Source organism: Cumulibacter manganitolerans (assembly GCF_009602465.1).
Lineage (GTDB): Bacteria > Actinomycetota > Actinomycetes > Mycobacteriales > Antricoccaceae > Cumulibacter > Cumulibacter manganitolerans.
In genome coordinates, this window is the sequence record NZ_WBKP01000031.1 from 1 (window position 1) to 43,903 (window position 43,903).

Annotated in this window: 40 protein-coding genes and 1 pseudogene; 26 read left to right on the forward strand and 15 right to left on the reverse strand. The window is 72.1% G+C overall.

Going from position 1 to position 43,903, the window contains the following annotated elements; all coding sequences use genetic code 11:
• Positions 1-244, forward strand: a 244-nt coding sequence (locus F8A92_RS11775) for a hypothetical protein (protein WP_228389395.1), incomplete at its 5' end; no start/stop codon positions are given.
• 19 nt (positions 245-263) lie between these two features.
• Here the strand turns inward: F8A92_RS11775 and F8A92_RS19060 are convergent.
• Both F8A92_RS19060 and F8A92_RS11785 read right to left on the reverse strand, forming a co-directional pair.
• The gene (locus F8A92_RS19060) at positions 264-2,612 is read right to left on the reverse strand and encodes an MMPL family transporter (RefSeq protein ID WP_228389396.1); all 2,349 of its coding nucleotides are present in this window, start codon (positions 2,610-2,612) and stop codon (positions 264-266) included.
• Between the two features lie 29 nt (positions 2,613-2,641).
• On the reverse strand, positions 2,642-3,301 hold the full coding sequence (locus F8A92_RS11785) for a TetR/AcrR family transcriptional regulator (RefSeq protein ID WP_153505361.1): 660 nt from the start codon (positions 3,299-3,301) through the stop codon (positions 2,642-2,644).
• A 109-nt stretch (positions 3,302-3,410) separates the two neighbouring features.
• On the opposite strand from F8A92_RS11785, the gene alr reads away from it, so the two are divergent.
• Genes alr through tsaD form a run of 6 tightly spaced genes read left to right on the forward strand, consistent with a single transcriptional unit; the run spans position 3,411 to position 8,276 of the window.
• A complete protein-coding gene (gene alr / locus F8A92_RS11790; RefSeq protein ID WP_228389397.1) occupies positions 3,411-4,550 on the forward strand; it encodes an alanine racemase in 1,140 nt (379 codons plus the stop codon).
• Complete coding sequence (locus F8A92_RS11795; RefSeq protein WP_153505362.1) at positions 4,550-5,635, forward strand: alpha/beta fold hydrolase; 1,086 nt, start codon at positions 4,550-4,552, stop codon at positions 5,633-5,635. Before alr ends, F8A92_RS11795 begins: the two co-directional genes overlap by 1 nt.
• On the forward strand, positions 5,632-6,108 hold the full coding sequence (gene tsaE / locus F8A92_RS11800) for a tRNA (adenosine(37)-N6)-threonylcarbamoyltransferase complex ATPase subunit type 1 TsaE (RefSeq protein ID WP_153505363.1): 477 nt from the start codon (positions 5,632-5,634) through the stop codon (positions 6,106-6,108). The genes F8A92_RS11795 and tsaE overlap by 4 nt, the downstream gene beginning before the upstream one ends.
• Positions 6,105-6,782, forward strand: a complete 678-nt coding sequence (gene tsaB, locus F8A92_RS11805; protein ID WP_153505364.1) for a tRNA (adenosine(37)-N6)-threonylcarbamoyltransferase complex dimerization subunit type 1 TsaB — start codon at positions 6,105-6,107, stop codon at positions 6,780-6,782. Before tsaE ends, tsaB begins: the two co-directional genes overlap by 4 nt.
• The gene (gene rimI / locus F8A92_RS11810; protein WP_153505365.1) at positions 6,779-7,225 is read left to right on the forward strand and encodes a ribosomal protein S18-alanine N-acetyltransferase; all 447 of its coding nucleotides are present in this window, start codon (positions 6,779-6,781) and stop codon (positions 7,223-7,225) included. Before tsaB ends, rimI begins: the two co-directional genes overlap by 4 nt.
• Positions 7,218-8,276 (forward strand): tRNA (adenosine(37)-N6)-threonylcarbamoyltransferase complex transferase subunit TsaD, encoded by a 1,059-nt coding sequence (tsaD, locus tag F8A92_RS11815; RefSeq protein ID WP_228389398.1) that lies wholly within the window; start codon positions 7,218-7,220, stop codon positions 8,274-8,276. The genes rimI and tsaD overlap by 8 nt, the downstream gene beginning before the upstream one ends.
• A gap of 10 nt (positions 8,277-8,286) precedes the next feature.
• On the opposite strand, the gene F8A92_RS19215 is transcribed toward tsaD, so the two are convergent.
• Positions 8,287-9,504: a class I SAM-dependent methyltransferase gene (locus F8A92_RS19215; protein ID WP_153505366.1), complete on the reverse strand. Its 1,218-nt coding sequence runs from the start codon at positions 9,502-9,504 to the stop codon at positions 8,287-8,289.
• 155 nt (positions 9,505-9,659) lie between these two features.
• Here F8A92_RS19215 and groES point away from each other — a divergent pair, with 155 nt between their 5' ends.
• Together groES and groL are read left to right on the forward strand one after the other, a co-directional pair.
• Complete coding sequence (gene groES, locus F8A92_RS11825) at positions 9,660-9,959, forward strand: co-chaperone GroES (RefSeq protein ID WP_153505367.1); 300 nt, start codon at positions 9,660-9,662, stop codon at positions 9,957-9,959.
• A gap of 101 nt (positions 9,960-10,060) precedes the next feature.
• Positions 10,061-11,689 carry a chaperonin GroEL gene (groL, locus tag F8A92_RS11830; RefSeq protein WP_153505368.1) on the forward strand — a complete coding sequence of 543 codons (1,629 nt, stop codon included), beginning with the start codon at positions 10,061-10,063 and terminating at the stop codon, positions 11,687-11,689.
• A 104-nt stretch (positions 11,690-11,793) separates the two neighbouring features.
• Here the strand turns inward: groL and F8A92_RS19290 are convergent, their stop codons facing one another.
• The 3 genes from F8A92_RS19290 to F8A92_RS11850 all read right to left on the reverse strand — a co-directional run bounded on the left by F8A92_RS19290 (position 11,794) and on the right by F8A92_RS11850 (position 14,852).
• Positions 11,794-12,315, reverse strand: a complete 522-nt coding sequence (locus tag F8A92_RS19290) for a UGSC family (seleno)protein (protein ID WP_273701362.1) — start codon at positions 12,313-12,315, stop codon at positions 11,794-11,796.
• 25 nt (positions 12,316-12,340) lie between these two features.
• On the reverse strand, positions 12,341-13,783 hold the full coding sequence (locus F8A92_RS11845; RefSeq protein WP_153505371.1) for a thioredoxin family protein: 1,443 nt from the start codon (positions 13,781-13,783) through the stop codon (positions 12,341-12,343).
• 124 nt (positions 13,784-13,907) lie between these two features.
• Positions 13,908-14,852 (reverse strand): serine/threonine dehydratase, encoded by a 945-nt coding sequence (locus F8A92_RS11850; protein ID WP_153505372.1) that lies wholly within the window; start codon positions 14,850-14,852, stop codon positions 13,908-13,910.
• 60 nt (positions 14,853-14,912) lie between these two features.
• Between F8A92_RS11850 and F8A92_RS11855 the strand changes: the two genes are divergently transcribed.
• Entirely contained in the window at positions 14,913-15,689 is a 777-nt protein-coding gene (locus F8A92_RS11855; protein WP_153505373.1) for a hypothetical protein, read from the forward strand.
• Between the two features lie 20 nt (positions 15,690-15,709).
• Here the strand turns inward: F8A92_RS11855 and F8A92_RS11860 are convergent, their stop codons facing one another.
• Positions 15,710-16,138 (reverse strand): DUF5319 family protein, encoded by a 429-nt coding sequence (locus F8A92_RS11860; RefSeq protein ID WP_228389399.1) that lies wholly within the window; start codon positions 16,136-16,138, stop codon positions 15,710-15,712.
• A gap of 184 nt (positions 16,139-16,322) precedes the next feature.
• Between F8A92_RS11860 and guaB the strand changes: the two genes are divergently transcribed.
• From guaB to guaA, 4 genes are read left to right on the forward strand one after another with little or no spacing between them, the layout of a single operon-like run.
• A complete protein-coding gene (gene guaB / locus F8A92_RS11865; protein WP_153505374.1) occupies positions 16,323-17,810 on the forward strand; it encodes an IMP dehydrogenase in 1,488 nt (495 codons plus the stop codon).
• A gap of 31 nt (positions 17,811-17,841) precedes the next feature.
• A complete protein-coding gene (locus F8A92_RS11870) occupies positions 17,842-18,972 on the forward strand; it encodes a GuaB3 family IMP dehydrogenase-related protein (RefSeq protein WP_153505375.1) in 1,131 nt (376 codons plus the stop codon).
• On the forward strand, positions 18,969-19,772 hold the full coding sequence (locus F8A92_RS11875; RefSeq protein WP_153505376.1) for a tyrosine-protein phosphatase: 804 nt from the start codon (positions 18,969-18,971) through the stop codon (positions 19,770-19,772). Before F8A92_RS11870 ends, F8A92_RS11875 begins: the two co-directional genes overlap by 4 nt.
• Positions 19,769-21,358: a glutamine-hydrolyzing GMP synthase gene (guaA, locus tag F8A92_RS11880; RefSeq protein ID WP_153505377.1), complete on the forward strand. Its 1,590-nt coding sequence runs from the start codon at positions 19,769-19,771 to the stop codon at positions 21,356-21,358. The genes F8A92_RS11875 and guaA overlap by 4 nt, the downstream gene beginning before the upstream one ends.
• A gap of 28 nt (positions 21,359-21,386) precedes the next feature.
• On the opposite strand, the gene F8A92_RS11885 is transcribed toward guaA, so the two are convergent.
• Positions 21,387-22,307 carry a hypothetical protein gene (locus tag F8A92_RS11885; RefSeq protein WP_153505378.1) on the reverse strand — a complete coding sequence of 307 codons (921 nt, stop codon included), beginning with the start codon at positions 22,305-22,307 and terminating at the stop codon, positions 21,387-21,389.
• Between the two features lie 106 nt (positions 22,308-22,413).
• Positions 22,414-22,728, reverse strand: a complete 315-nt coding sequence (locus F8A92_RS11890) for a chorismate mutase (RefSeq protein WP_153505379.1) — start codon at positions 22,726-22,728, stop codon at positions 22,414-22,416.
• A 235-nt stretch (positions 22,729-22,963) separates the two neighbouring features.
• On the opposite strand from F8A92_RS11890, the gene pcrA reads away from it, so the two are divergent.
• The gene (gene pcrA / locus F8A92_RS11895; protein ID WP_153505380.1) at positions 22,964-25,438 is read left to right on the forward strand and encodes a DNA helicase PcrA; all 2,475 of its coding nucleotides are present in this window, start codon (positions 22,964-22,966) and stop codon (positions 25,436-25,438) included.
• 154 nt (positions 25,439-25,592) lie between these two features.
• On the opposite strand, the gene F8A92_RS11900 is transcribed toward pcrA, so the two are convergent.
• Positions 25,593-26,357 carry an SDR family oxidoreductase gene (locus F8A92_RS11900; protein ID WP_153505381.1) on the reverse strand — a complete coding sequence of 255 codons (765 nt, stop codon included), beginning with the start codon at positions 26,355-26,357 and terminating at the stop codon, positions 25,593-25,595.
• A gap of 152 nt (positions 26,358-26,509) precedes the next feature.
• On the opposite strand from F8A92_RS11900, the gene F8A92_RS11905 reads away from it, so the two are divergent.
• The 5 genes and pseudogenes from F8A92_RS11905 to F8A92_RS11925 all read left to right on the forward strand — a co-directional run bounded on the left by F8A92_RS11905 (position 26,510) and on the right by F8A92_RS11925 (position 31,455).
• Entirely contained in the window at positions 26,510-27,739 is a 1,230-nt protein-coding gene (locus F8A92_RS11905) for a hypothetical protein (RefSeq protein WP_153505382.1), read from the forward strand.
• A 33-nt stretch (positions 27,740-27,772) separates the two neighbouring features.
• Positions 27,773-28,171 (forward strand): cobalamin B12-binding domain-containing protein, encoded by a 399-nt coding sequence (locus F8A92_RS11910; protein WP_153505383.1) that lies wholly within the window; start codon positions 27,773-27,775, stop codon positions 28,169-28,171.
• Positions 28,172-28,311: 140 nt separating this feature from the next.
• A pseudogene (sucC, locus tag F8A92_RS11915) lies at positions 28,312-29,484 on the forward strand (ADP-forming succinate--CoA ligase subunit beta); the annotation flags it as partial.
• 18 nt (positions 29,485-29,502) lie between these two features.
• On the forward strand, positions 29,503-30,381 hold the full coding sequence (gene sucD, locus F8A92_RS11920) for a succinate--CoA ligase subunit alpha (RefSeq protein ID WP_153505385.1): 879 nt from the start codon (positions 29,503-29,505) through the stop codon (positions 30,379-30,381).
• Between the two features lie 192 nt (positions 30,382-30,573).
• A complete protein-coding gene (locus F8A92_RS11925; RefSeq protein WP_153505386.1) occupies positions 30,574-31,455 on the forward strand; it encodes a single stranded DNA-binding domain-containing protein in 882 nt (293 codons plus the stop codon).
• Between the two features lie 216 nt (positions 31,456-31,671).
• Here F8A92_RS11925 and F8A92_RS11930 read toward each other — a convergent pair whose 3' ends face one another.
• The gene (locus F8A92_RS11930) at positions 31,672-32,901 is read right to left on the reverse strand and encodes a pyridoxal phosphate-dependent aminotransferase (RefSeq protein WP_153505387.1); all 1,230 of its coding nucleotides are present in this window, start codon (positions 32,899-32,901) and stop codon (positions 31,672-31,674) included.
• A 135-nt stretch (positions 32,902-33,036) separates the two neighbouring features.
• On the opposite strand from F8A92_RS11930, the gene F8A92_RS11935 reads away from it, so the two are divergent.
• The 3 genes from F8A92_RS11935 to purH all read left to right on the forward strand — a co-directional run bounded on the left by F8A92_RS11935 (position 33,037) and on the right by purH (position 36,899).
• Positions 33,037-34,671 carry a cell division protein PerM gene (locus F8A92_RS11935; RefSeq protein WP_153505388.1) on the forward strand — a complete coding sequence of 545 codons (1,635 nt, stop codon included), beginning with the start codon at positions 33,037-33,039 and terminating at the stop codon, positions 34,669-34,671.
• Positions 34,672-34,696: 25 nt separating this feature from the next.
• Positions 34,697-35,290, forward strand: coding sequence for a phosphoribosylglycinamide formyltransferase (gene purN / locus F8A92_RS11940; protein ID WP_228389400.1), 594 nt, complete (start codon positions 34,697-34,699; stop codon positions 35,288-35,290).
• A gap of 61 nt (positions 35,291-35,351) precedes the next feature.
• Entirely contained in the window at positions 35,352-36,899 is a 1,548-nt protein-coding gene (gene purH / locus F8A92_RS11945) for a bifunctional phosphoribosylaminoimidazolecarboxamide formyltransferase/IMP cyclohydrolase (RefSeq protein ID WP_153505390.1), read from the forward strand.
• A gap of 96 nt (positions 36,900-36,995) precedes the next feature.
• On the opposite strand, the gene F8A92_RS11950 is transcribed toward purH, so the two are convergent.
• Both F8A92_RS11950 and F8A92_RS11955 read right to left on the reverse strand, forming a co-directional pair.
• Positions 36,996-37,601, reverse strand: coding sequence for a hypothetical protein (locus F8A92_RS11950; RefSeq protein ID WP_153505391.1), 606 nt, complete (start codon positions 37,599-37,601; stop codon positions 36,996-36,998).
• A 266-nt stretch (positions 37,602-37,867) separates the two neighbouring features.
• On the reverse strand, positions 37,868-38,515 hold the full coding sequence (locus F8A92_RS11955) for a hypothetical protein (protein WP_153505392.1): 648 nt from the start codon (positions 38,513-38,515) through the stop codon (positions 37,868-37,870).
• 111 nt (positions 38,516-38,626) lie between these two features.
• On the opposite strand from F8A92_RS11955, the gene F8A92_RS11960 reads away from it, so the two are divergent.
• Together F8A92_RS11960 and F8A92_RS11965 are read left to right on the forward strand one after the other, a co-directional pair.
• Positions 38,627-39,484, forward strand: a complete 858-nt coding sequence (locus F8A92_RS11960; RefSeq protein WP_153505393.1) for a bifunctional methylenetetrahydrofolate dehydrogenase/methenyltetrahydrofolate cyclohydrolase — start codon at positions 38,627-38,629, stop codon at positions 39,482-39,484.
• Between the two features lie 2 nt (positions 39,485-39,486).
• Positions 39,487-39,792, forward strand: a complete 306-nt coding sequence (locus F8A92_RS11965) for a DUF3017 domain-containing protein (RefSeq protein WP_153505394.1) — start codon at positions 39,487-39,489, stop codon at positions 39,790-39,792.
• Between the two features lie 64 nt (positions 39,793-39,856).
• On the opposite strand, the gene F8A92_RS11970 is transcribed toward F8A92_RS11965, so the two are convergent.
• Positions 39,857-40,552: a hypothetical protein gene (locus F8A92_RS11970; RefSeq protein WP_153505395.1), complete on the reverse strand. Its 696-nt coding sequence runs from the start codon at positions 40,550-40,552 to the stop codon at positions 39,857-39,859.
• A 267-nt stretch (positions 40,553-40,819) separates the two neighbouring features.
• On the opposite strand from F8A92_RS11970, the gene F8A92_RS11975 reads away from it, so the two are divergent.
• Entirely contained in the window at positions 40,820-43,024 is a 2,205-nt protein-coding gene (locus tag F8A92_RS11975) for an NADP-dependent isocitrate dehydrogenase (protein WP_153505396.1), read from the forward strand.
• Positions 43,025-43,177: 153 nt separating this feature from the next.
• Here F8A92_RS11975 and F8A92_RS18610 read toward each other — a convergent pair.
• A partial coding sequence (locus tag F8A92_RS18610; RefSeq protein ID WP_194291465.1) for a hypothetical protein occupies positions 43,178-43,903 on the reverse strand: 726 nt, incomplete at its 5' end.

Genomic DNA, 43,903 nt, shown 5'->3' on the forward strand with positions numbered 1-43,903 from the left:
CGTTCCCACCGCGCCCACGCCCAACCGGTCGACCAGACCCATGAGCGCGACCGTGACGAGCGCCAGCACGACGGACGTGGCCCTCGCGTCGATCGGGGCGGCGCTCGGCTCCAACCTCGTGGTGAAGGCGGTGCTCGCCTTCGTCGCCGGCGGCCGCCGGTTCGGGCTCGCGTTCGTCGCGACGATCGCGGTGCCGACGGTGGTGTTCGCGGCCGCGCTGTGGCTGGTCGTCGCGCGCGGCTGAGCGCCCGCCGTCCGGTGCCTCAGACGGTGAGCGGGTCGCGGGCGTCGTCCTGCTCGCGGCGCTCGGCGGCCTCGAGCCTCTCCAGCAGCTTCGTGCCCTCGACGTCGGCGTGCGGGATGAGCCGGTCCAGCCACCGGGGCAGGTACCAGGCGCGCTCGCCCAGCAGCCGCATCACCGCGGGCACGATGGTCATCCGCACGACGAAGGCGTCGAACAGCACGCCGGCGGCCAGCGCGAAGCCGACCGAGGCGATGATCGCGTCGGGCGCCAGGATGAACCCGGCGAACACCGAGATCATGATGATCGCCGCCGCCGTGACGACGCGCGAGCCCGCCATGTAGCCGGAGGTCACCGCGCGCCGGGCGGGGGCGCCGTGCGCGTGCGCCTCCCGCATGCCGCTCACCAGGAACATCTCGTAGTCCATCGACAGCCCGAACAGGATGCCGATCAGCAGCACCGGCAGGAAGCTGATGATCGGTGCCGGCGTCTCGACGCCGAACAGCCCCTGCAGCCAGCCGAGCTGGTAGACGGCGACGACGGCCCCGAACGAGGCGGCGATCGACAGCAGGAAGCCCAGCACCGCCTTCAGCGGCACGACGATCGAGCGGAACACGAACAGCAGCAGCACCAGCGCCAGGCCGACCACGATCGCCAGATAGACCGGCAGCGCGTTGAGCAGCTTCTGGGAGATGTCCATCGCCACCACGTTCAACCCGGTCACCTCGGTCGTCGCGCCGTTCTTCGCGCCCAGCGCGGCGCCCGCGTCGCGCAGGTCGTGCACCAGGCTCTCGGTGGCCACGTCCGCGGCGCCGGTCTTGGGCACCACCTGCAGCACGTAGAAGGTCCCGTCGTCGGTACCGGCGACCGCACGCGCGCTGGCCACATTGTCCAGCTTCGCGATCGCGTCGACGTACGGCTGCATCACGATGCCGGCCTTCGCCTGCGCGACGGCCATCTGCAGCAGCTCGGGGGAGGCGTACTTCGCCAGCTCGGGGTTGGCCGCGGCCTGCTGCTGCAGCTGCTGCTGGACCTTGGCCTCGACACCGGCCGAGGTCTGGGGATCGAGCTGCACCGGCTGGTCGGGCTCGACGAGCATGATCAGCGGGTTGTTCGCGCCGTCCCCGAATCCCTTGACGACGAGGTCGTAGGCCTGGCGCTTGCTGGTGTCGGGCGCCGCCGTGCCGTCGGTCGGCAGCCCCAGACGCAGCTGCGCCGCCGGGATGGCCACGATCGCCAGGACGATGACGCCGCCGATCAGGGCGAGCAGGGGACGCCGGTCGATGAACCGGATCCAGCGGTTCGGCGTGTGGTGCTCGTCCACCGGGATCGGCGCGCCGTCGTGCGCCTGCGCGGCCGCGCGCAGCTTCTTCGGCAGCGCGCGGTACCCCGCGGCCCCGAGCAGCGCCGGGAGCAGGGTGATCGCGACGAGCACCGCGATCGCGACGGTGAACGCCGAGCCGAGGCCCATCACTCCCAGGAACGGGACGCCGACGACGGTGAGCGCGGCGAGCGCGATCACCACGGTGAGGCCGGCGAACACGACGGCGGTGCCGGCGGTGCCGTTGGCCCGGGCGATCGACTCCTCGACGCCGATCCCGCGGCGCAGCTGGTCGCGGTGCTTCGAGACGATGAACAGCGCGTAGTCGATGCCGACCGCCAGGCCGAGCATGAGGGCCAGGATCGGGGCGGTGTCCGACATCGTCGTGAACCCGGAGGCGAGCAGGATGCCGGAGATGCCGATGCCCAGGCCGATCAGCGCGGTCAGCACCGGCAGGCCGGCCGCGACCACCGACCCGAAGGTGATCAGCAGGACGACGATCGCGATCGCCACGCCGATGCCTTCGGTGGAGCCGATCGAGGGCACCTGCTTCGCGGCTGCGCCACCGACCTCCACCCGCAGGGCGGCGCTGTCGTGCTCGTCGGCGACCTGTGCGATCCGCTGCAGCGTGTGCGCGGGGATCTCCGACATCTCGCCCCGGAAGACGATGCTGATGTAGCCGATCGCCGGGTCGGTCGGGGAGATGCTGCCGCCCGGCAGCGGCGGCGTCACCGACGCCACCTTCTCGAGCCCGCCGACCGCGCTGGTGATCTCGGTGATGGCCTGCTGGTTCTCGGGGGAGGACAGCGTGCCGTCCTTGGCCTCGAGCACGATGCGCCCGGTCGTCCCGCCGGCGGCGGGGATCTTCTCGGTGAGCTTCTCGAGCGCGGTCTGCGACTGCAGGCCCGGGATCGAGAACTGCGAGCTGAAGGTGCCCTTCAGCAGCGCCGCCGACGCGCCGATCGCGACCAGCACGAGCAGCCAGCCGGCGATCACCGCCTTGCGGTTGCGCACGCTGAAGTGCCCGATGCGATACAGGAGGGTAGCCACGAGGGTCCTTTCGAGGACGAGAGCGAGAGTCAGGAGGGGTCGGCGCGCAGCTTGTGCAGCAGGCCCAGGTGCGGGTCGAGCCAGGACAGGTCGAGGATGCTCAGCGAGTCGGCGACGTGACCGGCGAGCGCGCGGACCCCGCCGCGCCCGTCGGACTGCAGCCAGTGCTCCATCGCCGCGTTCAGGCAGCTCGCGACGGCGGTTACCGTGGCGGCCATCCGCAGCCGGTCGATGCGGCCGTCGGAGAGCTCGATGATCTCCGCGACGATCCGCCGGCACTTGAGCCGCTCGTTGCGCGCGGTGACGGCGGCGATCTCGGGTTCGTCGAGCTGCAGCTCGTAGAGCGTGAGGCAGTCCGCCCAGAACGAGTCCGGCATGCTGCGGAAGGCCGCGGCCAGCCGCTCGCGGGTACCGCCGAGGTCGCCGTTGGCCAGCTCGGCGGCGAGGTGGTCGAGCAGCTGGTCCTCCTCGTCGAGCACGAAGCAGTCGGCCTTCGACGGGAAGTAGTTGGAGATCGTGCGTCGCGAGACCCCGGCCTCAGCGGCGATGTCCGCCACGGTGACCTGGTGGTAGCCGCGCTCGGCGGCGAGCCGCACGGCGGCCCGGGAGATCGCGGTGCGGCGCTGCGCCTTCTGTGCCTCGCGCAGCCCGGTGCTCTGCCCGTCGGGGAGGGCGGGGTTCGCGGTCATGCGTCCAGGGTACGAACAATCTTGCCCATTGTGCAAAACTGCCCAGTGTGCAATCGGTCACGAGCGTGTGCTCCGGGCGCCGCCGCGCCGGTTGCGGCAGACTGGACAAGTGACCGACATTCCGCTGAGCCCCGGCATGGCCGTGCTGGACGTCGACCTGTCGGCCATCACCGACAACGTGCGCACCCTTCGGGCACGCGTCGACCGCCCGCTGATGGCCGTGGTCAAGGCCGACGGCTACGGGCACGGCCTCGTCGAGGCGGCGCGCGCCGCGCTGGCCGGCGGCGCCGATTCGCTCGGCGTCACCACGCTGGGTGAGGCGCGCGCGTTGCGGGAGGCCGGCGTCGACGCGCCGCTGCTGTCGTGGCTGCACGCGCCGGGCGCCGACTTCGGCTGGGCGATCGGCGCGGGGGTCGCCCTCGGCCTGTCCTCGCTCGAGGCCCTGGAGGCCGTCGCGGCCGCCGGCGCCGGCGCGGCGGTGCACCTGAAGATCGACACCGGGCTGGGCCGCGCCGGATGCACGGCGGACGACTGGCCGGCGCTGGTCGAGCGGGCCGCGGGCCTCGCGGCCGACGGCCGGCTCTCCGTGGCCGGCATCTGGAGCCACTTCGCGTTCGCCGACGCGCCCGGGCATCCGACCGTCCGCCGGCAGGTGGTCAACCTGCGCGCCGCCGCGGACGTCGCCCGCGCCGCCGGCCTGGACGGCTTCGCGCTGCACATCGCCAACTCGGCCGCCACGCTGACCGACCCCGACGCCTGGTGCGACGTGGTGCGCCCCGGGGTCGCGGTCTACGGGCTGGACCCCATGGGCGGCGACCCGGCCGCCTACGGGCTGCGTCCGGCCATGCGGGCGAGCGCCCGCGTGCTGATGGCCAAGGACGTGCCGGCCGGCACCGGCGTCTCCTACGGCCTGACGTACACCACGAACGCGCCCACCCGGCTCGCCGTCGTCCCGGTCGGGTACGCCGACGGGATCCCGCGCGCCGCGAGCAACAAGGCGCCGGTGGCCATCGGGGGCCGCCGCTACCGCATCGCGGGGCGCGTGTGCATGGACCAGTTCGTGGTGGACGTCGGCGACGCGCCGGTGGCCGCCGGCGACGAGGTCGTCCTGTGGGGCGACGCGGCGTACGGCGAGCCGACCGCGCAGGAGTGGGCGGACGCCGCGGACACCATCCACTACGAGATCGTCGCGCGGGTCGGCGGCCGGTTCGTGCGCCGTCACCACGACGACCTCCGCGGGAGGGCCTGATGGCCCGGCTGAGCCGCACGCTGGCCATCGCGGCCGGCAGCATCGCGGGCGCCACGGCGCTGCTGAACACCGCCCGCGTCGTCGCCGAGCGGGTGACGGTCAACCGGCTGCACGGCGCGCCGGACGAGTACGCCGACGAGCCGTTCGGCGCGCTGCCCAGCGACCGGCACTACACGGTCACCGCCACCGACGGGACCCCGCTGTACGTCGAGGAGGTCGGCCCGCTCGACGCCCCGCTGACCGTGCTGTTCGCGCACGGCAACGCGCTGGAGATGGGCAGCTTCCACTTCCAGCGGCGCGCGCTGGCCGAGGCGGCCGATCCGGCGGTGCGGATGGTGTTCTTCGACCACCGCTCGCACGGCCGCTCGGGGCACTCCGAGCCGGAGTACTGCACGATCGACCAGCTCGGCGCCGACCTCGAGCAGGTGCTGCAGGCGGCGACCGACGACGACCAGAAGACGGTCCTCGTGGGCCACTCGATGGGTGGCATGGCCATCATGGGCCTGGCGGACCGGCGTCCGGAGCGCTTCGGCGCGCAGATCGTCGGGGTCGCGCTCATGTCGACCTCGGCCGGCAACCTGATCTCCGCCGTCCGCGCCGGCCTGCCCACGACCGTCGTCCAGCGCACCCTGCCCGCCCTGGTGCGCACCGCGCACCTCGCGCCGCGCTCGATCGAGCGCGGCCGCCGGCTGACCTCCGACACCTCCTGGCTGCTGATCCGCAAGTTCTCCTTCGGCGAAAAGGGCGCGCCGGTGTCCGTCGCCGACTACGTCGATCGGATGATCGGCGCGACCCCACTCGACGTCGTCGCCGACTTCTACCCGACGCTCGCCGGCCACGACAAGGTGCAGGCGCTCGCGGCCATCTCCAAGGCGGAGACGTTGATCGTCTGCGGCGACGAGGACCGCGTGACGCCGATCGAGCACAGCGAGCTGATCGCCCGCGAGCTGCCGGCGGCCCGGTTCTACGTGGTGCCCGGCGCCGGCCACCTCGCGATGCTGGAGTACCCGCAGCTGTGCAACGACCAGTTGCTGGCGTTCCTCCGGCGCGCGGCGAAGCCCGCCCGCAAGAAGGCCAAGGCGTGAGCGAGCTGCCCGCCCGCGTCGTCGCGGCCACCCCCGCCGAGCTGCAGGACCTCGCCGCCCGCGTCGCCGAGCAGCTGCGGGCCGGCGATCTGGTCATCCTGCGCGGTCCGCTCGGGGCCGGCAAGACCACCTTCGCGCAGGGCGTCGGCGCCGCGCTCGGCGTGGCCGAGCGGCTGACGTCGCCGACCTTCGTGATCGCCCGCGAGCATCGGGGCCGGGTCCCGGTGATCCACGTCGACGCCTACCGGCTGGGCGGCATCGACGAGCTCGACGACCTGGACCTGGACGCCGAGGTGCACGAGGCGGTCACCCTCGTCGAGTGGGGCGAGGGCCTCGCCGAGGTGCTCGCCGACGACGGGTACCTCGTGGTCGACATCGACCGCGAGAGCGCCGACGGCGAGCAGCGCGTCGTCCACCTGCGCGCCGCCGGGCCGCGGTGGGCCGGCGTCATCGGCAGAGAGGCACGCTCATGAGGCTGCTGGCCATCGACACCGCGACGCCGCGCATCGTCACGGGCGTCGTCGAGACGTCCGCGGGGCCGGCGCGCACGCTCGCGGCGGTCTCGCACGAGGCGGCGACGTCGCACGCGGAGGTGCTGACCCCCGCGGTGCGCCAGGTCGCCGAGCGGGCGGGCATCGCGCTGGGCGACCTCGACGGCGTCGTGGTCGGCCTGGGCCCGGGCCCGTTCACCGGCCTGCGGGTCGGCATCGTGACCGCCGCGGCGCTCGGTGACGCCCTCGGCGTGCCGGTGTGGGGCGTGTGCACCCTCGACGCCATGGCGCCGCCGTCCGGCCGGGTGCTGGTGGTGACCGACGCGCGCCGCAAGGAGCTGTACTTCGCGACGTACCACGACGGCGTCCGCGCCGGCGAGCCGTCGGTCGCCGTACCGGAGGACGTGGTCTCCGCGGCCGCGGGGGTCGAGCGGGTCGTGCACGCCGGCGCGGAGAGGTACCTTGACCGGCTGGGCTCGCTGGGCGCGGCCGAGGAAGGGTTCCCGACGCCGGAGAGCCTGGTGGCGGTGGCCGCCCGCGAGGGGCTGCTCGGCGGCGCGTCGAGCGTCCTCCAGCCGATCTACATCCGCCGCCCGGACGCCGCCGAGCCGCGCGAGCGGCCGCCGCTCGACGTCGTCGGCCCCACCGGCCGATGACCGGGATCGAGCTGCGCCCGATGACGACCGCCGACCTGCCCGCCGTCGTCGCGCTGGAGCACGAGCTGTTCGGGGCGCAGGCGTGGAACGAGCAGACGCTGGCCGACGAGCTCGCCGAGCGGGAGACCCGCTGGTACGTCGTCGCCGCGGAGGGCGCCGAGATCATCGGCTACGCGGGGCTGGCGACGTTCGGCGACGAGGCGCACGTGATGACGATCGGGACCGGCGGTGACCACCAGCGCCGCGGCGTCGGACGGCGGCTGCTGCGGGCGCTCCTGCAGGAGGCCGACCACAGCGGCGTCGCCCGGGTGATCCTCGAGGTGCGGGTGGACAACGGCGCGGCGATCGCGCTGTACGAGAGCGAGGGGTTCAGCACCGTGGGCGTGCGCAAGCGGTACTACCAGCCCGAGGACGTCGACGCGGCGGTGATGATCCGTGGCTGAGCTGGTGACGCACGGCGGTGACGCGCCGCTGGTTCTCGGCTTCGAGACGTCCTGCGACGAGACCGGGATCGGCATCGTGCGCGGCGAGCGGCTGCTGGCCAACGAGATCGCCTCGAGCGTCGAGCAGCACGCCCGCTTCGGCGGGGTCGTCCCCGAGGTGGCCTCCCGCGCGCACCTCGAGGCGATGATCCCGACAGTGCGCCGGGCGCTGCGCACCGCGGGCGTCACGCTGCGCGACATCGACGCGATCGCCGTGACCGGCGGCCCGGGGCTGGCCGGCGCGCTGCTGGTGGGGACCGCGGCGGCGAAGGCGTACGCGCTCGCCACCGGCAAGCCGCTGTTCGCGGTCAACCACCTGGCCGCGCACGTCGCCGTCGACATCGTCGAGCACGGCCCGCTGCCCGAGCCGACGATGGCGCTGCTGGTCTCCGGCGGCCACTCGTCGATCCTGCAGGTCGACGACATCACCTCCTCGATCACGCCGCTCGGCGCCACGATCGACGACGCGGCGGGGGAGGCCTTCGACAAGGTCGCGCGGCTGCTGCAGCTGGGCTTCCCCGGCGGCCCGGTCATCGACCGGCTGGCCGTCGAGGGCGACGCCGACGCCATCGCCTTCCCGCGCGGGCTGACCGGGCCCGGCGACGCGCCGCTGGACTTCTCCTTCTCCGGGCTGAAGACCGCGGTCGCGCGGTGGGTCGAGGCCAAGCAGCGCGCCGGCGAGCCGATCCCGGTGGCCGACGTCGCGGCGTCCTTCCAGGAGGCCGTCGTCGACGTCCTCACCCGCAAGACGATCAGGGCGTGCGTGGAGCGCGGCGTCGAGCACCTGCAGATCGGCGGCGGCGTCGCCGCGAACTCCCGGCTCCGCGCGATGGCGCAGCAGCGCTGCGACGCCGCCGGCATCGGCCTGCGGGTCCCGCGCGCCGGGCTGTGCACCGACAACGGCGCGATGGTGGCCGCCCTCGGCGTCCGGCTCGCCGAGCGCGGCGCGACGCCCTCCGAGCTGGACTTCTCGGCGACCAGCTACCTGCCGGTGGACCGCATCCAGCTCTGAGCCGGCCGGCTCAGCCGCGGGCCAGCACCGCGAGCTCGGCCCCGGCGTACGGCAGCAGGATGAGCACCAGCGGGTCGCCGTGGCGCGTGCGCAGCCGCGGCAGCAGCTCCTTGCGCAGCGCGGTCGGGTCGACGCGCACGCCGCGCTTCTTCACCACGAGGTCCGACGCGTCGTACGACGACAGCAGCCGCGCGACCGCGCGCTTGGACCACGGCAGCCGCTCGATCACCTCGTACCGGTGGGCCAGGGGCGTGTCGACCGCTCGATCGCCGGTGAGGTAGGCGATCCGCGGCTCGATCCGCACCGCGTCGAGGTCGGCGGCCAGGACGTCGGCGAGCTCGGCCTGGTTGACCGCGCCGTCCGGCTCGTAGACGTAGCGGCCGAGCGGGGCCGCTGCGGGAGGCTGCGGCCCGGGGGCCCCGGCCGGGGTCCCGGCCCGCGGCATCGGCCCGCGGAGGGTCGCGACGTCGTCCTGCCGCAGCACCCGGGCGGACCGGACGCCGGAGCCGAGCGGCGGGGACCACAGCGCCGCCTCCACGACCGAGCGGCCCTGCTCGGTCTGCGCGGAGACCCAGTCGGCGTCCCAGCCGGCGGGGACCTGCGCGAGGTCGAGGCTGGGCGACATCTTGGCCACGACGGCCAGCCCGTGCTCGTGGGCCGCGACCAGCGCCGACAGCGGCGGCGCGCATGCCTCCGGGTCGAAGATCCGCCGTCCCCCCGCCCGGCGGGCCGGGTCGAAGTACACCGCGCCGGTGGCCGGCAGGTGCTCGAGCGCGTCCCCCTCGACCACCGTGACGTCCAGGCCGCGCACGTTGTGCCGCAGCAGGGCCGCGACCACCGGGTCACGCTCGATCGCGGTCACCCGCAGCCCGGCGGCGGCGTACTCGATCGTGTCGGCGCCGATGCCGGCGCCGGCGTCGGTGAGGTGCGTGACGCCGTGCGCGCGCAGGCGCGCGGCGCGCAGCCGCGCCACCGCGGGCCGGCTGGCCTGCTGCAGCGAGTCCTCCAACAGCAGCATCCCGGCCGCCCGGGGCCCGAGCTTGGCCACCGCCTTGCCGCGCAGCCGGGCCTGGGTGAGGATCGCGGCCGCGACCTCGGGCGGGTGCGCGCGCCGCAGCGCGCTCAGCACGCGCAGCTCGTCGCGCCCGGCAGCCAGCTCGCGGGCGGCGTCCGCGATGGCGGCGAGCGCGTCGGGGGCGCACAGCGCGGCGAGTACGTCGGGTGGCACGGGGTTCTCCTCGAGCGAACGGCCCCTGAGTGGCGGCATTAGCACTCGGGGCGTTAGAGTGCTAATTGCATCTTGCGCTGACCCCCGCGACGGCAGTGCGAGCAGCACCAGTGAGCAACTACTAGCCAACAAACCCCAGAGGGGGAGGTCAATTCATGGCAAAGGTGGCCATCAAGCCGCTCGAGGACCGCGTCGTCGTCCAGGCTAACGAGGCGGAGACCACGACCGCTTCGGGCCTGGTCATCCCGGACACGGCCAAGGAGAAGCCCCAGGAGGGCACCGTCGTCGCTGTCGGTCCAGGCCGGATCGATGACAAGGGCAACCGCGTACCGATGGACGTCGCCGAGGGCGACGTCGTCATCTACTCGAAGTACGGCGGCACCGAGGTGAAGTACGCAGGCGAGGAGTACCTCGTCCTGTCGGCCCGCGATCTGCTGGCCGTCGTCGAGAAGTAGTTCTCGGCACCTGTTCGATGTGAGCGCCGCCCCGCTCCCCACTGGGGTGCGGGGCGGTTCGCTTTGACCGGCGCGAACCGCCACCAGAGGAGACCAGCTACATGGCAAAGATCGTTACCTTCGACGACGACGCGCGTCGCGCGCTCGAGCGCGGAGTCAACGCGCTCGCCGACGCCGTGCGCGTCACGCTCGGCCCGGCCGGGCGCAACGTGGTGCTCGACAAGAAGTTCGGCGCACCGACCATCACCAACGACGGCGTCACCATCGCCCGCGAGATCGACCTCGACGACACCGAGGAGAACATGGGCGCGCAGCTCGTGAAGTCGGTGGCCGTCAAGACCAATGACGTGGCCGGCGACGGCACCACGACCGCGACCGTCCTCGCCCAGGCGATGGTCAAGGAGGGCCTGCGCAACGTGGCCGCGGGCGCCAACCCGATGGAGCTCAAGCTCGGCATCGCGCAGGCCGTCGACGCCGTCTCCGCGCGGCTCGACGAGATGGCGATCCCGGTCGAGGGCTCGAGCTCGATCGCGCACGTCGCCACGATCTCGGCGCAGAACGAGTCGGTCGGCGAGCTCATCGCGGAGGCGATGGACAAGATCGGCACGGACGGCGTGATCACCGTCGAGGAGGGCTCCGGCATGGAGACCGCCCTCGAGCTGACCGAGGGCATGCAGTTCGACAAGGGCTACATCTCGGCGTACTTCGTCAACGACACCGAGTCGATGGAAGCGGCGTTCGACGACGCCTACGTGCTGCTGCACCAGGGCAAGATCTCCACGATCGCCGACCTGCTGCCGCTGCTGGAGCAGGTGGCGCAGTCCGGCAAGCCGCTGGTGATCATCGCCGAGGACGTCGACGGGGAGGCGCTGTCCACCCTCGTGGTCAACGCGATCCGCAAGACCTTCCAGGTCGTCGCCGTGAAGTCGCCGTTCTTCGGCGACCGCCGCAAGGCGTTCATGGAGGACCTCGCCACGGTCACCGGCGGCCAGGTCATCGCGCCGGAGGTCGGCCTCGACCTCAAGACCGCCGACCTGTCGCTGCTGGGCCAGGTGCGCCGCGTCGTCGTGGACAAGGAGACCACCACGCTCGTCGACGGCGCCGGTGGCCCGGAGGCGGTGGCCGGTCGCGTGACGCAGCTGCGCCGCGAGATCGACGAGACCGACAGCGACTGGGACCGCGAGAAGCTCCAGGAGCGCCTCGCCAAGCTCGCCGGCGGCGTCGCGGTCATCAAGGTCGGTGCCGCGACCGAGGTCGAGATGAAGGAGAAGAAGCACCGCATCGAGGACGCCATCGCGGCGACCCGCGCGGCCGTCGAGGAGGGCGTCGTCCTCGGTGGCGGTGCCGCGTTCGTGCACGCGGCGGCGGCGCTGCAGGACGGCCTCGGGCTCGAGGGCGACGCGCGGACCGGCGTCCAGCTGGTGCGCACCGCGCTGAGCGCGCCACTGTACTGGATCGCCCGCAACGCCGGCCTCGAGGGCTCGGTCGTCGTCGAGCACGTCCGCAACGGCGATGTGAAGCAGGGCTACAACGCGGTCAGCCACGAGTACTCCGACCTGGTCGCCGACGGCGTCATCGACCCGGTCAAGGTCTCCAAGGCGGCGGTCTCCAACGCCGCGTCGGTCGCCGCGATGCTGCTGACCACGCAGAGCTCGGTGTTCGACGCGCCGGAGCCCGAGGACGACGGCCAGGGCCACGGGCACGGCCACGGCCACGGGCACGGCCACTAGCGACGCGGAGAACGAAAGCGGGCTTTGTCGCCCGAAGCGGGGAATGAACCCCGCTTTGGGCGGCAAAGCCCGCTTCGTCGTATCGGTCGCGCCGGACGCCGTCCTCAGCGCTGTGCGGTGACCTCCGCGATCACCGCGTCGAACACCTTGTCGGCGTACTCGCGCATCTCGTCGTCGGTGCGGTCCTGGATGGGGTGCGGGGTGAACACCCGCGCCACGTCGTCGAACCCGAGGGACGCCGCCTGGGTCTTCGCCGCCTCGACGAACACCTCGGACGCCACGAACACGCCGGGGATGCCGCGCATCTCGAAGTCGCTGATGTCATGCACACTGCACGACGTGCAGCTGCCTCAATCGGCGAGCGCCTCGATCACGACGCGGCACTGCGTGGCGATCTCGTAGCGCAGGTCGGCCGGGGCCGGCTTGGTGAACGTCGGCTTCGCGTAGCGGCGCACGTCGACCCCGAGGTCGGTGAGGCGCTCCTCCATCCGATCGAGGAAGACGTTGCCGCGGGGCTTGGAGATGTCCAGCAGGCCGACGACGAGGCCGTCCAGGGACTCCGGGCGCTCGACGCGCTGCCGGGCGACCGGCTCGCGTTCGCCGGTGGGATCGAGAATCGTGGTCATCGGTGCACTCCTCGGCCGGTTCTGGTCACGGTATCACCGCGCGCGTCACGGGACGAGCGCCGACGGAGCCGTTGACCCAGCCGCCGATGACGGCCGAGAACAGCCCCGCGTCGCCGCCGGCGTACGCCAGCATCAGGCCGTCCGGCGCGAACTTGTTGATCCGCCCGCCGCCGGCACCGGCCGGCAGCCCCTCGGCGTTGCCGCCGGCGCCCACGACGAGCTCGGCGGTGTCGATCTCCAGCCGGTCGCGCAGCTCCGCCACGATCCGGTCGTAGCCCCATCCGGCGTCCGCGAACCGGCTGGCGTGCTCCGGGCAGATCACCAGGATGGCGTCGAAGCCCTGGACCAGCTTCGGGTGGTGCACCGTGCGCAGGCACGAGGCGAGGCTCCAGGCGAGCTCGTCCGCCGTCCGCGACTTCTGGTCGACGATCGAACGGGGCCCCTCGCCGGCGAACACGGTCAGCGCGTCGGTGCCCGGCGCGAGGCCACGGTGCTCGGCGAGCGTGCCGAACGGCGAGCCGGGGCGCTCGGCGAAGCAGAACGACAGCTTCCCGGGGTTGCCGAGGGCGGCGCGGTCGACGCCGCCGGGGCGGCCGCCGCCGACGTTGCGCACCACCAGCTGCAAGGCCCGGCCGATCGTCAGGTTGGCGCGATTGCCCTGGCCGAGGGCGTTCCCGCGGGAGTTCATCCCGATCGCCTCGGTGCCCGGCCCGCTGCACACGATGACCGGGCCGACCGGCATCGTGGTGGCCAGCACGCCGTGCATGTTGAACTCGTCGGTGCAGACCGCCTCCAGCGCGGTGATCACCCACGGCAGGTACTCCGGCAGGCAGCCGGCCATCACCGCGGCGATCGCGACCTTCTCGACGGTGGTCTCCACCAGGTCCGGCGGGACGACGGCCACGACGTCCTGCGGGTCGCGGGTGGTCCCGCCGAGCATCCGCAGCACGCGCTCCTCCGTGGGCGGCACGAGCGGCAGCCCGTCGCTCCAGCCGCGCATGAACAGCGCCTCGAACTCGTCCTCCTGGCTGGCCAGCGACACGCGTCGCGAGTGCAGGCTCGAGCCCTCGAACTTCACGCGCAGGCCGTCGACGAGGTCGGGGTCGACCGACAGCGACCCGCAGCCGGGGCGGTGCTCGGGCAGCTCCGGCCCGAGCCCGTCGACACCGGTGACCCGCTCCCACTCGGGGCGCAGCCAGCCGACGGTGCGCTCGACCTCGCGGCCGTCGACCACCCGGATGACCGTCGGCACCGTCTCGATGTCGTGGCGCCAGCTCACCTCCAGCTCGGTGTCGTCGAGGTGCTCGACGCTCGCCGGGAACGCCGGGTCGTCCTGCGTGTAGACGGTGACCGGGACGTCGGCGCCCCCGGCCAGCTGGGCGAGCACCGGCTCGACGAGCCGGCAGGTTGCGCAGTCTTGCTTGACGACCACGACGAGTCCGTCGGGTAGCCCTCCGGGCTGGCTCATGAATGACCCCTTCGCGCGTCGCGTACGGATGTCACTCGACACTAGCGGCTGCGCGCGTCCGCGGCACCCGTCACCGAGCCGCCCGCGCGAGCGCCGTGCCCGGGACCGCGCCGCACCACCCCGGTTAGGCGAGCGGCAGGTCGCTCGGGTCGGTGTTGGCGCCGCACACCACCACGACGGTGCCGCCGTCGGGCGCCACGGCGACCTGCTTCTCCAGCACGGCCGCCAGCGCGACGGCGCCGCCGGGCTCGGCGGCGATGCGGCACTCGCGCCACAGCAGCTCCCGGGCGGAGATGACGGCGGCGTCGCCGACGACGACCGACCGGGTGCCTGCGGCCTGCATCGCGGCGAACGGCAACGCGCCGATGCGGCTGGCGCCGAGGGAGTCCGAGGCCAGGCCGCGCGGCGTGATGTCGACCGGCCGGCCGGCCTGCGTCGCGGCGCGGAACGTCTGCGAGCCCTCGGGCTCGACCGCGACGAGCTCGGTCGCGTCGCCGAACCAGGCGCTGGTGCCGCCCATCAGCCCGCCGCCGCCGACCGCCACCGCGACCGCCCGGACGCCGGGGACCTGCTGCTCGATCTCGCGGGCCATCGTGCCCTGCCCGGTCACCGTGCCGGGCGCGTCGTACGCGTGGATGGCCAGCGCCCCCGGCGACGCGGCGGATTCCTCGCTCGCCGCGAACGCGTCGGCGTAGCGCTCGCCGTGCTGCTCCACCTGCGCGCCGAGGCTGTGCAGGCGCGACACCTTCGCGTGCGGGGCGGTCAGCGGCAGGAAGATGCGCGCCGGTATGCCCAGCGCGCGGCCGACGTACGCCACCGCCAGGCCGTGGTTGCCGCCGGAGGCCGCCACGAGCAGCGACGGTCGCTCGGCCGCCGACAGCGCGGTGAAGAACGCGCCGCGCGGCTTGAAGCTCGCGGTGTGCTGCAGCTGCTCCAGCTTCAGCGTGATGGTGCCCAGGCCCGCGATCGCCAGCTGCAGCACCGGCGTACGGCGGATGTAGCCGGCGATCATCGCGGCCGCGCGCTCGATGTCCGCCCTGGTCGGGATCTCCACCGCGTTGGCCTCCATACCGACCGAGTCTATGACCGCGCCGCAGGTGGCGACGGGCGCGGCGCTACGGTGAAAGACATGGACAGCGCCGTTCTCGAGCAGTGGCGGCTGGCCGCCGAGCTGGGCTCGCGCGGCCTCTACGGCCAGGCCGAGGGGATCGTGACCGACCTGCTCGCGAGCGGTGACCTGCACGCCCGGGTGCTCGGGGAGGCGCTGCTGGGCAGCCACCGCCGCCAGCTCGGCGATCCCGCCTGCGCCCGGTTCCACGACGACCTCGGGCTGCAGGCCTGGGAGGCCAGCTCGCTGGAGGCGGACTGGCCGTACGTCGACCTGCTGATCAACCGCGCGGCGGACGCCGTCGGCCTCGGCGATCTCGACGACACCGGCTACTGGCTGCGCACCGCGGAGGCGCTCGCCGCGTCGGGCGATCCGCGCACGGCGGTGCGCGCGGAATGGGTGCGGGCCGAACTGCTCCTCGCGCGGGACGAGCCGGCGGCCGCGCTGGCCGTGCTCGACGGGCTGCAGCTGCCGCTGGCCCGGCTGCGCAGCCCCCGGCACGCCGTCCGCAGCCGGATGCTGCGCGGCAGCGTCCTGCAGGCCCTCGGCGAGGACGACGCCGCGCGCGTCGAGCTCGACCGGGCGCTCGCGGACGCGGTCAAGGGCCTGTGGCACTCGCTGGTGTGGCCGGCCGCGCTGGTGCGGGCCCGGCTGGCGCGGGACGGCGTCGAGCGGGACCGCTACCTCGACATCGCGCGGGCGATGATCGAGCTGATCCTGCTGGACCTGCACCCGTCGCGGGCCGCCGCGTTCGAGGCGACCCTCCCGAAGGAGATCACCCCGGAGATCGCCGGCTAGCCGTCCGGCCTCGCCGGTGGCTAGCGGCGCCGGGGACCGATCTCCGCGACGGCGTCGGCGTAGCCGCTCGCGTAGTCCCAGGTGACGAACTCCTCGGGCAGCGGGTTGAACGGCGGCTCGTGCACGTGCGACTGGTCGTGCTGCAGCATGTTCACCAGGTTGCTGCGCATGATCTCCCAGGCGTAGAAGTGCATCTCGTCGCACCCGGCGCAGTCCATGCAGATGCCCCGCACGCCGCGCGGCTCGAGCAGCCGCTGGAACTCCTCGAGATCCTGCAGGTCCTCCAGGACGAGCTTGCGCTCCTCGTCGGACAGCGGCTCGGGGGTCTCCTCGTCGAGCTCGGACGCCGGATCGCTGTCGGACTCGAACGGGTCGAGCGGGGCGAGCTGCGCGAACAGCTCGCGCGCGATCCGGTCCTCGCGCTCGCGATCGTCATCATGATGTGCCACCTCATCAGGGTAGCCCTCGCGGCCCCCGAGGGAAGTGCGCCGTGCACAGGGCTCGCGGCGCCCGCGGGCGAGATGGAGGCAACACCCGCGCGCGATTTCTCGCAGGTCCTTCGACGTACGATGAATGTCTCACAGATTCTGGTTGGAGCCGCGGCGTGCGCCGGCGGCCGCGCGCGGAGGAAGAATGGCAGAGAAGTTCGTCCCGGTTGGCCTCACCTTCGACGATGTGCTGCTGGTCCCCGCAGCCTCCGAGTTCGTGCCCAGCGAGGCGGACACCTCGAGCCGGGTCTCGCGCAACATCACCCTGAGCCTGCCGCTGCTGTCGGCCGCGATGGACACCGTGACCGAGGGGCGGATGGCGATCGCCATGGCCCGCCAGGGCGGCCTCGGCGTCCTGCACCGCAACCTGTCCATCGAGGACCAGGTCCGCGAGGCCGAGCGCGTGAAGCGCTCGGAGGCGGGCATGGTCTCCGACCCCGTCGCCTGCACGCCGGAGAACACGCTGTCCGAGGTCGACGCGATGTGCGGCCGCTACCGGATCTCCGGGCTGCCGGTGGTCGACGCCGACGGCGTCGTGGTCGGCATCATCACCAACCGCGACATGCGCTTCGAGACCGACATGCAGCGCAAGGTCTCCGAGGTCATGACCGGCCGCGACAAGCTGGTCACCGCGCCGGTCGGGGTGGACGCCGACGAGGCGCTGCGGCTGCTGCACTCCAACAAGATCGAGAAGCTCCCGCTGGTGGACGGCGCCGGCAAGCTCGCCGGGCTGATCACCGTCAAGGACTTCATCAAGCGCGAGAAGTACCCGAACGCGGCCAAGGACGCCCAGGGCCGGCTGCTGGTCGGTGCGGCGGTGGGCGTCGGTGACGAGCAGTACGTGCGGGCGTGCGCGCTGGCCGAGGCCGGGGTCGACGTGCTCATGGTCGACGCGGCGCACGGGCACTCCCGCGGCGTCATCGACATGGTGGCGCGGCTGAAGAAGGAGCTCGACTGCGACGTGGTGGGCGGCAACGTCGTCACCGCCGACGCCGCCGAGGCGTTCATCGAGGCGGGCGCCGACGGCATCAAGGTCGGCGTCGGGCCGGGCTCCATCTGCACCACGCGCGTGGTCGCCGGCGTCGGCATGCCGCAGATCACGGCCATCCACAACGTCGCCTCGGTCGCCGGACCGGCCGGCGTCCCGGTCATCGCGGACGGCGGCATCCAGCACTCCGGCGACATCGTCAAGGCGATCGCGGCCGGCGCCGACGTGGTGATGCTCGGCTCGCTGTTCGCCGGCGTCAGCGAGAGCCCCGGCGAGCTGATCTTCATCAACGGCAAGCAGTACAAGTCCTACCGCGGCATGGGCTCGCTCGGAGCCATGCAGTCCCGCGGCGAGGCCCGCTCCTACTCCAAGGACCGCTACGCGCAGGACGACGTCCTCTCCGACGACAAGCTGGTTCCCGAGGGCATCGAGGGCCAGGTGGCGTTCCGCGGACCGCTGGCCGCCGTCGCCTACCAGCTCGTCGGCGGCCTGCGGGCCGGCATGGGCTACGCCGGGACGCCGACCGTTCCCGAGCTCAAGGAACGCGGCCAGCTCGTCCAGATCACCGCGGCCGGGCTGATCGAGTCGCACCCGCACGACATCCAGATGACCGTCGAGGCACCCAACTACAGCAGCCGCCGGTAACGGCCGCCAGCGTAGAAAGAGCGGAGCGCTAATGCGTGACTACGTACAGATCGGGATCGGCCGCGAGGCCCGTCGCGGGTTCCACCTCCGCGACGTGCACATCGTGCCGACGCGGCGCACGCGGGACGCCGACGACGTGTCGACGGCCTGGCGGCTGGACGCGTTCAAGTTCGACATCCCGCTCGTCGCGGCGCCCAGCGACGCGACGATGAGCCCGTCGACGGTGGCCATGGTCAACGCCGCCGGCGGCCTCGGGGTGCTGAACGCCGAAGGCCTGTGGACGCGCTACAGCGACCCCACCGAGATGTACGAGCAGATCGCGGCCGCGTCCGAGAGCGACGCGACCGCCCTCCTGCAGAAGATCTACGCGCAGCCGGTCGACCCGGACCTCGTCGCCGAGCGCATCCGAGAGCTGCGCGAGGGCGGCGGGACCGTCGCCGTGCGCGTCTCGCCGCAGCACACCACGGCGCTGGCGCCGACGATCCTCAAGGCCGGCGTCGACCTGCTGGTCATCCACGGCACGATGGTCTCCGCCGAGCACGTGAGCTCCGAGGGCGGCGAGCTCAACCTCAAGGAGTTCATCGCCGACCTCGACGTCCCGGTCGTCGTCGGCGGTGCCAGCAACTACCAGACGGCCCTGCACCTCATGCGCACCGGCGCGGCCGGGGTCATCGTCGGGCTCGGCACCAGCGAGTACTCCAGCAGCTGCGACGTCCTGGGCATCGACGCACCGATGGCGACGACCATCATCGACGCCGCGGCGGCGCGGCGCGACTACCTCGACGAGACCGGCGGCCGCTACGTGCACGTCATCGCGCACGGCGACATCGAGAGCTCCGGCGACATCGCGCGGGCCATCGCCTGCGGCGCGGACGCCGTCATGCTGGGGCTGATGCTGACCGCCGCCGAGGAGTGCCCGGGCGGGGGAGCATGGTGGGAGCCCGCAGCCAGCCATCCGGACCTCCCGCGCGGTCACTTCAGCTCGGCGCCCTACGAGCACCGGGTGCCGATGGAGCGCGTGCTGCGCGGTCCGGCCGAGCGCCCGGACGGCACCCAGAACATCTTCGGCGCGTTGCGCCGTGCGATGGCCAAGTGCGGGTACAGCGATCTCAAGGAGTTCCAGCGGGTCGAGCTGCTGCTCTCGGAAGGAGGCCCGCGATGACGGGCGGTGCGTCGAAGGCCCACGAGCGTCGCGTCGAGCTCGACGGCATGCTGAACGTGCGAGACCTGGGCGGGATGCCTGCTGCCGAAGGAAAGCAGGTCCGCTCGGGACAGATCCTGCGCATGGACAGCCCCCAGTTCATGACCGAGTCGGCCGCCGGAACCCTGCTGGGCGGCGGTTTCCGCACCGTGCTCGATCTGCGCTACCCGACGGAGTCCGAGCAGGAGGGCATCGGATTCCTCGCCCACGAGCGCATCCGGCACGTCAACGTCCCGATCGCCAGCAGCGACAACCAGACCGCCCCCGGCCTGCGGCAGATGCTCGAGGCCGCGGAGGGACAGCCGCCGGCGGAGGTCGTGTACGAGTACTACCAGGGCTACTTCACCACCGCGAACGGGAAGGCGATCACGACCGCCGTGCGCGAGATGGCCAACGCCGACTCGCTGCCGCTGATCGTGCACTGCGCCGCGGGCAAGGACCGCACCGGATGCGTCGTCGCCACCGCGCTGTCGGCGATCGGCGTCCCCGACGAGGTGATCGCCGACGACTACGCGGCCTCCGCCGACGCCGTCCCCGCGATCGTGGCCCGGCTGCACGGGCTGGGCACCTACGGCGACATCGACCAGACCACCGTCGACCTGCAGCGCACCCGCGCGGAGACGATGCTGCTGGTCCTGCAGTGGCTCAAGGACGAGCACGGCGGCGCGCGGCGCTTCCTGCTCGAGCGCGGGATGACCGAGGACGAACTCGAGCGACTCGAGGCGCTGCTGCTGGTCGACGCCGACGAGGACGTCGCGTGACCGCCGACCCCGCCCTCACCGCCGACCTCGAGCTGGTGCTCGTCGTCGACTTCGGCGCGCAGTACGCCCAGCTGATCGCCCGGCGAGTACGCGAGGCGCGCTGCTACAGCGAGATCGTGCCGCACTCGATCACCGCCGAGCAGGTGCGCGCCAAGGGGGCCAAGGCGATCATCCTGTCCGGTGGCCCCGCGAGCGTGTACTCCGACGGAGCGCCGTCGATCGACCCCGGCATCTTCGAGCTGGGCATCCCGGTGCTCGGCATCTGCTACGGCTTCCAGGCGATGGCGCAGGTGCTTGGCGGCAAGGTCGCGCACACCGGCGGCTCGGAGTTTGGGCGCACCGACCTCGTGGTGAGCGAGCCCGACTCGACCATCTTCGCCGGATCCCCTGCGCAGCAGGAGGTCTGGATGTCGCACGGCGACGCCGTGACGGAGAGCCCGCCGGGATTCCGGGTCACCGGCTCCACCAAGGGCGCGCCCGTGGCGGCGTTCGAGAACACCGAGCGCCGGCTCTTCGGCGTCCAGTACCACCCGGAGGTGCTGCACTCGACGTACGGCCAGCACGCCCTCGAGGCGTTCCTGCACGACGGAGCCGGGCTGCGCGCCGACTGGACGATGGATGCGGTCGTCGACACGCAGGTCGAGCAGATCCGCGAGCAGGTGGGGGACGCGCACGTCATCTGCGCGCTGTCCGGCGGAGTGGACTCCGCGGTCGCGGCCGCGCTGGTGCGCCGCGCCATCGGCGACCAGCTGCACTGCGTGCTGGTCGACCACGGCCTGATGCGCAAGGGCGAGGTCGAGCAGGTGAAGCGAGACTTCGAGGCGGCCACCGGCGCGCGGCTGCGGGTGATCGACGCCTCCGAGCGGTTCCTCGCCGACCTCGCCGGCGTGACCGACCCCGAGCAGAAGCGCAAGACCATCGGCGCCGACTTCATCCGGATCTTCGAGGACGCCGAGCGCGAGATCCTCGACGAGGTCCGGCACGAGGGCGGCCGCGTCGGGTTCCTCGTGCAGGGCACGCTGTACCCCGACGTCGTCGAGTCCGGCGGCGGCGAGGGTGCGGCCAACATCAAGAGCCACCACAACGTCGGCGGCCTGCCCGAGGACCTGCAGTTCGAGCTGATCGAGCCGCTGCGCACGCTGTTCAAGGACGAGGTGCGCAGGGTCGGCATCGAGCTCGGCCTCCCGGAGGAGCTGGTGTGGCGCCAGCCGTTCCCCGGACCGGGGCTCGCGCTGCGGATCATCGGCGAGATCACCCGCGAGCGCCTGGAGATCCTGCGCGAGGCGGACCAGATCGTGCGCGACGAGCTGACCGCCGCGGGCCTCGACCGGCAGATCTGGCAGTGCCCCGTCGTGCTGCTCGGCGACGTCCGCTCGGTCGGCGTCCAGGGGGACGGCCGCACCTACGGCCACCCCGTCGTCCTGCGTCCGGTGACCAGCGAGGACGCGATGACCGCCGACTGGGCCCGGTTGCCGTACGACGTGCTCGCGCGGGTGTCCAACCGGATCACCAACGAGGTGCGCGAGATCAACCGCGTCACGCTTGACATCACCAGCAAGCCGCCGGGCACCATCGAGTGGGAGTGAGCGGGCGGTCCTCCTCGGTCGACCGGCGCTAGAGGAGCCCGGCGCAGCTGCTGATGCCGGTCACCTCCTGGCGGGTGGTCTCGTCGGTGGTGTCCAGCGCCTGCGTGAACGCCGCCAGTGGCGCGGCCAGGGCCTGGGACACGATCGACGCGGCCGCGCCCGGGCCGCCGACGGAGCCGTTGGCACTGCCGCCGGTCTGCGCGAGCGCGGCCGTCACGGCGTCCGTCAGGTCTGCCGCCAGCGGCGCCACGGGGCTGCTCGCTCCGGGGCTGCCGATCGCGGCGACGCGGGTGGCCAGCGTCCCGAGCAGGCTCGCCGCCTCCCGCCGCAGGCCGCCGACGTCGATGCCTTGGGCGGCGCCGTTGGTGGCCGCCTGGACGGCCGCGGCGCGGATCGGCATGGCCGCGCTCTCGAACGAGGCGAGCGCCTGGCAGGCGCCGTCCGCCCATTGACCGGCCGAGAGCGGGGACGCCGTCGCGGACCGCCCGGCCGCCTCGGGGGCGCCGTCCCGCGGTCCGAGCACCAGCCAGCCGATCAGCGCCAGGACGACGACGGCCGCCGCTGCGGTGACGAGCAGCGTGCGCCGGGGCGGGGTCGTGGACGGGCGAGCCTCCGGCGGTACGGCAGGCAGCCGCGCTGCGGCGTCACGACGTGCGGGCGCGCGAGGTACGGCCGGCGGCTCGGGGGTGCGCACCCGAGAACCCAGGACCGGCTCCGCGGCGGGGCTGCGACGAACCGGCGGCACCACGGCGACCTGGTCATCCGGGTGCGGGCGCGAGGCCGGCTGCGGCTCCTCGCGGGCCGGCGTCGGGTCGGACACGGCGCCGTCGGCGTCGCCGGTCGGGGCGTCCCGCGCGGTGACCTCCCGCGGTACGGCGTCGCCGGGACCGAACCGGAACCTGCGCAGCTGCGGGAGCAGCGGGTCGTCGCGGGGGGACTCTGCGGGCATGGGCACTCCGGCGGTTCGGCGGTCGAGTACGCCGCGACCGGGCGGCGTCCTCTGCGACGTCCGCCGACCGCCGGCCGTTCCCGCGCCGCAGAGCGCCGGGGAGCCGCTACAGCCGACCGCGGGAGATCTTCAGCAGCAGCATCGCCAGCGGGGTCCCGTGCGTCCCGATCGCCCGGGCGAACTTGCCCAGGATCTGGTTCTCGCGGGAGAGCGACAGCCGCGGGCCGCCGATCGCCGCGCGCAGCGCGCCGACATTGTGCGACAGCGCGATGCGCTCGTCGATGAGGCTGATGATCGCGTCGTCGACCGCGTCGATCTGGTCGCGCAGGACGTTGATCTTGTGGGTGGCCTCCTGCTCGCTGATCTGCCGTCCGAGCGCGGGGGCGGGGGTGGCGGCGGTGGCCGGGGCGGTGGTGGTCATGACGGTGTCCTTCTGTTGGGAGCCGCTGCCCACTTCGCCTGAACCTAGAAGCGCCCTGGCGAGGTGGCCAGGGCGCGGGTGGGTCGGGGCGGGTACGCCGACTAGACCTCTTCCGAAGGAGCCGTGGCCGGCGTCCCATAGAAGAAGCCCGTAAAGAGTCGGGTCCCTGCGCAGATCATGCAGCCATGGTAACCCCGGCCGGTCCGTCGGTGCACGCGCGTACCCTGGTTGGGCGATGTCTGAGTCCCACCTCCCTGATCCCCAGCTGCCCTCGGCCGAGCCCGACGACGCCTTGTTCGACGCGCCTGCGGCCGCCGAAGCCGTCGAGATCGACCCGGACGACCCGCTGCTCGCCGACCTCAACCCGCAGCAGCGCGAGGCGGTGGTGCACTCCGGCGGACCGCTGCTGGTGGTCGCCGGCGCCGGGTCGGGCAAGACCCGGGTGCTCACCCGCCGCATCGCCTGGCTGCTCGACCGGCGCAAGGTGGCGCCCGGCTCGATTCTCGCGATCACCTTCACCAACAAGGCCGCGGGCGAGATGAAGGAGCGCGTCGCCGCGATGGTCGGCGGCCGCGCGCGGGCGATGTGGGTGTCGACGTTCCACTCGGCCTGCGTGCGCATCCTGCGCGCGGAGGCGAAGACCCTCGGCATGAAGTCCTCGTTCACCATCTACGACCAGGCCGACGCGCAGCGGCTGATGACGCTGGTGGCGCGCGATCTGGACATCGACCCCAAGCGCTTCCCGCCCCGCAAGCTGCTGGCCACGGTCAGCAACGCCAAGAACGAGCTCATCGACGACGAGACGTTCCTGGCCAAGGCCGTCTCGTCGGTCGAGAAGGTCGAGGCGGAGGCCTACCAGCTGTATCAGCGGCGGCTGCGGCAGGCCAACGCGTTCGACTTCGACGACCTCATCATGCAGACGGTGTTCCTGCTGCAGGCCTTCCCGGCCACCGCCGAGCACTACCGCCGGCGGTTCCGGCACATCCTCGTCGACGAGTACCAGGACACCAACCACGCCCAGTACATGCTCATCCGCGAGCTGGTCGGTACCGGCGACGACGGCGTACCGCCCGGCGAGCTGTGCGTGGTCGGCGACGCCGACCAGTCGATCTACGCCTTCCGGGGTGCCACGATCCGCAACATCGAGGAGTTCGAGCGCGACTACCCGGACGCGCGCAGCGTACTGCTCGAGCAGAACTACCGCTCCACCCAGAACATCCTCAGCGCCGCCAACGCGGTCATCGCCAAGAACGTCGACCGGCGCGCGAAGCGGCTGTGGAGCGACGCGGGCGCCGGTGAGCGCATCGACGGGTACGTCGCCGAGAACGAGCACGACGAGGCGGCCTGGATAGCCCGGCAGATCGACGCGATCACCGACGCCGGCGAGCACTCCCTCGACGACATCGCGATCTTCTACCGCACGAACAACTCCAGCCGGGTGTTCGAGGAGATCTTCATCCGGGTGGGTCTGCCGTACCAGGTCGTCGGCGGGGTGCGCTTCTACGAGCGCAAGGAGGTCCGCGACGCGCTGGCCTACCTGAAGTACATCAACAACCCGGCCGATGTCGTGAGCCTGCGGCGGATCCTGAACACGCCCAAGCGGGGCATCGGCGACCGGGCCGAGGCGTGCGTCGAGGCGCTGTCCTCGCGGGAGCGGATCAGCTTCACCGACGCGCTGTACCGCGCGGAGGAGGCGCCCGCCATCAACCCGCGCGCGGTCCGGCTGATCGGCGAGTTCACCCAGCTCATCGACGAGCTGCGGGCGCTCGCGACGTCCGGCGCCGGACCGTCGAAGGTGCTCGAGGAGATCCTGACCCGCACCGGGTACGTCACCGAGCTGGAGAACAGCGAGGACCCGCAGGACGCCACCCGCGTGGACAACCTCAACGAGCTCGTCGCGGTCGCCGCCGAGTTCGAGGTGGCGCACCCCGACGGCAGCATCGACGAGTTCCTCGAGCGGGTCAGCCTCGTGGCGGACGCCGACCAGCTGCCGGACGCCGACGCGGCGCCGGGGGAGAAGTCATTCGTGACGCTGATGACGCTGCACACCGCCAAGGGCCTGGAGTTCCCGGTGATCTTCCTGTCGGGCATGGAGGACGGCCTGTTCCCGCACCTGCGCGCGCTGGGCGAGCCCAAGGAGCTCGAGGAGGAGCGGCGCCTGGCGTACGTCGGGCTGACCCGCGCCCAGCGCAAGCTGTTCCTGACCCGCTCCACGGTGCGCGGGCAGTGGGGCCAGCCGTCGTACAACCCGCCCTCGCGGTTCCTCGACGAGATCCCCGACGAGCTGATCGAGTGGTCGCACTCGCCGTCCATCCGGTCGATCCACGACCGCAAGCCCACGGTGTGGGGCGACGACGACTCGTTCGGGCGCACGTACGGCGGCGGCGGTTCCGGCGGCGGGTACGGCGGTGGTCGGTCCGGCGCCGGGCGCGTGGGCGCCGGGTCCGGTGCTGCCCGCGCGGGCGGCCGCACCGGCGGTGCCGGCGGCGGCGTGAGCCTGAGCCGCGGCGGCCTGCGCGGCGCCGGCAAGCCGGTTCCGATGCTGTCGCTGGAGGTCGGCGACCGCGTCACCCACGACTCGTTCGGGATGGGTCGGGTGATCGGCAGCCGCGGGGACGGCGACAAGCAGCAGGTCGAGGTGGACTTCGGCGGCGCCGCGCCGAAGTGGCTGATGCTGCGCTACGCCTCCGGCGCCATGGAGAAGCTCTAGCTCCCGGCCCCGGCCCGACGCAGCCCTCCGCGCGCGGTGGGTTCGGCCCCGCTCTGCCCGCTCGCGGTGGGTTCTGCCCCGCTGTCGGTCGATTAGCGTGGCGCAACCCACCGCGTCCGAGCGGATGCCGGCGGGCCGGCGAGCGTGTCGGACGTCAGCAGTCAGGTCCGGCGAACCTCCGGCGGGCCCAGGTGTCCCAGTCCTCGCCCAGGAGCAGGGCGTCGGGGCCGGGCAGCACGGATCCACTCGCGATGCTGGTCGCTGCCGGGACGACGTCCACCACGACATCCTCGCCGCGCAGCGCGACCAGGCGGCGCACCAGCTCGGGCAGCCGCTCAGGCCGCGGCCCGGCGATGTCCACGTCGTCCGCGTTGTCGTCGGTGGCCATCGCAACGAGCATCCTGGCCACCTCCTCCGAGGCGATCGGCTGGGTGGGCATGTCCATGATCGCGGCCCGTCCACCGCGCCGGGAGCGCTCCAGGACCTGGCCGGGAAACTCGAAGAACTGCGTCGCGCGAAGGACGCGGACGCCGGGTGCCTGCGCGCGTGTCGCCCTCTCGTGGGCCAGCGTCGCGACGTACCAGTCGAAGTCCTGGCTGCGGTCGACGCCGACGATCGACAGCAGGACCGTGCGCGCGACACCGGCGGCCTGCGCGGCGCGACCCAGGTTGGTGGCCACCGTGGTGAAGAAGCCGATCGCGTCATCTCGCGCCATCGACGGCGAGCGGGTCACGTCGATGACGGCGTCCACACCGGCGAGCCGGTCGCCGATAGCGGCCGGGTCGGTGAGGTCGACGCCGTACGTGCGGCTCAGCGGCACGACCTCGTGCCCGGCAGCCTCGGCCAGCGTCACTACCTGCGCGCCGATCAGCCCGGTCGCGCCCGCCACCGCGAGGCGGCGTCCTGGGGAAGGTGGCATGTCCTCACGGTAAACCCACCCAGCCGCTGCGTTCTGCGGGGCAGTGGGTGACGATAATCGGCCGATAGCGTGTCCCACTGCACCGCAGAACTAGGTGGGCGGTCGGCGCGGGCGTTGCTACCGTTCTTGGGCCAACCGAAGGAGATCGCAGCTTGGCCTCGTCAGGTAGCAAGAAGCCCGTCCGCCCCACCGTCGTACGCCGCACCCGCGCCGGGTCGGACGACGCGAAGACGCCCGCGCCGCGCAGGTCCGAGGCCGCGAAGAGCGCCGCCTCGCGGTCGTCTGCTGTGCGCCAGACGCGGGCTGCGGGCCCGCAAGAGACCCGGGCGTCGGGCGCCGGCAGCGGGGCGGCCGTCAGTCGAGCGGCCGGTCGGACGCCGGTCCGGGGGCCGGTCCAGGCGCCGCAGCTGGGGCTCTCGGCGTACGTCGAACGGGTCCCGGTCGACCGGGCCGCCCGCGTCCTGCTGCCGACCGTGGGGCTGCTGAGCGCCGCCGGCGCCGTCCTCGTGGTGGTTTCCGACTTCCTGCCCTACCTGGTGCTCGACGGGGACGTCGTGCGGGCCGGGCAGGATCTCTGGTCGGTTCTCGGGCACCTTGCGCTGCTGGTTGCCGGCCTGGGCGGCGGTGCGTTGCTGCTCGCCCGCCGGGGCGGCCGGGTCGGGCTGGCCCTCGTCGCGGCGCTGTGTGCCCTCGCGCCGGGCAACCTGCTGCTGAACGTCTTCAACGGCGTCGCGCCCACGTCGCACGACATCGGCGAGTACCACTTCGGCGTGCTCTACACGACGCTCACCATCGAGCCGCGGCTCGGTCGCACCCTCGCCGTGGTCGGGTGGGCGGCACTGGTGCTGGCGGGCGCGCCCGCGGTCGCCGCGTGGCGCCGGGTCGCCGAGCGCGACCTGCTGCCCCTCGGGCGCGGACGCCGGTTCGCGGTGGGCGCGGCCGGGCTGAGCGTGCTGCTCGCGGTCACCGCCTACCTGATCCCCGCCGCGCTGACGAAGATCGAGAAGTACACCGACCGGTCCGGGCTGGTGCTGACCAGGGACATCGCCGAGCCCAAGAGCCTGATCGCGGCGTCCGGCCTCGGCCTGGTGGCGGCGCTCGTGCTGCTGGCCGGGTGGCTGGTCGCCGGCGCGGTGGTCGGGTCGATGACCAGCCGCGCGACGCTCGTCGCGTCCCTCGTCGGGCTCGCTGCCGTGCTGCTGAACGCCGCGCTGCTTAACGCCCGCGACGCCGCCACCGGCCCGGACCTGGTGCCGGGCCCGCGGATGTACCTCCTGCTGCTGGCCGGCCTGCTGTGCGCCGGCGCCGCGGCGTACGCCGCCAGGGTGCAGGGCCGGGACGACGCGGCGCTACTCTCTGACCAACAAGACCCGTACACCTAGACCCCCTCTCGGGTCCGGTCACAAGGAGCCGTCATGAGTTCGCGCATCCGAGTCGTTGTCGCCAAGCCCGGGCTCGACGGGCACGACCGAGGCGCCAAGGTGGTCGCCCGGGCGCTGCGCGACGCGGGCATGGAGGTCATCTACACCGGACTGCACCAGACCCCCGAGCAGATCGTCGAGACCACCCTCCAGGAGGACGCCGACGCGGTCGGGCTCTCGGTGCTCAGCGGCGCGCACATGACCCAGTTCCGCCGGGTCGCCGAGCTGCTGAAGGAGCAGGACGCCGAGGACGTCGTGATCTTCGGCGGCGGCATCATCCCCGAGGACGACCTGCCGGAGCTGGAGAAGATCGGGGTGAAGAAGGTCTTCACGCCCGGCGCGACGACCGAGGAGATCGTCGGCTGGGTGCGGGCGAACGTCGCTCGCGACTGACGAGCTCTGTGGCCCATGTCGCCGTGCCCTGGCTACGGGCCGGCGGGTCGAGGGCGTTAACCTGACCAGAGACCGGGTGCCAGTTCCGGCGCCGTGGTCCGTGACTCCCCATGCGCTGACGCGCGAGTAGGAATGGACGCACAGTGGATCTTTTCGAGTACCAGGCTCGCGACCTGTTCGCCAAGTACGACGTACCCGTACTTAGCGGCGGCGTGGCCGAAACCCCCGAGCAGGCCAAGGAGATCGCCACCAAGAGCGGTGGCCAGGTCGTCGTCAAGGCTCAGGTGAAGACAGGTGGCCGCGGCAAGGCCGGCGGTGTGAAGCTCGCGGACACCCCGGAGGAGGCCGAGGCCCGCGCCAAGGACATCCTGGGCATGGACATCAAGGGCCACACGGTCCACAAGGTGCTCGTCGCCGAGGCGTCCGACATCGCCGAGGAGTACTACTTCTCGTACCTGCTCGACCGCACCAACCGCACCTTCCTGGCGATGGCCTCGGTCGAGGGCGGCATGGAGATCGAGGAGGTCGCCAAGACCAAGCCCGAGGCGCTCGCCAAGATCCCCGTCGACGCCACCGTCGGAGTCGACGAGGCCAAGGCCCGCGAGATCGTCCAGGCCGCGAACTTCGCCGACGACATCGCCGACCAGGTCGTCGACGTCGCGCAGAAGCTCTGGCAGGTGTTCGTCTCGGAGGACGCCACGCTCGTCGAGGTCAACCCGCTCGTGAAGGACCCGAACGGCAAGATCATCGCCCTCGACGGCAAGGTCACCCTCGACGACAACGCGTCGTTCCGGCACCCCGATCACGAGGCGCTCGAGGACCACTCCGCGGTCGACCCGCTGGAGCAGAAGGCCAAGGAGCTCGACCTCAACTACGTCAAGCTCGAGGGCCAGGTCGGCATCGTCGGCAACGGCGCGGGCCTGATGATGTCGACCGTCGACGTCGTCGCGTACGCCGGCGAGCAGCACGGTGGCATCACCGGAGCCGACTTCCTGGACCTCGGCGGCGGCTCGTCGGCCGAGGCGATGGCCAACGGTCTCGGCCTGCTGCTGTCCGACCCCGACGTCCGCTCGGTGTTCGTCAACGTCTTCGGCGGCATCACCTCCTGCGACACGATCGCCAACGGCATCGTGTCCGCGCTGACCGATCTGGGCGACAAGGCGACCAAGCCCCTCGTCGTCCGCCTCGACGGAAACAACGTCGACGAGGGCCGGCGCATCCTCGAGGAGTTCAACCATCCGCTGGTGAAGTTCGTCGACACGATGGACGCCGCCGCTGACAAGGCCGCCGAGCTCGCGGCCGCTGGCAAGTAAGGGACCGGGAATCTAGACATGGCAATCTTCCTGACCAAGGACAGCAAGATCATCGTCCAGGGCATGACCGGTTCCGAGGGCATGAAGCACACCCGCAACATGCTGCGCAACGGCTCGCAGATCGTCGGCGGCGTCAACCCGAAGAAGGGTGGCCAGAAGGTCGACGTCGAGGGCACCGAGGTCCCGGTGTTCGCGACCGTCAAGGAGGCGATGGAGGCCACCGGCGCCGACGTCACCGTGATCTTCGTGCCCCCGGCGTTCGCCAAGTCGGCGATCATCGAGGCCGTGGACGCCGAGATCCCGCTCGCCGTCGTCATCACCGAGGGCATCCCGGTGCACGACGCGACCGGCGCGTACGCCTACTCGGTGGGCAAGAAGACCCGCATCATCGGTCCGAACTGCCCCGGCATCCAGACGCCGGGCGCCTCCAGCGCCGGGATCATCCCGAACATCTCCGGCTCGGGGAAGGTCGGCCTGGTCTCCAAGTCGGGCACGCTGACCTACCAGATGATGTACGAGCTGCGCGAGTACGGCATCTCCACCGCCGTCGGCATCGGCGGCGACCCGGTCATCGGCACCACGCACATCGACTGCCTGGAGGCCTTCGAGGCCGACCCGGAGACCGCGGCCATCGTGATGATCGGCGAGATCGGCGGCGACGCCGAGGAGCGCGCCGCCGAGTACATCAAGGCCAACGTCACCAAGCCGGTCGTCGGGTACGTCGCGGGCTTCATGGCCCCCGAGGGCAAGACGATGGGCCACGCGGGCGCGATCGTGTCCGGCTCGGCCGGTACGGCGCAGGCCAAGAAGGAGGCCCTCGAGGCCGCCGGGGTCAAGGTCGGCAAGACGCCGTCCGAGGCCGCTGATCTCATGAAGGAGATCATGAAGAACCTGTAGCCCCCAGGGCACCGAGAAGGCACCGGTGACGTCGTAGTCGACGTCCCGGTGCTTTTTCGTTGCCAACCCGTTGCGCCCGCGCCACTGTGGGTGCACGTGTTACGTGGGTGTTTGGCATAAGGTGAGCGCAGCAAGACACGACCGCCGTGCCGCGGCGTCGTCCTACGCGACTGAACTTAAGAAGGGTTCGCAATGTCATTTCCGAACGGCGGTCAGCCCGGCCAGCCCGGCCAGCCGCAGGAGTGGGGTCAGCCGCAGGGCGGCCAGCCCCAGCAGTGGGGCCAGCCCCAGGCCGGCCAGCCGCAGCACGGTGGCCAGCAGACGTGGGGCCAGGCGGCATCGACCGGATTCAACAAGGTGAAGACCGGCTCCGGCTTCAACCCGAGCGCGGTGCGCCCCGGCCAGTGGATCGCGCTCGGCCTGTGGGTGCTGACGATCATCGCGCTGTCGATCCCGTTCGTGTCCGTCGGCGGCGAGACCATCGACACCGGCTACGGGACGTCGTACACCTCGCCGGACTACAGCGTGTCGGGGTGGAACGGTGGCCTGCTGGTCATGTTCTTCATCTGCGCGCTGCTCGCCGCGGTCGCGGCGGCGATCGAGCTGTTCGTGCCGACGCTGCGCCTGCCCTTCCCGATGGCGTTCGTGACCGGCGGTCTGCTCGGTCTGGCCGGCCTGTTCGGCATCATCGAGTTCCTGACCGACATCAGCAGCCTGAAGTACTACAGCGCGGGCGGCTGGATCATGCTCATCCTGTCGCTGGTCGCGCTCGCGGGCGCCGTCCTGGAGATCATGACCGCGCTCAAGGCGCCGAAGGCCGCCGGCACCGCCGGTGCCGCCCAGTGGGGCCAGCCCGCCGCCGGCCAGTGGGGCGCGCCGCAGACCGGTGGCCACCCGGCGCAGCCGCAGGGCCAGTGGGGCGCGCCGCAGAGCGGTGGCCAGCCGCTTCCCCCGCACACCGGCGGTCAGCCGGTTCCGCCGCAGACCGGCGGGCAGCCTGCCCAGCCGCAGCAGCAGTGGGGCCAGAACCCGCCGCAGGGCCAGCCCGGCCAGTGGGGCAACCCGCAGGGCTAGCCTTCGCACCCCGTCGTAGCGCATCGGCGCCGGCCGCACCGCACTGGTGAAGCCGGCGCCGATGTCGTCCCTCAGCAGGTGCGGCCCGGCGTCTCGATGTCGCTTCGCCTGGCGGCTCCGCTCGCGCGACGACCGTGGGGTGATCGGCGCCGTCACCACGGTCGTCGAGCGAGGGCGAGGAACGAGCCCGACGTCGAGACGCCGTGCGCCGAGCGGCTAGCGGCGGATGGTCTCCAGGTACTCGGCGATCCGGCCGATCGCCTCGGTCAGCACGTCGGTGTCCGGGAGGGTGACCAGCCGGAAGTGGTCGGGCTCGAACCAGTTGAAGCCGGTGCCGTGCGTGACCAGGATCTTCTTGGCCCGCAGCAGGTCGACGACGAACTGCTGGTCGTCCTGGATCGGGTAGACCTCCGGGTCCAGCCGGGGGAAGCAGTACAGCGCGCCGTGCGGCTCCACGCAGCTCACGCCGGGGATCTCGTTCAGCAGCCGGTTGGCGAGCTTGATCTGCTCGAAGAACCGGCCGCCGGGCACGATCAGCTCGTCGATCGACTGGCGTCCGCCCAGCGCGGTCTGGATGGCATGCTGCGCGGGCACGTTGGCGCACATCCGCATGTTGGCCAGCAGGGTCAGGCCCTCCAGGAAGTCGCCGGCCAGGTGCTTCGGGCCGGAGACCATCACCCAGCCGGCCCGGTACCCGCACACCCGGTAGGCCTTCGAGAGACCGCTGAAGGTCAGGCAGAGGACGTCGTCCGCGGCGTACGTCGCGACGTGGTGATGCACCGGGGTGACCGCACCGTCGGAGTAGAGGATCTTCTCGTAGATCTCGTCGGCCATCAGCACCAGGTTGTGCCGCCGCGCGATGTCGACCAGGCCCTTGACCGTGTCCTCGGAGTAGACCGCGCCGGTCGGGTTGTTGGGGTTGATCACGACGAGCGCGTGCGTGTTCTCGGTGATCTTCGATTCGATGTCGTCGAGGTCGGGGTTCCAGCCGTTCGACTCGTCGCAGCGGTAGTGCACCGGCGTACCGCCGGACAGCGACACCGCGCCGGTCCACAGCGGGTAGTCCGGCGCCGGGATCAGGATCTCGTTGCCGTCGTCGGTGAACGCCTGCAGCACCATGGTGATGAGCTCGGAGACGCCGTTGCCGATGTAGACGTCGTCGACCACCGTCTCCACCAGGCCGCGGGACTGGTAGTACTGCGCGACGGCCGTGCGCGCCGAGTAGATGCCGCGCGAGTCCGAGTAGCCCTGCGAGTCGGGCAGGTTGTGGACCATATCCGCGACGATCGCGTCGGGTGCCTCGAACCCGAACGGCGCGGTGTTGCCGATGTTCAGCTTGAGGATCTTGTGCCCCTCGGCCTCGAGCCGCTGCGCCTCGACGAGGATCGGCCCTCGGACGTCGTACCGGACGTGGCGAAGCTTCTGGCTCTGGACTATCTGGCGCATCCCTAGATGGTCCCAGACCGTCCGCGCGGGCCGCACACCGCTCTGCCGTGTCGGCGCGGGGTGACGAACCAGCCACCTCCCGGCCGTACGGCGTGGACGCTTGGTCGATCGGCGGCCCTCTGTGAGGCTTCTGGGGTGAGCGCCGGATCTTCCCCTTCAGCGTCGCCGGAGGTGCGTGCGGAGCACTCCCGCGCCGAGTCCAACCCCGTCGTCTGGGGAGCCATCTCGGCGGTCGGCGTCCTGCTGGCCGGGCTGATCGTGCTCATCGCGTTCAGCCTGGTGTCGTGGTCGCTGGAGCACCCGGCCGGCGCCTCCGCCGCCAGCGCCGCGCACGTCGGCGTCCAGGCGTTCTACCTCGCGCACGGCGTGCCGCTGCCCGTCTCGTGGGGTGTGCTGTCGGTGCCGCCGCTGCTGGTCACCGGCCTGCTGGCGATGTTCTTCTACCGCTCGGGGCGCAGCGCGGTGCGCGCCTGCGCGCTGCGGTCGCCGCTGCGGATCGCCGAGTGCACCGCAGCGATGGGCATCACCTACACCGCGGCCAGCGTGATGCTCACGTCGGTGGCCTACCCGGGGCCGCGCCTGCTCGACCTGGGCCGGGTGGCGCTCGCGGCCGGGCTGCTGTCCACCCTCGCGCCGCTGGCCGGCATGCTGCGCGAGAGCGGGTACGGCGCCCGCGTCGTCGCCGCGCTGCCCGGCCCGTCGTACGCCTACACGCGCGGCGCCCTCGCGGCGTGGTGGGCGCTCGGGGCGATGAGCGCGCTCGCCGTGTTCAGCTCCCTCGTGATCGGCTTCAGCGAGACCAGCGCGCTGACCGCAGCGCTCTCGCCGTCCGGCCTCGGCGGGCTGACCGTCATCGCGATCAGCATCGGCTACCTGCCCAACGCGATGCTGCTCGCGGTCGCGTTCGGCAGCGGCGCCGGTTTCGGCCTCGGCGACGGCTCGCAGTTCACGCTCACCGGCGTACGGCGTGACGCGCTGCCGACCTTCCCGCTGTTCGCGGCGCTGCCGCACGAGACCGGCCTGCTGACCTGGCTCGTGGTGCTGGTCCCGGCCGTGGCGGCGGTCGTCGGCGCGCTGACCATGACGCGGCACCTGGAGCGCGAGCACCGGACCCCGGTCAACCTGCTCACCGGCAGCGTGCTCGGCAGCGCCCTGGTCGCCCTCGGTGTCCTGGGCGTCGCGCTGGTCGGGTGGGGGAGCCTCGGCGACGGGCGGCTGGCGAGCGTCGGGGCCGCGCCGCTGCGGACGGCGATCTGGCTGTTCGCCGCGGTGCTGGTGGTCGGCACGGTCGCCGCGTTCGTCGCAACCGCCCGGGCCCTCACGCCGGCCGCCGTGGCCCGCCGCAAGCGGGCGCTGTCGGTCATCGAGACGACCGCCGAGCTGAAGGACCACGACGGCGACGAGGTCGCCGAGCTCGAGACCGACCTCACCGGGCGCCCGGTCATCTCCACGAAGCTGGCGATGCGGCGGCTGGCCCGCACCGGCCGGGTCGCCGCCGCCCGCACCAGGCGCGGCGAGGAGGACGGCCGCAGCGCGAAGAAGACCCCGTCGGCGTCCCTCAGCGTCGTCAAGCGGGCGCAGGAGGCGAAGGCCGCCGCCGTCGTCGAGCAGCAGCGCGCGGCGAAGAAGAACCGCGCCGCGAAGCCCGCGTCGCGCAGCGGGCGCGCCACGCCGTCCGGATCCGGCGCCACCCCTGCGCGCGGTGGCCGGTCGTCCCGCGTCCGCCGGCCGTCGGGTACGGGTGCGAGCCCGGTGCGTCGCACCCGCTGAGCGGCGCCCATTAGGATGGAGAGCCGTGCCCTCCACTAGTCCCGAGCCGTTGCGCCTCGTCGCGCTCGTCTCCGGCAGCGGCACCCTCCTGCAGTCCCTGCTCGACGCGTGCGCCGACCCGGCGTACGGCGCCCGCGTGGTCGCGGTCGGCGCGGACCGGTCCGGCATCCAGGGCCTGCAGCGCGCGCAGGACGCCGGGATCCCGACGTTCGTGCGCCGCGTGGGCGACTACCCGACGCGCGAGGAGTGGAACACCGCCCTCGCCGAGGCCGTGGCCGAGCACCGCCCCGACTGGGTGATCAGCGCCGGCTTCATGAAGATCGTCGGGACGCCGTTCCTGTCCCGCTTCGGCGGACGGATGATCAACACCCACCCGGCCCTGCTGCCGGCCTTCCCCGGCGCGCACGGCGTCCGCGACGCGCTGGCGTACGGCGTCCGCGTCACCGGATGCACGCTGTTCACCGTCGACGAGGGCATCGACACCGGCCCGATCATCGCCCAGCGCGCCTGCGAGGTGCGCCCGGACGACACCGAGGAATCCCTGCACGAACGCATCAAGGTGCTCGAGCGCCAGCTGCTGGTCGACACGATCGCCGGCTTCGTCGCCGAGCGCACCTGAGCGCCCCGCCCACCGCACACCCGACCGCGACGCACCCGCACGAGCACTGGAGAGGCCAACCATGGACAAGATCGAGATCAAGCGCGCACTGGTGAGCGTCTACGACAAGACGGGCCTGGACGAGCTCGCCGCCGGCCTCACGGCCGCCGGGGTCGCGATCGTGTCGACCGGCTCGACCGCGGGCCGGCTGCGGGACGCCGGCGCCGACGTCACCGAGGTCGCCGACCTCACCGGGTTCCCCGAGTGCCTGGACGGCCGGGTGAAGACGCTGCACCCGAAGGTGCACGCCGGGATCCTCGCCGACCGCCGCCTCGACGCGCACGTCCAGCAGCTGGCCGACCTCGGCGTCGAGCCGTTCGACCTGGTGATCTGCAACCTCTACCCGTTCTCCCAGACGGTCGCCGGCGGCGCGAGCCCCGACGAGTGCGTCGAGCAGATCGACATCGGCGGACCGTCGATGGTGCGGGCCGCCGCCAAGAACCACCCCAGCGTCGCGGTCGTCACCTCGCCCGAGCAGTACGGCGAGCTGCTCGCCGCGGTGCAGGCCGGCGGGTTCACCCTCGAGCAGCGCAAGCGGCTCGCCGCGCAGGCGTTCGCGCACACCGCGGCGTACGACGCGGCGGTCTCCAGCTGGTTCGCCAGCGTCTACGCGCCCGCCGACGACTCCCGCTTCCCGGACTTCATGGCCGCCACCTGGCGGCGCGCCGACGTCCTGCGGTACGGCGAGAACCCGCACCAGCAGGCCGCGGTGTACACCAGCGATGCGCCCGGCATCGCGCACGCCGAGGTGCTGCACGGCAAGGCGATGTCGTACAACAACTACGTGGACGCCGACGCGGCCCGGCGCGCGGCGTACGACTTCAGCGAGCCGGCCGTCGCGATCATCAAGCACGCCAACCCGTGCGGCATCGCGGTCGGCGACGACATCGCGGCGGCACACCGCAAGGCGCACGCCTGCGACCCGCTGTCGGCGTTCGGCGGGGTGATTGCGGCGAACCGCCCGGTCAGCGTCGAGATGGCGACCCAGGTGGCCGAGGTGTTCACCGAGGTGCTCATCGCGCCCGGCTTCGAGGACGGCGCGCTGGACGTGCTGCGCGGCAAGAAGAACATCCGCCTGCTGCAGCTCGACCCGATCGAAGGCGCGACCACGGAGCTGCGGCCGATCTCCGGCGGCGCGCTCGTGCAGCAGCTCGACGCGATCGACGCGCCGGGCGACGCGGCGTCCACCTGGACGCTCGCTGCCGGCGAGGCGGCCGACGAGCAGACCCTGGCGGACCTGCAGTTCGCGTGGCGGGCCGTGCGCGCGGTGAAGTCCAACGCCATCCTGCTGGCCGAGGACGGTGCGACGATCGGCGTCGGCATGGGGCAGGTCAACCGCGTCGACTCCGCCAAGCTCGCCGTCGCCCGCGCCGGCGAGCGGGTGCGCGGCACGGTCGCGGCGTCCGATGCGTTCTTCCCGTTCGCGGACGGCTTCGAGGTGCTCGCCGAGGCGGGCGTGCGGGCCGTCGTCCAGCCCGGCGGGTCGGTGCGCGACGCGGAGGTCGTCGAGGCCGCGACCAAGGCCGGCGTCACGATGTACTTCACCGGTACCCGGCACTTCTTCCACTAGGCCTGTTCTGCGGGGCAGCCAGTGACGCTATCGGCCCGATAGCGTTCCGGGCTGCCCCGCAGAACCGCGTGGCGTGCGGGCGCACGTCGCAGGCGGTTACCTGCGGAAGCCGAGCAGCGCGCCGACGAGCGCGGGCAGCCAGGCGCCGACGGTCACCCACCCCATGCCGCTGATCGAGTCGACCAGCTTGCCGTTCGTGGCGATCATGAGCAGTACCGGGCAGCCGAGCATCAGCAGCGCACCGATCAGCGCCGTCGCCGCCGCGCCGCCGTGCGGCCGCGCCGCGAACATCGTCAGCCCGGCGATGAGCGTCAGCAGCGATCCCAAGGCGAGCACGAGGGGCGCGAGGCCGATGAACAGGCCGGTCGACAGCGGGATGCTGTTGCCGGCCTCCTTGAGAACGTCGATCGCCGACATGACGGGTAGCTTGCCCTGGCCGTTGGGCACCAGGCAGGCCGCGAGCCCGGCGAGCGAGCCGATCAGCAGCAGGACGCCGGCGATGGGGTTCGAGCGGGCGAGCGGCTCGTCGGCATCGACCGTGTCGTAGCCGGGGTACACCGGCCGGTAGCCGGCCTGCTCCCCGCGGTACCCGCCCGGCTCGCGCCGGTAGCCGGCCTGCTCAGCCCGGGCGCCGCCGTACTGCTGCGGTGCGCGGCCCGGACCATTGCGCGGAGCGTCGTATCCGCCGTCGGGGTAGCTCATGATCCTCTCCAGGGTCTCGAGGGCGCCAGGTCACCGGCCACGTGCCCGACCGGTGGGCCGTACAGTTCCGCCGTCCGCCGTCCGCCGTCCGCCGTCCGCCGTCCGCCGCCGAGGCCGGGAAGCGGTGGGTTCCACCCCGCTATGGGCGCCGGAGCGGGGTAGAACCCACCGCCAGCGGAGGGATCGGAGTGAAACCCACCGCCAGCGGAGGACCGGGAACCCACCGCCGGAGCTCGGAGCGCGGGACAACCCACCGCCGGCGCCGGCTACTTGCGGGCGAAGCCGACCAGCGCGCCGATGATGGTCGGGATGCAGGCCAGCAGCAGCAGCCACAACCAGATCTGCGCGCCGTTGAAGATCGACGTACCCCCCACGATGATCAGCGCGAGGGACGCGATGAGCATCAGGATGCCCAGGGTCATCCCGGTCCGGGCCGCGCCGGCGTGCCACTTGGGGGCGAACATCTGCGCGCCGGCGGCGAGGACGCCGAGACCGCACAGGAACACGACGATGATCGCCGCGCCCTTGATGATCGAGTTGACGTCGGCCGCCTTGAACAGGTCGACTGTCTGCGCGAGCGGGATCTTCGAGCCCGAGCCTGGGATGAGGCCCCAGAGGACGCCCATCAACCCGCCGACGATCAGCAGGATGCCCGCCGCGGGATTCGCCCGCGGCTTGGTGGCGAGCCGTTCCTGCGGAGGTGCCACCAGCCGGTCGCGCTCGACGTAGGTCTCGCGGGCCGGTGGGGCGTCGTAGCCGTCACGGCCGTCGTAGGCGGGGTCGCGCCGCGCGTCGCGGGCGTCGTAGGCGGGATCGCGCCGCGGATCGCGGGCGTCGTAGGCGGGTTCGCGGCCGTCGTAGGCGGGCTCGCGCCGGGCGTCTCGGCCGTACGGGTCGTTCGTCGGTACGCTCATGATCCCTCCAGGGGGTCGGCGGCGGGCGAACTTGCCGCACCGCATGGACCAACGATGGCACACCCCACGCCGTCGTGCGGGCGCTTAATGCGACCGTGACACAATGTGCCCATGACTGCGACGATCCTCGACGGCAAGGCTGCCGCAGCAGCCATCAAGGCAGAGCTCAAGACCCGCGTCGAGGCATTGGCCCAGCAGGGCGTCGTACCCGGGCTGGGCACCATCCTCGTCGGCGACGACCCGGGTAGCCAGGCGTACGTGCGCGGCAAGCACCGGGACTGCGCGGAGGTCGGCATCGCCAGCATCCGCCGTGACCTGCCCGCCGACGCGAGCCAGGACGACGTGCTCGAGGCCGTCGCCGAGCTGAACGCCGACCCCGGGTGCACCGGCTACATCGTCCAGCTGCCGCTGCCGGCCGGGCTGGACGCCGACGCGGCCCTCGAGGCGATCGATCCCCGCAAGGACGCCGACGGCCTGCACCCGGTGAGCCTGGGCAAGCTGGTGCTCGGCATCGACGGCCCGCTGCCGTGCACGCCCCGCGGTATCGCCGACCTGCTGCGCCGCTACGACGTCCCGATGAACGGCGCGGACGCCGTGATCGTCGGCCGCGGCGTGACCGCCGGCCGCCCGCTCAGCCTGCTGCTGACCCGCCGCTCCGAGAACTGCACGGTGACCATCTGCCACACCGGCACGAAGGACCTCGCCGAGCACACCCGCCGCGCCGACATCGTGGTCGCGGCCGCAGGCTCGCCCGGGCTGATCACCGGCGACATGATCAAGCCCGGCGCCGCCGTCGTCGACGTCTCGTCCAACCGGACCGACGACGGCCTGGTCGGCGACACCACGCCGGACGTCCGCGAGGTGGCCGGCTACCTGGCGCCGATGCCCGGCGGAGTGGGGCCGATGACCCGGGCGATGCTGCTGCTGAACGTCGTGGAGGCGGCCGAGCGGGCCGCGAGCCGCGGATAGCCGTGCGCCGCACGCGGCCCAACCCGCCGGTGATCACCCAGTGGCGCGGCGGCTCGCTGCGCCAGTCGCTGTACATCATCGTGCTGGTGATGCTGCTGATCGGCCTGACGCTGGTCGGCGTCCACCAGTGGCGCAAGGGGCTGCTCGTGATGGGCGCGTCGATGGCGCTCGCCGGGGGCGTCCGCGGGCTGCTGCCGGAGCGATTGACCGGCTGGCTGGCGGTGCGCAACCGGACGTCGGACGTGGTGTTCTGCACGCTGATGGCCGCGGCGCTGATCGTGACCGCGCTGGTGGCGCGGGACAGCTGATCGCGACGGCTGGATATCGCCTACCTCCGCGACAGAGCGGGTCAGCGCCGGTGGCCAGCCCGGATCAGGGGCAGGTGCGGGTCTGCAGCGCGGTCGGCGGCGTCGCGTCGGTGGACGGCGCCGTGCACCCGGTGGTCGTCAGCTGGCGGTCGTCGTTGAGGTACGTCTGGTAGTAGAACAGCTCGGTGCCGTCGCTCTGGACGAGGTGCTTCGCGCTGACCAGGTCGAGGACGCCGTCGGCGTCGAGGTCGACGGCCTGCGTCGACAGGGCCGGGCCCACGGCGGCTCCCTCGATCCTGCCGGTGAGCGCGTGCGAGACCATCCGCATGTCGATGCTGGCCCGCGTCTCGGGCCCGACGACGACGTCCAGCAGGCAGTTGGCCAGGCCGCAGGTCAGTCCCAGGAAGCTCGCGGCGTGCTCTTCCTTGAGGCTCCACACGGTCGGCTGGCCGTCGGCGTACGTCGTGACCACGTGCACGGCGGGCAGCTCGGAGCTCTGCTGGTAGATCTCGATCGTCGCGTTGCTGAAGGTCTCGGTGTGCACCCGCTGGCACTGGCCGGCGGCGATGCAACGCTCGAGAGCGCTGAGATCGGCGTCCGCGGTCTGGCCCGCGGCGCCCCGCTCGGGCAGCGGAGCGATGGAGGCCGGCGTGTGCGCGGCCGCCGGCGCGGCGGGCTGCGAGCACGAGGCGAGCGCCGCCGAGAGGCTGCCGATCATCGCGACCACGGCGCTGCGCACCATGACCGAGCGACGACGCATTGCTTCTCCGTTCCGTGACGCACCCTGGCGTGCGTGTCCCATTGTGCGTGCACTTCCCCGCCTGACGGGCCGGTAGAACCACGGGGTTCGGCAACCGATACCAGGCTGTAATGTTCGTCACGTGACCAAGTAATGCTGTGGTGACCTGCGAATTCGTGGCGCGGTCGGGTTCGCGCACTCGGCCCGGCGGCGAGGTGAAATGATGGCTGCAACGGCTGCGGGCCACGGCTCGCGGCGCCCTCCATCATCGGCACGCTAGGAGACACCTTGAGCACGTCACAGATCGTATGGACCCAGATCGACGAGGCGCCGGCGCTGGCGACGTACTCGCTGCTGCCGATCGTGCAGGCCTTCACGAAGGGCTCTGGCGTCGAGGTCGAGACCAGCGACATCTCGCTCGCGGGCCGCATCCTCGCGCAGTTCCCCGACCGGCTGAGCGAGCAGCAGCGGGTGGAGGACAACCTGGCCAAGCTCGGCGAGCTGGCCAAGACGCCTGAGGCCAACATCATCAAGCTGCCCAACGTGTCGGCGTCCGTGCCGCAGCTCAAGGCCGCGATCAAGGAGCTGCAGGGCCAGGGCTACGACATCCCGGACTACCCCGAGACGCCGAAGACCGATGAGGAGAAGCAGATCCACGCGGCGTACGCGAAGGTTCTCGGCTCCGCGGTGAACCCGGTGCTGCGCGAGGGCAACTCCGACCGGCGCGCGCCGCTGTCGGTGAAGAACTTCGCCAAGAAGAACCCGCACCGGCTCGGTGCCTGGAGCAGCGACAACAAGGCGCGCGTCGTCGACATGTCGCGCGGCGACTTCTACGGCAACGAGAAGTCCGTGGTCATGGACGCCGACGACGAGCTGACCATCGCGCTGGACGGCACCGAGCTCGGGAAGGTATCGGTCTCGGCCGGGGAGATCGTCGACGGCACGTTCATGAGCGCCGCCGACCTGAAGCAGTTCTACCGTGACCAGATCGAGGCCGCGAAGGCCGAGGACCTGCTGCTGTCCCTGCACCTGAAGGCCACCATGATGAAGGTGTCCGACCCGGTGATGTTCGGGTATGCCGTCAAGACGTTCTTCGAGCCGGTGTTCGACAAGCACGCGGCGACGTTCGACGAGGTCGGCGTCAACCCCAACCTCGGCCTCGCCGACCTGCTCGCACGGCTCGACCGGCTGGACGCCGGCAAGAAGGCCGAGATCGAGGCCGACATCCAGGCCTGCTACGACCAGCGTCCGGCGCTGGCGATGGTCGACTCGGACAAGGGCATCACCAACCTGCACGTGCCGAGCGACGTCATCATCGACGCGTCGATGCCGGTCGTGATCCGCGACTCCGGCCAGATGTGGAACGCCGAGGGCAAGCAGCAGGAGACCCTCGCGATGATCCCGGACCGCTGCTACGGGCCGATGTACGAGGCGGTCTTCGAGGACTGCAAGGCCAACGGTGCCCTCGACCCCGCGACGATGGGCTCGGTGCCGAACGTCGGCCTCATGGCGCAGAAGGCGGAGGAGTACGGCTCGCACCCGACCACCTTCATCATCGAGCAGCCCGGCACCGTCACGGTCACCAACCGGGCCGGCGACACGCTGATCGAGCACGCCGTCGAGGCGGGCGACATCTGGCGCATGTCGCGGGTCAAGGACGTCCCGGTCCAGGACTGGGTGAAGCTCGCCGTCACCCGGGCCCGGGCCACCGGCACTCCCGCGTGCTTCTACCTCGATGAGAACCGGGCGCACGACGCCAACGTGATCGCGAAGGTCCGCAAGTACCTGGGCGAGCACGACACCGACGGCCTCGAGATCGTGATCAAGGCGCCGGTCGAGGCGATGAAGTACTGCCTCGAGCGGATCCGCCGCGGCGAGGACACCATCTCGGTGACCGGCAACGTGCTGCGCGACTACCTGACCGACCTGTTCCCGATCCTCGAGCTCGGGACGTCGGCGAAGATGCTGTCCGTCGTACCGCTGCTTGCCGGCGGTGGGCTGTTCGAGACCGGTGCCGGAGGCTCGGCGCCCAAGCACGTCCAGCAGTTCGTCAAGGAGGACTACCTGCGCTGGGACTCCCTGGGTGAGTTCTCGGCGCTGGGCGCCTCGCTGGAGCATGTCGCATCGCAGAGCGGCAACGAGAAGGCTCAGGTCCTCGCCGACACCCTCGACCAGGCGATCGCGAAGTTCCTGGACGAGAACAAGTCGCCGGCCCGCAAGCTCGGCTCGATCGACAACCGCGGCTCGCACTACTACCTGGCGCTGTACTGGGCCCAGGCGCTCGCGGCGCAGTCCAAGGACTCCGAGCTGGCGTCGCGGTTCGCCAAGGTCGCCCAGGAGCTAGCCGAGAACGAGGACAAGATCAACGAGGAGCTGATCGGCGCCCAGGGCAAGCCGGTCGATCTCGGCGGGTACTACCGGCCGGACGCCGAGAAGGCCGCGGCGGCGATGCGTCCGTCCGCGACGCTGAACGCGATCATCGACGGCATGTAGGTCGTACGGCGTACTGCTCGCCTGCGTAACGAGTTCTGCGGGGCAGCCAGTGACGATATCCGGTGGATACCGTCACTGGCTGCCCCGCAGAACTCGTAGGGCGCTCGCGGCCGGTCGGCCCGGCGGGGGACTACCTCGCCGGGCCGGTCGTCGCTAGAGGGTGATGTTCTCGCACTGGATCAGCTTGTCGCGGCCGGCCCCGATGTTGTACGCGAACAGGCACACCTGGTGGCTCCCCGAGCTGAACTCGTAGCCCTCCTCGCCGAGCCACGTGTAGTAGCCGTGGTCGCCGTTGATGCCTGACGGGTTCCAGTAGCGGCTGTCGTAATCGGCGATGCCGCTCTCGATGGGCTGCCCGTCGAAGAACAGCACGATCCGCAGCGACTGGCTGGGGTCGTTCGGGTCGTACGCGTACGCATCCACGAACAGGTCGTTCCAGCCGTTGGCGTCGTAGTCGGCGACGTCTACGACCAGCTCGCCGACGGGGTCGTTCTGCGCGACGTCGACCGAGACCGTGTCGCAGTCGATCCAGGTGTTCACGCCGAAGCCGGTGTTCTGGCCGAGGACGCAGATGTCGTGCTTGCCGGACGTCGCCGGGGTGTAGCTGAAGCCGAAGGCGTGGTTGCCGCCGACACCGTACGGGTGCAGGTAGGGGCTCGGCGCGTTGGTGACGTGGTACGCAATCGGCTGGCCGTTGTCGAAGACCCAGTAGCCGAGGGACTTCGAGAGGTCCGAGTCGTCGATCAGCCAGCCGTTGATGATGATCTGGCCGCCCTTTCCTTCCACGACGATGTCTCCGCGAGGGTTCTTGGCCTCGACGCCGACGTACACGCAGGCGATGATGCCGCTCTGTCCGGCGCCGATGTTGTTGCCGAACAT

Bases quoted from the DNA above. Each gene is read 5' to 3' on its own strand.
- guaB (WP_153505374.1), top strand. From the start codon at position 16,323: ATGGCAGAGAAGTTCGTCCCGGTTGGCCTCACCTTCGACGATGTGCTG.
- F8A92_RS11850 (WP_153505372.1), bottom strand. From the start codon at position 14,852: ATGGAGGCCAACGCGGTGGAGATCCCGACCAGGGCGGACATCGAGCGC.
- F8A92_RS11960 (WP_153505393.1), top strand. From the start codon at position 38,627: ATGACTGCGACGATCCTCGACGGCAAGGCTGCCGCAGCAGCCATCAAG.
- F8A92_RS11900 (WP_153505381.1), bottom strand. From the start codon at position 26,357: ATGCCACCTTCCCCAGGACGCCGCCTCGCGGTGGCGGGCGCGACCGGG.
- purH (WP_153505390.1), top strand. From the start codon at position 35,352: ATGGACAAGATCGAGATCAAGCGCGCACTGGTGAGCGTCTACGACAAG.
- rimI (WP_153505365.1), top strand. From the start codon at position 6,779: ATGACCGGGATCGAGCTGCGCCCGATGACGACCGCCGACCTGCCCGCC.
- pcrA (WP_153505380.1), top strand. From the start codon at position 22,964: ATGTCTGAGTCCCACCTCCCTGATCCCCAGCTGCCCTCGGCCGAGCCC.
- F8A92_RS11885 (WP_153505378.1), bottom strand. From the start codon at position 22,307: ATGCCCGCAGAGTCCCCCCGCGACGACCCGCTGCTCCCGCAGCTGCGC.
- F8A92_RS11970 (WP_153505395.1), bottom strand. From the start codon at position 40,552: ATGCGTCGTCGCTCGGTCATGGTGCGCAGCGCCGTGGTCGCGATGATC.
- F8A92_RS11930 (WP_153505387.1), bottom strand. From the start codon at position 32,901: ATGCGCCAGATAGTCCAGAGCCAGAAGCTTCGCCACGTCCGGTACGAC.
- F8A92_RS11950 (WP_153505391.1), bottom strand. From the start codon at position 37,601: ATGAGCTACCCCGACGGCGGATACGACGCTCCGCGCAATGGTCCGGGC.
- F8A92_RS11875 (WP_153505376.1), top strand. From the start codon at position 18,969: ATGACGGGCGGTGCGTCGAAGGCCCACGAGCGTCGCGTCGAGCTCGAC.
- sucD (WP_153505385.1), top strand. From the start codon at position 29,503: ATGGCAATCTTCCTGACCAAGGACAGCAAGATCATCGTCCAGGGCATG.
- F8A92_RS11890 (WP_153505379.1), bottom strand. From the start codon at position 22,728: ATGACCACCACCGCCCCGGCCACCGCCGCCACCCCCGCCCCCGCGCTC.
- F8A92_RS11855 (WP_153505373.1), top strand. From the start codon at position 14,913: ATGGACAGCGCCGTTCTCGAGCAGTGGCGGCTGGCCGCCGAGCTGGGC.
- groL (WP_153505368.1), top strand. From the start codon at position 10,061: ATGGCAAAGATCGTTACCTTCGACGACGACGCGCGTCGCGCGCTCGAG.
- F8A92_RS11785 (WP_153505361.1), bottom strand. From the start codon at position 3,301: ATGACCGCGAACCCCGCCCTCCCCGACGGGCAGAGCACCGGGCTGCGC.
- F8A92_RS11845 (WP_153505371.1), bottom strand. From the start codon at position 13,783: ATGAGCCAGCCCGGAGGGCTACCCGACGGACTCGTCGTGGTCGTCAAG.
- F8A92_RS11910 (WP_153505383.1), top strand. From the start codon at position 27,773: ATGAGTTCGCGCATCCGAGTCGTTGTCGCCAAGCCCGGGCTCGACGGG.
- F8A92_RS11925 (WP_153505386.1), top strand. From the start codon at position 30,574: ATGTCATTTCCGAACGGCGGTCAGCCCGGCCAGCCCGGCCAGCCGCAG.
- F8A92_RS11870 (WP_153505375.1), top strand. From the start codon at position 17,842: ATGCGTGACTACGTACAGATCGGGATCGGCCGCGAGGCCCGTCGCGGG.
- tsaB (WP_153505364.1), top strand. From the start codon at position 6,105: ATGAGGCTGCTGGCCATCGACACCGCGACGCCGCGCATCGTCACGGGC.
- F8A92_RS11795 (WP_153505362.1), top strand. From the start codon at position 4,550: ATGGCCCGGCTGAGCCGCACGCTGGCCATCGCGGCCGGCAGCATCGCG.
- groES (WP_153505367.1), top strand. From the start codon at position 9,660: ATGGCAAAGGTGGCCATCAAGCCGCTCGAGGACCGCGTCGTCGTCCAG.
- F8A92_RS11955 (WP_153505392.1), bottom strand. From the start codon at position 38,515: ATGAGCGTACCGACGAACGACCCGTACGGCCGAGACGCCCGGCGCGAG.